Source organism: Gemmatimonadota bacterium (assembly GCA_041390105.1).
Classification (GTDB): domain Bacteria; phylum Gemmatimonadota; class Gemmatimonadetes; order Longimicrobiales; family Gaopeijiaceae; genus JAGQIF01.
Map to the genome: position 1 here is coordinate 634385 of JAWKQO010000002.1, position 57671 is coordinate 692055.

46 protein-coding genes (2 of these 46 running past the window's edge) are annotated in these 57671 nt (G+C 68.0%); 32 read left to right on the forward strand and 14 right to left on the reverse strand.

The window, feature by feature from the left end:
• The 7 genes from R3E10_11990 to R3E10_12020 form a co-directional block, all read left to right on the forward strand.
• A protein-coding gene (locus R3E10_11990) for an enoyl-CoA hydratase/isomerase family protein (GenBank protein ID MEZ4416457.1) crosses the window boundary here: on the forward strand, positions 1 to 274 show its end. It extends 482 nt beyond the left edge of the window; only the last 274 of its 756 coding nucleotides appear in the window; its start codon lies off the left edge, out of view; the stop codon is at positions 272 to 274.
• Entirely contained in the window at positions 271 to 1440 is a 1170-nt protein-coding gene (locus tag R3E10_11995; GenBank protein ID MEZ4416458.1) for a 2-hydroxyacyl-CoA dehydratase, read from the forward strand. Before R3E10_11990 ends, R3E10_11995 begins: the two co-directional genes overlap by 4 nt.
• Before the next feature lie 77 nt (positions 1441 to 1517).
• Complete coding sequence (locus R3E10_12000) at positions 1518 to 2816, forward strand: 2-hydroxyacyl-CoA dehydratase family protein (protein MEZ4416459.1); 1299 nt, start codon at positions 1518 to 1520, stop codon at positions 2814 to 2816.
• Positions 2817 to 2832: 16 nt separating this feature from the next.
• Positions 2833 to 3651 (forward strand): acyl-CoA dehydratase activase, encoded by an 819-nt coding sequence (locus tag R3E10_12005; GenBank protein ID MEZ4416460.1) that lies wholly within the window; start codon positions 2833 to 2835, stop codon positions 3649 to 3651.
• Positions 3648 to 4466, forward strand: a complete 819-nt coding sequence (locus R3E10_12010; GenBank protein ID MEZ4416461.1) for an acyl-CoA dehydratase activase — start codon at positions 3648 to 3650, stop codon at positions 4464 to 4466. Before R3E10_12005 ends, R3E10_12010 begins: the two co-directional genes overlap by 4 nt.
• Positions 4463 to 4828, forward strand: coding sequence for a hypothetical protein (locus R3E10_12015; protein ID MEZ4416462.1), 366 nt, complete (start codon positions 4463 to 4465; stop codon positions 4826 to 4828). The genes R3E10_12010 and R3E10_12015 overlap by 4 nt, the downstream gene beginning before the upstream one ends.
• Positions 4825 to 5376: a hemerythrin domain-containing protein gene (locus R3E10_12020; protein MEZ4416463.1), complete on the forward strand. Its 552-nt coding sequence runs from the start codon at positions 4825 to 4827 to the stop codon at positions 5374 to 5376. The genes R3E10_12015 and R3E10_12020 overlap by 4 nt, the downstream gene beginning before the upstream one ends.
• A 72-nt stretch (positions 5377 to 5448) precedes the next feature.
• Here R3E10_12020 and R3E10_12025 read toward each other — a convergent pair whose 3' ends face one another.
• A complete protein-coding gene (locus tag R3E10_12025; GenBank protein MEZ4416464.1) occupies positions 5449 to 7383 on the reverse strand; it encodes a sulfatase in 1935 nt (644 codons plus the stop codon).
• A gap of 48 nt (positions 7384 to 7431) precedes the next feature.
• Positions 7432 to 7986 (reverse strand): CAP domain-containing protein, encoded by a 555-nt coding sequence (locus R3E10_12030; GenBank protein ID MEZ4416465.1) that lies wholly within the window; start codon positions 7984 to 7986, stop codon positions 7432 to 7434.
• A 646-nt stretch (positions 7987 to 8632) separates the two neighbouring features.
• On the opposite strand from R3E10_12030, the gene R3E10_12035 reads away from it, so the two are divergent.
• Positions 8633 to 10081, forward strand: coding sequence for a serine hydrolase (locus tag R3E10_12035; GenBank protein ID MEZ4416466.1), 1449 nt, complete (start codon positions 8633 to 8635; stop codon positions 10079 to 10081).
• 33 nt (positions 10082 to 10114) lie between these two features.
• Here the strand turns inward: R3E10_12035 and R3E10_12040 are convergent, their stop codons facing one another.
• Complete coding sequence (locus R3E10_12040; protein MEZ4416467.1) at positions 10115 to 12568, reverse strand: ABC transporter permease; 2454 nt, start codon at positions 12566 to 12568, stop codon at positions 10115 to 10117.
• Between R3E10_12040 and R3E10_12045 the strand changes: the two genes are divergently transcribed.
• The 4 genes from R3E10_12045 to R3E10_12060 all read left to right on the forward strand — a co-directional run bounded on the left by R3E10_12045 (position 12567) and on the right by R3E10_12060 (position 15268).
• Complete coding sequence (locus R3E10_12045) at positions 12567 to 12728, forward strand: hypothetical protein (GenBank protein ID MEZ4416468.1); 162 nt, start codon at positions 12567 to 12569, stop codon at positions 12726 to 12728. The genes R3E10_12040 and R3E10_12045 overlap by 2 nt on opposite strands.
• Before the next feature lie 7 nt (positions 12729 to 12735).
• On the forward strand, positions 12736 to 13335 hold the full coding sequence (locus R3E10_12050) for a LytTR family DNA-binding domain-containing protein (GenBank protein MEZ4416469.1): 600 nt from the start codon (positions 12736 to 12738) through the stop codon (positions 13333 to 13335).
• 146 nt (positions 13336 to 13481) lie between these two features.
• On the forward strand, positions 13482 to 14507 hold the full coding sequence (locus R3E10_12055; GenBank protein MEZ4416470.1) for a serine hydrolase domain-containing protein: 1026 nt from the start codon (positions 13482 to 13484) through the stop codon (positions 14505 to 14507).
• Entirely contained in the window at positions 14504 to 15268 is a 765-nt protein-coding gene (locus R3E10_12060) for a hypothetical protein (protein MEZ4416471.1), read from the forward strand. The genes R3E10_12055 and R3E10_12060 overlap by 4 nt, the downstream gene beginning before the upstream one ends.
• Before the next feature lie 15 nt (positions 15269 to 15283).
• On the opposite strand, the gene R3E10_12065 is transcribed toward R3E10_12060, so the two are convergent.
• Positions 15284 to 17833 carry a response regulator gene (locus R3E10_12065; GenBank protein ID MEZ4416472.1) on the reverse strand — a complete coding sequence of 850 codons (2550 nt, stop codon included), beginning with the start codon at positions 17831 to 17833 and terminating at the stop codon, positions 15284 to 15286.
• A 219-nt stretch (positions 17834 to 18052) separates the two neighbouring features.
• Between R3E10_12065 and R3E10_12070 the strand changes: the two genes are divergently transcribed.
• From R3E10_12070 to R3E10_12095, 6 genes are all read left to right on the forward strand, one after another.
• Positions 18053 to 19528: a TolC family protein gene (locus R3E10_12070; protein MEZ4416473.1), complete on the forward strand. Its 1476-nt coding sequence runs from the start codon at positions 18053 to 18055 to the stop codon at positions 19526 to 19528.
• A complete protein-coding gene (locus R3E10_12075; protein MEZ4416474.1) occupies positions 19525 to 20505 on the forward strand; it encodes an efflux RND transporter periplasmic adaptor subunit in 981 nt (326 codons plus the stop codon). The genes R3E10_12070 and R3E10_12075 overlap by 4 nt, the downstream gene beginning before the upstream one ends.
• A 4-nt stretch (positions 20506 to 20509) precedes the next feature.
• The gene (locus R3E10_12080) at positions 20510 to 21697 is read left to right on the forward strand and encodes an ABC transporter permease (protein MEZ4416475.1); all 1188 of its coding nucleotides are present in this window, start codon (positions 20510 to 20512) and stop codon (positions 21695 to 21697) included.
• Positions 21694 to 22869 carry an ABC transporter permease gene (locus R3E10_12085; protein ID MEZ4416476.1) on the forward strand — a complete coding sequence of 392 codons (1176 nt, stop codon included), beginning with the start codon at positions 21694 to 21696 and terminating at the stop codon, positions 22867 to 22869. Before R3E10_12080 ends, R3E10_12085 begins: the two co-directional genes overlap by 4 nt.
• A gap of 137 nt (positions 22870 to 23006) precedes the next feature.
• Complete coding sequence (locus R3E10_12090) at positions 23007 to 24932, forward strand: ATP-binding cassette domain-containing protein (GenBank protein MEZ4416477.1); 1926 nt, start codon at positions 23007 to 23009, stop codon at positions 24930 to 24932.
• A gap of 95 nt (positions 24933 to 25027) precedes the next feature.
• Positions 25028 to 25954: a DUF2167 domain-containing protein gene (locus tag R3E10_12095; GenBank protein ID MEZ4416478.1), complete on the forward strand. Its 927-nt coding sequence runs from the start codon at positions 25028 to 25030 to the stop codon at positions 25952 to 25954.
• A 109-nt stretch (positions 25955 to 26063) separates the two neighbouring features.
• Here the strand turns inward: R3E10_12095 and R3E10_12100 are convergent, their stop codons facing one another.
• Positions 26064 to 27224, reverse strand: a complete 1161-nt coding sequence (locus R3E10_12100; GenBank protein ID MEZ4416479.1) for a beta-propeller fold lactonase family protein — start codon at positions 27222 to 27224, stop codon at positions 26064 to 26066.
• Positions 27225 to 27570: 346 nt separating this feature from the next.
• On the opposite strand from R3E10_12100, the gene R3E10_12105 reads away from it, so the two are divergent.
• On the forward strand, positions 27571 to 30885 hold the full coding sequence (locus R3E10_12105) for an amidohydrolase family protein (GenBank protein ID MEZ4416480.1): 3315 nt from the start codon (positions 27571 to 27573) through the stop codon (positions 30883 to 30885).
• 90 nt (positions 30886 to 30975) lie between these two features.
• Here R3E10_12105 and R3E10_12110 read toward each other — a convergent pair whose 3' ends face one another.
• From R3E10_12110 to R3E10_12120, 3 genes are read right to left on the reverse strand one after another with little or no spacing between them, the layout of a single operon-like run.
• Complete coding sequence (locus R3E10_12110; protein ID MEZ4416481.1) at positions 30976 to 32505, reverse strand: P1 family peptidase; 1530 nt, start codon at positions 32503 to 32505, stop codon at positions 30976 to 30978.
• Positions 32506 to 32527: 22 nt separating this feature from the next.
• The gene (locus R3E10_12115; protein ID MEZ4416482.1) at positions 32528 to 33703 is read right to left on the reverse strand and encodes an FAD-dependent oxidoreductase; all 1176 of its coding nucleotides are present in this window, start codon (positions 33701 to 33703) and stop codon (positions 32528 to 32530) included.
• Positions 33700 to 34224, reverse strand: coding sequence for a hypothetical protein (locus R3E10_12120; GenBank protein ID MEZ4416483.1), 525 nt, complete (start codon positions 34222 to 34224; stop codon positions 33700 to 33702). The genes R3E10_12115 and R3E10_12120 overlap by 4 nt, the downstream gene beginning before the upstream one ends.
• A gap of 222 nt (positions 34225 to 34446) precedes the next feature.
• Between R3E10_12120 and R3E10_12125 the strand changes: the two genes are divergently transcribed.
• The 7 genes from R3E10_12125 to R3E10_12155 all read left to right on the forward strand — a co-directional run bounded on the left by R3E10_12125 (position 34447) and on the right by R3E10_12155 (position 41964).
• The gene (locus tag R3E10_12125; GenBank protein MEZ4416484.1) at positions 34447 to 35088 is read left to right on the forward strand and encodes a hypothetical protein; all 642 of its coding nucleotides are present in this window, start codon (positions 34447 to 34449) and stop codon (positions 35086 to 35088) included.
• 92 nt (positions 35089 to 35180) lie between these two features.
• Positions 35181 to 36203, forward strand: coding sequence for a hypothetical protein (locus tag R3E10_12130; protein MEZ4416485.1), 1023 nt, complete (start codon positions 35181 to 35183; stop codon positions 36201 to 36203).
• Between the two features lie 108 nt (positions 36204 to 36311).
• Positions 36312 to 38945, forward strand: a complete 2634-nt coding sequence (locus R3E10_12135) for a caspase family protein (GenBank protein ID MEZ4416486.1) — start codon at positions 36312 to 36314, stop codon at positions 38943 to 38945.
• Positions 38946 to 39062: 117 nt separating this feature from the next.
• Positions 39063 to 39833, forward strand: a complete 771-nt coding sequence (locus R3E10_12140) for a creatininase family protein (GenBank protein MEZ4416487.1) — start codon at positions 39063 to 39065, stop codon at positions 39831 to 39833.
• A 26-nt stretch (positions 39834 to 39859) separates the two neighbouring features.
• Positions 39860 to 40543 carry a hypothetical protein gene (locus tag R3E10_12145; GenBank protein MEZ4416488.1) on the forward strand — a complete coding sequence of 228 codons (684 nt, stop codon included), beginning with the start codon at positions 39860 to 39862 and terminating at the stop codon, positions 40541 to 40543.
• Between the two features lie 11 nt (positions 40544 to 40554).
• Positions 40555 to 41370 carry an OmpW family outer membrane protein gene (locus tag R3E10_12150; protein ID MEZ4416489.1) on the forward strand — a complete coding sequence of 272 codons (816 nt, stop codon included), beginning with the start codon at positions 40555 to 40557 and terminating at the stop codon, positions 41368 to 41370.
• Between the two features lie 102 nt (positions 41371 to 41472).
• Entirely contained in the window at positions 41473 to 41964 is a 492-nt protein-coding gene (locus tag R3E10_12155) for a hypothetical protein (protein MEZ4416490.1), read from the forward strand.
• A 26-nt stretch (positions 41965 to 41990) separates the two neighbouring features.
• On the opposite strand, the gene R3E10_12160 is transcribed toward R3E10_12155, so the two are convergent.
• Positions 41991 to 42950: a pyridoxal-phosphate dependent enzyme gene (locus tag R3E10_12160; protein ID MEZ4416491.1), complete on the reverse strand. Its 960-nt coding sequence runs from the start codon at positions 42948 to 42950 to the stop codon at positions 41991 to 41993.
• A 134-nt stretch (positions 42951 to 43084) separates the two neighbouring features.
• On the opposite strand from R3E10_12160, the gene R3E10_12165 reads away from it, so the two are divergent.
• Positions 43085 to 43852 carry a DUF1028 domain-containing protein gene (locus tag R3E10_12165; protein ID MEZ4416492.1) on the forward strand — a complete coding sequence of 256 codons (768 nt, stop codon included), beginning with the start codon at positions 43085 to 43087 and terminating at the stop codon, positions 43850 to 43852.
• A gap of 82 nt (positions 43853 to 43934) precedes the next feature.
• Positions 43935 to 44405: a BLUF domain-containing protein gene (locus R3E10_12170; protein MEZ4416493.1), complete on the forward strand. Its 471-nt coding sequence runs from the start codon at positions 43935 to 43937 to the stop codon at positions 44403 to 44405.
• 450 nt (positions 44406 to 44855) lie between these two features.
• Here R3E10_12170 and R3E10_12175 read toward each other — a convergent pair whose 3' ends face one another.
• Genes R3E10_12175 through R3E10_12185 form a run of 3 tightly spaced genes read right to left on the reverse strand, consistent with a single transcriptional unit; the run spans position 44856 to position 51245 of the window.
• Positions 44856 to 46769, reverse strand: coding sequence for an asparagine synthase-related protein (locus tag R3E10_12175; GenBank protein MEZ4416494.1), 1914 nt, complete (start codon positions 46767 to 46769; stop codon positions 44856 to 44858).
• A 46-nt stretch (positions 46770 to 46815) separates the two neighbouring features.
• Positions 46816 to 49545, reverse strand: coding sequence for a formate dehydrogenase subunit alpha (gene fdhF, locus R3E10_12180; GenBank protein MEZ4416495.1), 2730 nt, complete (start codon positions 49543 to 49545; stop codon positions 46816 to 46818).
• The gene (locus R3E10_12185) at positions 49542 to 51245 is read right to left on the reverse strand and encodes an NADH-ubiquinone oxidoreductase-F iron-sulfur binding region domain-containing protein (GenBank protein ID MEZ4416496.1); all 1704 of its coding nucleotides are present in this window, start codon (positions 51243 to 51245) and stop codon (positions 49542 to 49544) included. The genes fdhF and R3E10_12185 overlap by 4 nt, the downstream gene beginning before the upstream one ends.
• 101 nt (positions 51246 to 51346) lie before the next feature.
• Between R3E10_12185 and R3E10_12190 the strand changes: the two genes are divergently transcribed.
• Genes R3E10_12190 through R3E10_12200 form a run of 3 tightly spaced genes read left to right on the forward strand, consistent with a single transcriptional unit; the run spans position 51347 to position 53538 of the window.
• Entirely contained in the window at positions 51347 to 51751 is a 405-nt protein-coding gene (locus R3E10_12190; GenBank protein ID MEZ4416497.1) for a hypothetical protein, read from the forward strand.
• Entirely contained in the window at positions 51748 to 52881 is a 1134-nt protein-coding gene (locus R3E10_12195) for a hypothetical protein (protein MEZ4416498.1), read from the forward strand. The genes R3E10_12190 and R3E10_12195 overlap by 4 nt, the downstream gene beginning before the upstream one ends.
• A 42-nt stretch (positions 52882 to 52923) precedes the next feature.
• Positions 52924 to 53538, forward strand: coding sequence for a YceI family protein (locus tag R3E10_12200; protein ID MEZ4416499.1), 615 nt, complete (start codon positions 52924 to 52926; stop codon positions 53536 to 53538).
• A 42-nt stretch (positions 53539 to 53580) separates the two neighbouring features.
• On the opposite strand, the gene R3E10_12205 is transcribed toward R3E10_12200, so the two are convergent.
• Entirely contained in the window at positions 53581 to 55767 is a 2187-nt protein-coding gene (locus R3E10_12205) for an EAL domain-containing protein (protein ID MEZ4416500.1), read from the reverse strand.
• A gap of 247 nt (positions 55768 to 56014) precedes the next feature.
• On the opposite strand from R3E10_12205, the gene R3E10_12210 reads away from it, so the two are divergent.
• A complete protein-coding gene (locus R3E10_12210) occupies positions 56015 to 57553 on the forward strand; it encodes a pyruvate kinase (protein MEZ4416501.1) in 1539 nt (512 codons plus the stop codon).
• A gap of 24 nt (positions 57554 to 57577) precedes the next feature.
• On the opposite strand, the gene R3E10_12215 is transcribed toward R3E10_12210, so the two are convergent.
• Positions 57578 to 57671 carry the 3' end of a S9 family peptidase gene (locus tag R3E10_12215; GenBank protein ID MEZ4416502.1) on the reverse strand. 1940 nt of this gene lie beyond the right edge of the window, so the window shows 94 of its 2034 coding nt (coding positions 1941–2034); its start codon lies off the right edge, out of view; its stop codon occupies positions 57578 to 57580.

The following is a 57671-nucleotide window of genomic DNA, read 5'->3' on the forward strand; positions in this document are numbered from 1 at the left end:
AGGCGTGTTGGAGGCTGCGGGCCTGGTCCGGCGCGTGGTGCCCGGCGAGCAGCTCGCCGCGGAGGCCGCTGCGCTGGCCGCGAAGATGGCCGCGCACAGCAGCGCGGCACTGCGGGTCGCCAAGCGTGCGCTCCTCGTTGGCCGCGGGTGTGCCACTTCGGCGGAGCGGGACATCACCAGACTCTATCTCGATGACCTCATGGCGACCCACGACGCGGTGGAGGGTCTCCGCGCCTTCCTGGACAAGCGTCGCCCCGATTGGAGTCACTCATGACCGGTACCGTGCTGCACCGCGACCTGCAGTCGACTCCGCTCAACGAGATCCTGAGCGGATGCCGAGACCTGCTGGAAGACACCAGCTTCCCCACCGTGGCCGCCTGGAGGGAGGGGGGTGGAGCGGTGGTCGGACATTTCCAGGTGTACTTCCCCGAGGAGCTGGCCCATGCGGCGGGCGCCCTGCCTCTGCGGATGCGGGGTGCGCCGCTGGAGCCACAGCAAGCCGACTCGCACTTCGGGTCCTATCTCTGCTCCATCCTCAAGACCTCCCTGGAGGTCGTGCTGAGTGGCCGCGTGACCCTCGACCTCTTCGTCACGCATCCCATCTGTGACGCGGCTCGCAATCTGGCCGGCATCTTCGGCCGCAACTTCGAGTATCCCTGCCAGATCCTCTACCTCCCGCAGAATGCCAACTCGGCGTTCGCGGCAGAGTACCTCCGTGGAGAGTACGGCCGTCTGCTCCGCACCATCGAGGAGGTCACGGGAAGTTCGGTGTCCGCGGACGACCTGAAGGCGTCCATCGAGATCTACAATCGCAACCGGGCGCTCTTGCGCGAGTTGTACCGCATCAAACGCGAAAGCCCCTGGAAGATCGCCGCCGACGAGGCGTATGCCCTCATGGCGGTGGGCAGTGTCATGCGACGCGAGGAGCACAACCGCCTCCTGGAGGCGACCCTTCCGAAGGTGGAAGCACGGGAGGCACGGCGCCTGGACCGCGTCACCGTCGTCTTCGAAGGCGGCTTCTGCGAGCAGCCGCCCCTCGATCTGCTCGGTGTGATCGCCCGCTCCTGCTACGTGGTGGACGACGACCTGCTTATCGGGATGCGCTGGCTTCTGGATGACGTTCCCACCGATGGCGACCCATTGTTCAATCTGGCATACGCCTATCTGGAGCACTCCTCCTATTCGCCCGTGCAACACGACAATCGCAAACCGAAAGAGGAGATGCTGCTGAAGCGGGTGCGCGCGGCGGGAGCACAAGCGGCCATCGTCACCGCCGCCAAGATGTGTGAGCCAGGTCTCGAAGAGCAGGTGGCGTACACCAAGGGCTTGGACGCCGCCGGCGTGCCGTACTTCGTGAGCGAGTTCGAGGAGAACATGACCAGCTTCGATCATCTGGAGATCCAGCTGGAAACCTTCGTCGAGAACCTGATGTTCGACTGAGCCCGCGCGGGCCCGATGAGGGAGACGGGAAGGGCCATGAACGCGTGGGTGACCCGAGACCTCCTGGAGGTGGACGGATGAGGGAAGTGATCGCAGACGGGATCGTGGGCCGAGGGAACTCGGACGGTGCTCGGCTCTTCAAGGAGTGGTTCGCCGGCCTCACCCAGGCGGCGGAGGAGGGAAGGGGCGGCGCCTACGTCTTCGTGATGGGCAGCTTGGTGGAGCTGCTGCGGGTGTTCGATCTGCCGGTGGTGTTCCCCGAGATCAACTCGCTGCAGACTGCCGTCCGCCACGTGGCGCACGACTACCTCAACGAAGCCGAGGACTACGGCTACAGCCCCGACATCTGCGGCTACGTGAAGGCGGACGTGGCCACGCAGCTTCGTGGAGGAACGCTGCCGATGGGGCGCATCCCCAAGCCGGCCATCGCCGTCTACACGAATGCCTGCAACACGTACATCAAGTGGGCGGAGATCTGGGAGCGCATGTACGGCTGCCCCATCGTCACCATCGACGTTCCGGGGAGCAGGGCAGCCCACCTGCGTCCCGATCGCGGCGACCCGGACTTCGAGAACGACCTGCGATACGTGCTGGCCCAGCTGCACGAGCTCATTCCAGTGTTGGAGCGGATCACGGGAAAGCGCTTCGACATCGACCGACTGCGGGAGACCCTGGGACACGCCAATACGATGGCTGCGGGCTGGAAGGATGTGCTCGCCCTCAACCGCGCCCATCCGTCGGTGTTCAATGCACTGACCGACGGCACCATCTACCTGGGCGTGTCGAACTGCTTGCGCGGAACGCCCGAGGGAGCCGCCTACTTCGAGGAACTCGTCGAAGAGATGCGCTACAAGGCGGAAGAGGGCATTGGAACGCTGACGGAGGAGCTCTATCGGCTGCTCTTCGTGGGGGTTCCTTGTTATCCGATCTTCCGTCGTTTCGGTGAGATGTTCCAGGAGTGGGGCGGGACCTTCGTCAACTCCACCTACTTGTGGTTCGCTTCCGGTGGCGCCAACGAGGGACATCAATACGACCTCGAACGTCCGTTGGAGAGCCTTGCGGAGGGACTGCTGCGCGGGGTTCGGGATGCCATGGACAGCATGTTCTTCCAGACCGAGCCCCTGCTCCAGATGTTCAGGGAATTCGAAGCGGACGGAGTGGTCTACCACCCGATCAAGAGCTGTCGCACCGTCTCCACGGGCCTGGCGGACCAGCGCAGGGAGACGATGGCGCGCGAGGACGTTCCTTCCCTGTTCATCGAGTCCGACATGATGGACCGTCGGGTCGTGTCGGAGGCGCAGCTCAAGAATCGCATCGATGCCTTCTTCGAGGGACTGGCTGCGCGGCGGTTGCAGTCGGGAGCCCACCGGGCCTAGGGACCAGGAGACCGCAATGGCATACGCAGCGGGGGTCGACGTCGGCTCGACCCAGACCAAAGCAGTGATCGTCGACGAGGAAGGCCAGATCGTGGCCCGAGCCCTCACCGACACGGGGGCCAATGTCATCCAAGCTGCTCAGGAGGCCTTCACGCAGGCCCTCGACGCCAGCGGGCTGGAGGAGCGGGAGGTCGAATACGTGATCGGTACCGGCTACGGCCGCTACAAGGTGACATTCGGCAATGCCCAGGTGACCGAGATCAGCTGTCACGGACGTGGGGCGGTTCACATGTTCCCTTCGACACGGACCGTGGTGGACATGGGTGGCCAGGACACGAAGGCCATCCGTGTCAGCGAGAGCGGCGAGATCGTCGACTTCTGCATGAACGACAAGTGTGCGGCGGGCACCGGCCGCTTCCTGGGAGCCGCGTCGCGGGCGCTGGATATCCCGCTGAACGAGCTGGGCCCCACCGCGCTTCGCGGTGAGCGCCCGGTCAAGATCAGCACGACCTGCACGGTGTTCGCCGAATCCGAAGTGCTGTCGTGGCTCGGGAAGGGCAAGAAGATCGAGGACATCCTTCTGGGCGTGCACCACTCCATCGCCGGTCGCTCCGTGGGCCTGCTGCGACGCGTCGGCGTGGAAGACGAGGTGACCTTCACGGGGGGCGTGGCCAAGAACACCGCCATGATCTCCGCGTTGAACGAGCGGCTGGGCACCGCCGTCAACGTCAGCGACGAGTCCCACTACATGGGTGCGCTCGGCGCGGCGCTGTTCGCGCTCGACCAGGTGCGGGCGAGTCGACAGCCCGCGCAAGCCAAGGAGGTGCTGCCATGAGATACACGGCCGGAGTGGACATCGGGTCGACCTACACCAAGGCAGTGGTCCTCGACTCCAACCACGCCGTGGCCGGGCACGCCATGCGCCCCACCGGATTCCGTCTGGGGGAGGCGGGGACTGAGGCGCTGGCCGAGGCGCTGGCCGAGGGTGGGCTCGCCCGTTTCGACGTCGAGTACGTGGTGACCACCGGCTTCGGGCGGCACCAGATGGAAGAGGCTGACACGCATGTGACGGACCTCACGGCGGCAGCCCGCGGGGCCACGCTCCTCTTCCCCGGCACTCAGACCATCCTCGACGTCGGGGGCCAGACCATGAAGGCCACGCGACTGGACGAGGGCGCCAAGGTCAAGTCGTTCCGCTTGAACGACAAGTGCGCCGCGGGCACGGGTGCGTTCCTCGAGAAGACAGCCCGCTACATGGGATACGAGACGGAGGAGATCGGGGCGCTGGTGGAGACGTCCAAGAACCCGGTCCCGATCTCCGGTGTGTGTGCGGTCTTCGCCGAGTCGGAGGTGATCAACCAGCTGTCGCTGGGCGCCGCACCCGCGGACATCATGCACGGTGCGGTGGTCTCGCTGGTGTCCCGCTCGGTACAGCTCATGAAACGCGTCCGCATGGAGCCTGAGTACACGCTCATCGGCGGTATTCTGCGTTTCCACCGCATGGTGGACGTGATTCGGGGCGAGCTCCGCTCCGAGGTGAATGTGCCCGACGGAGACATGGTGCAGTTCACGTCCGCGCTGGGCGCCGCCTACCTGGGCCAGCGTCGCTTGGAGACGCTCGAGGCCGGGCCGGTCGGGGAGCGTCGATGACCGGACCGAAGCGCCGCTCGCTTCCGGTGGTGCGGGCGCCCGCCCCCGGAGGCCCAGGAGCGGACTCCGTGCGCGTCCTCGCTGGGCTGGTACGCAGCGAGGCGCATCGTACGGCGGGTGAGGCGGCGACGGACGACTCGGAACGCTTGGCGGCCGGCTGGGAAAGGCGGTTCATCGCCGAGGGTGAGCGGGCGGCCGAGATGATCCGGCTCTACGAAGAGCTGGGGTTCGAGGTCGAGACCGAGCCGGTACGGGGCCAGGACTTCTCAGAGGACTGCCTCGATTGTCAGGTGGTGGCCCAAGGTCGCTTCACGGTCATCTACACCCGTGTCGTGTCGTCTCGACCAGGAGTGAAATCATGAACGCTCGCACGTCGACCGGTGTGCTTCGGGCCGAGCATCAGCGGATCCTGCAGGTCGTCGCCGTTCTGGAGCCGCTGCTGGAGGCAGATCCCGGGTTGCTGGACCTGGCGACGATCGGCAAGTGCGTGCGCTTCTTCCGGCTGTTCGCGGACGCCTGTCACCATGGAAAGGAGGAAGGGCTGCTCTTTCCGGCGCTGGAGGCGCGGGGCATGCCACACGACGCCGGTCCCATCGCGGTGATGCTCCACGAGCATCGCCTGGGTCGCCACCACGTGGCCGCCATGGCGGCGGCGCTGGGAGAGGGCGAAGGTCACGCGGTCGATGCCGCCGGCCTGGTGCGGGCCGGGCGCGACTATATCGAGTTGATTCGCGGACACATCCTCAAGGAGGACCACGTCCTCTTCGAGATGGCCGATCAGATGGTGGTGGGTCCTCCCTGTGATCGGCTCTGCGCCGCCTACGCGTCGACGGCGGACGACCGCTACGAAGGGTGTACCCGGGTTCAGCTGGAAGCGCTGGGCGACGAGATCGTCGAAACCGCCTCTTGAGGACGGGTCCGGCGCCCGCGCCTGGGGCCTCGACGCCTTGCCTGCACCGGCACCGCGTGCTGCAGCGAACTGCTAGCGCTGGTCGGAGCCTTCCCCACCCGGCAGAGCGGCGGCGAGCGCCCGATGCAGGCGGGCGCGCACGGTATCTCCCGCCGGGGTCCCCACGAGATCGACAAGGCCCCCGGGGTCGTTCCGCAGGTCGTACACGCGTTCCCGCTCGTCGTCCTCCTGACGTCCCCAGAGGAACTGATAGCGTCCGTCGATCAGCGACTTGCGCTCGGCTTCCACCGTGTAGCCCAACGAGGGTGCCGTTCCCCCCGGCCCGCGGCTCATCTCGGAGAGGAAGACGGGGTCCTGCGGATCGGTGCTACCGTCCCAGAACCGTTGCAGCGACCTCCCCTCGAGCGGTGACGCCACGCCGGGCGTGGCGAGTGCAACGATGGTCGAAGGCACGTCGTGCAAGCTGGTGAAGGGAGAGACGCGTACCCCCGCGGGCAGCCCGCGCGGATAGCGGATCAGGAGAGGCACGTGGATGGTTTCCATGAGCAGGTGGCCGCCGTGCCCGCTGCCGCCGTGCTCTCCGAACTCCTCCCCATGATCGGCGGTCACGATGACGATGGTGTTGTCCAGGGCACCCCGGCGTTGCAGCTCGGCGAGGAGCGCACCGATCTGGTCGTCGAGATAGGCGATGGCCGCGTCATAGCGCCCCTGTTCAGCCCGGATGTCCTTGGGGAGGCCCTCCGGGGTCGGCTCATCGATGGCGAACCGGGTCGTGAAGGGCTCCGGGGACTCGTACGGCTGGTGCGCATCGAAGTAGTTCAGCATGGCGAAGAACGGTCGGCCCTCGACAGTCGCGCTCCAGTGCAGAAACGCCTCGTTGATCTCCGCTGCGGACCGGCGGTGCGCCTCACGCTTGTTGCCCCTCGATGGGCTGAACCGGAGTAGCGCGGAGAGAACGGCTTTGGGCGTGCGGGCGGCGGCCAACCGCTGCACGCCGACTGTGTTCCCGAGCCACGCGTGGATCAGGAGCGGCTCGTCCGTGCCCAGGTAGTCCTCGTAGTGGATGAAGCCCCGACTCAAGCCGGTTTCGGCACTGGTGTAATGCCGGTTCGCCACGATGCCCGCGGTCGCGTATCCGAGCGAGCGCAGGTGCTCGGCCAACGTGGGCTGCGTGCCGTCGAGGGGCTTGCGGTAGCCAGCCGTGGTTTCGTGCGGGTGGGTCCCCGTGAGCAGCGAGACATGGGAGGGGAGGGTCCAGTTCGACGGGGCGATCGTCCGGTCGAAGACCACCGACTCCGCGGCCAGGCGCTCGAGATGGGGCGTGGTGGGCCGTTCGTATCCGTAGAGTGAGAGGCTCTGCGCGCGCACCGTGTCGAGGATCAACAACAGCACGTTGGGTGCGCCCTCGCGGGCGGCGGGGAGGTTCTCGACGGCGTGCCGTTCCCGCGCTCCCTGACGAAGGCCCAGCGCGATGAGACCGATCCAGGCGATCCCGAGAAGCCCTGCGCCGCGGCGCACGGTGTCTCGCATCCGAGCAGGGTGGGCGCCCGCGAGCTGCGCAAGACGCACGGCCAGCCCCAACGCCAGCACCGCGAGCGCGAGGCGATGCACGCGGAAAAAGGAGAGCGACAGCGAGGCGGTCGCCAGCAAACCCAGCGCGAAGACCGCCACCTGCAGGGGCACCAGCTTCGGCTGCCAGGCGGCGATGAGCGCGAGGGTCAGTGCCGGGCCCGAGAAGAGCAGCAGGTACACGGCCGGTGTGAGCCAGGCTGCGTTCAGGTTCCAGAACGCGAGCTTCTGTGCCACGCGCTGCGTGTAGGCCACGCCCGACAACTCGCCGAGACCCACCAGCAGCGCCAGCGCGAAGGCGAGGACCAGGACGTCCATCGCTGCCCCGCCGCGGCTGTCGCGGACGGCAGCGGGGGAGCGGCTTCGCAAGAAGCCGTCCTTGCCGAAGCCGAGAGCTCCGATCACCAGGACCAGGACCGCGAGGAAGAGCCAACGCATCAGGGACGGTAGCCCGAGGCAGCAGGCGCGGCCAGGTAGGGCCGTGCGTCAGGGGTGGCAGCCACCGCGCGGCGTGGCCGGTGCGGCGTCGGACGCCCCGAAGTCCAGCGTCCAGTAGTGCCCATAGGTCGTGCTCGAGGCTTGAACGTACCCGATCCCCGCATGGGCCGCCCGCGTGGAGAGGATGTTGGCCCGGTGCGGGGGGCTGTCCATCCAGGCCGCGACCACGCCGGCGGGGCTGGTCTGGCCAGCGGCGATGTTCTCTGCCACGTAGTTCCAGTCGTATCCCGACTCGCGCACCCGTACGGAGGGAGTGGACCCGTCTGTGCCGGTGTGGCTGAACGTATCGTGCTCGGCCATGTCCCTGGAGTGCCGACGTGCGGCGTCGACGATGCGCGCGTCGACGATCAGCTCCGGCAGCCCGGCGTCGCTTCGGTGTTGGTTGACGAGGTCGAGCACCTGTTGACCCATGGAGTCCGTACAGGAGTCGCCGTCGGGGCCCGTGGCCGCGATGTCGCAGGTGGGTAGCGTGAGGCAGAGGGCGGCGATGACCCAGGAGCCCACCGAATGGGAACGGCGCCTCGGGTCTGGGTGCGGTGCCATTGGCGACTCGGGCTCGGGGGGCGTCGGGTGTGGGGCGTCGGCGCTCGTCGAGCGCAGCAACTCTCGGACCGGAACGCGCTCGATCCCCTTGTGTAGGGTCGATGCAGCACACCAGCAAGGAGGGGAGGCGGATGGACGGACGGGGGCAGTGGGGGTGGCTCGGGGTCGTCTGCTTCCTTGGCGCCTGCGCGCACACGGCGACATCCGGAGGTACCGGGCCCGGGGCACGTGGCGATGAGTGCCTGGTCGAGGCGCGCAACGAGACCGGAGTTTCCTTGAGCGTTTCCCACCGGGCCGGACAAGTCCAGATCGGTGAGCTTCCTCCCGGGGGGCGGGCTCGCTTCGGGGTGAGCTGTGAGGATGGCCCGGTCACGGTGGTGGGGTCGGCGCTTGCCGAGACCCGAGCTCCCAGCCCGACCGCTGGAGCTCCTGGTGCCACCTGCACCGTCACGGCACGCGTACGTCCCCAGTCCGGTCAGGTCGTGGTGGCGCGGCTGATCCCCGCGGGGGGTGCGCCCCTATCCCGAACTCCCTCGGGTTGCCGTCCCCGCTAGGCTGACCCGAGCGGGCAGCGTCCCTCTCGCGCGGAGCCTGCGTCGTCCTCTATCATGCCGAAGTCTTCCCGATCCCCGTGCCCGAGTCCGTCATGAAGCGCTCCAGCCCGATGCTCCTCGCGGTGCTTTCCCTGGTGCCCGCAGCGCTCGTCGCGCAACAGCAGGACCGCTACGACTACTGGGCCTTCAATCGGGAGTTGGTACAGCGTGGAGTCGAGGCCGTGCTGATGTGCAACGGGTTGTTCACGTCCCACCGCACGCTCGATCAGGTGTTCGACCAGGAGCTGCGCTACGTCCGGGAGCCGGTCGGTACCGCCGCGGGCGGCGACTACGTCGTCGACTGGGACCGCAAGGCGGTTGCGATCGGCGCAGAGGGCTACGTGCCTGTCATGCGCGCGGCATTTCGTGAGGGGATCGGCTGCGTGGTGCTGGCCCCGGATCAGACGTTCGACGACATCGCCTCGCTTCCAGAGCTGACGATGCCGCCCCTCTCGGGAGACGCTGCCACGCTTCCCTGGCCCAACGGCGATCTGGTGGCAGACCGCGGACTCCCTGCCAACGTCGATGGAGCCGCGCTGCAGGCTGCCTCCGATTGGGCGTTCAACCGGCCTACGCCTGAGCAGGTCACGCTGTCGCTCATGGTGGTCCAGAACGGACGCATCCTGCACGAGCGCTATGCACCCGGTGTGGATGCCTCCACGCGGACGCGCACTTGGTCGACGGCGAAGAGTATCGCCGTTACGCTGATCGGCATGCTGGTGGACCAGGGTCGCATGAGCCTGGATCAGGCGCTCGACTTCGAATGGCTCCCCAAGGCCGCGTCTCCAGAGCACGATCCCCGGCGGCGTATCACGCTGCGCAACGTGCTCAACATGTCCAGCGGGCTGGAGTCCATCGACAACCAGGCGCTGGAGTACGCCACCGGGTCGGGCTTGTCCTACTGGGCCGGCGCGAGCTCTACGGTGGGCGCGCGCAGCCGTGCCCTGGTACGGGATCCGGGCTCGGTGTGGGACTACGAGAACTACGACACCTTGCTGGCCGTGTATGCGCTGAAGCTGGCCCTGGGCAACGCGCAGACGTATCTGGAGTTTCCCCGGCGCGCGTTGTTGGACCGGATCGGTATGCGCAACACCCTGGTGAGCACCGACCGCTTTGGGGACTTCATTCTGAGCAGCCAGGTCTACACGAATGCCCGTGATCTGGCACGCTTCGGCATGCTGTATGAGCAGAACGGCGTCTGGGAGGGCCAGAGACTGCTGTCCCAGGAGTGGATCGATTTCGTGCGCACGCCAGCTCCTGCCACGGCCGAATCCGGAAACTTCTACGGTGGTCAGTTCTGGCTGGTCCCCGACGATCGAACGGACGTCCCCAAGGACGCCTACTCGACGGCGGGCAACCGGGGTCAGTTCGTGATCGTGGTCCCCTCGCACGACCTGGTGATCGTGCGGCGTGGCCTGGACTACGGGCGCCAGGGCTTCGATCGCTGGGACCTGACCCGCGAGGTGCTGAAGGCCGTCCGACCTCTGGCTTCGGAGAACTGAGGAGCGGATCCGCGCGCGCTTGGGGGAACTCCCTCAGCCGTTGGCGCGCAGCGCCCGGACCGGACTGACCCGCCCGGCCCGTCGGGCCGGAATCCAGGCCGCCAGGGCGGCCACTGCCGCCAGAAGGAGCGGGACCACCGCGAAGGCCACGGGATCGGTCACGCTCACGCCGTACAGGAGTCCGGACGCCAGCCGCGATCCCAGCAAGGCGAGCGCGAACCCCAGGACGAGCCCGATGCCCACGAGCCGCATCCCTCCCCGCATCAGCATGCGGATCACCTGGGCGGGCTCGGCACCCAGCGACAAGCGGATCCCGACTTCACGGCTGCGGGTGGCGACGGCGTAGCTGACCACGCCGTACAGCCCTAGTGTGGCGAGGAACAACGCCAGCACACCGAAGGCCGAGATGACCCAGGCACCCAGGCGGTGCCCCACCATCATGGTCTCGAGATGTCGCGCCATGGTCTTCTGCTCGAAGACGATGGCCTCGGGATCCATGGTTCGCAGGAGTTCCGACATGCTCAGGAGGGTGCGCTCGTCTCCGCCGTCGGTCCGGGCCACCACCGTGACGCCGGAGCGGTAGCTCTGCGAGTAGGGTTGGTAGATGAACGGCCGAGGATCTTCGCCCAGGGAGCGCACCTTCGCGTCACTCGCCACTCCGATGACGGTCGTCTCGGTGTCCCGGCCCCTCATGATCCTTCCGATCGGGTCTTGTCCCGGCCAGAACCGCTCTGCCATCGCTTGACTGACGATGGCCACGCGCGGGCCGCCCGCCTCATCGCTGAGGTCGAAGTTGCGGCCCCGCACGATTCGGACACCGGTGGCCGCGAAGAAGCCGGGGTCGACGATGGCGCGGTCGATGAGATGGTAGTCTTGGCCTGGAGGTGGCTCGACGCCGTCGATGCCCACTCCAGTCATCGAGTTGTTCAACGTGCTGAGGTGCAGATCGTCGGTCAGCCCTACCGCGCTCACGCCGGGCAGCGCCGCCACCCGGGCGACGTACTCCTGCATGAAGGCGCTTCCCTGCTCCTCGGAATACCGTTCCGGCGGGAGCTGCATGGTGAGGACGGCAGCGGGGTCGTATCCGAATCCCGGATCGACCGCCAGGCGAGCCTGCAGGCTGCGCAGGAAGAGACCGGCTCCCACGAGCAATGCCAGGGAAACGGCAACCTGAGAGATCACCAACATGCTGCGCAGGTTCACCCTCCGAGGTCGCCCTCCTCCGGTGCTCTCGTCTTTGAGCGTGGGTGCCACGTCGGGGCGGCTGCCCTGGAGCGCCGGGGCCAGCCCGAACATCACCGCGGCCACGACGCTGACCGCCAGTGTGAACAGGAGCACCCTTGCATCGGGCGCGAGATCGAGGGTGATCGGCAACGGCAGCGGCAGATCGGCCGCCTGCAGCGCCCGAAGAGACAGCACCGCCAGGCCGATCCCCAGCGCTCCTCCCGCAAGGCTCAGCAAGAGACTTTCCGTGAGGAGTTGGCGAACGAGTTGGCTACGCTGTGCGCCCATCGCCAGTCGGATGGCGATCTCCTTGCGGCGGTCCGCCGCTTGCGCCAGGAGGAAGCTCCCGAGGTTGGCGCAGGCGATCAGCAGCACGAGAGCCACCACCGTCAGCATCAGGATCGCTGCCGCCTGGATGAAGCGGTCCAGCATCGGGTTCATGATCACGTCGGACGTGGGAACCAGCGTGATCTCGTTGTCCGCTTGCCACTCGCCTGGATAGGTCTCCCGAAAGCCGGCTGCCCATCGAGTGGCCGCCCCCTGCGCCTGCGACACGCTCACACCGCTGGCCAAGCGGGCTTTGAGGAAGATGCTCTGGTTGCCCCGTGCCTCCAGCTCGTCCTGGTCCGCGGGCTGCAGGTGGCCGATCATCATCATCGGTGCGTAGAACGACGGGTTCAGCCCCCTCAGGTTGCCGCTGTAGGCTTTGGGTGCCACGCCGATGACTCGATAGTCGCGCCCGTACAGCGGAAGGTTCGCGCCCACCGCCTCCGGGTCACCACCGAAACGTCGCTGCCAGAACTCATATCCGAGCACAACCACCGGGTGCCCGCCTTTGGCCACGTCGTCGTCGGGCTGGATCATGCGGCCGTATTCGGCGGGAACGCCAAGCAGAGAGAACCAGTTCCCGGTCACCAGCTCGGCGGGAACCACCTCGATCTGCCCCTCCGCGTCGATCGGCACGAGTGCGAGACGGGAGGCGCCCACGTCGGTGAAGACCTCGGATGCGTCGGCCTTGAGATCGCGATAGTCGGGATAGGAGAAGGTCGCGTGCGAGAAGCCCGCCACGCTGCGATACACGTCGACCAACTCCTGGGGACGGTCCAGCGGGAGGTCGCGCAGGAGCACTGCGTTGACCAGTGTGAAGATCGCGGTGTTGGCGCCGATGCCGAGCGCCAGGGAGACGGCGGCGACCAACGTGAACACTGGCTTCTTGAGGAGTCGACGCAACGCGTAGCGAACGTCGAGGCCCAGGCGTTCCATGAGCGTCCTTCCGGGGGCGTGGGTGGCTTCGACGCCCTACGGACGACGTCTGCCCCCGGTTTCCGACGCTCTGCGAGCGTCGGCGTTCTTGACCTCGGCGGGTCGCCGGCAGGTGCTGCTCCCGGGTCGGATGGAGCACGGGGCGGCGGAAGGCGTATGAGAAGGCCATGGACGAGATGGCGCGACGTGGGCTGCTGGTGACCCGTTGGACGGGGTACCTGGTCGGGTGGGTCGCGGTGGGGCTCCTTGTGTTCGGTTCGGTCACCCTCGAGCCCTCGGCCCACCCTTCTCCGGGGGACCTGGGAGTCCGACTGGCCGTGCGGTTGTCTCCCTGGTGGTTCTTGCTCACGGCCATTGTCGTGAGCGCGCTCGTGCACCGAGGCCGGCGTGCGGGTTCCGCAGGACAGGTGTCGGTGGAGCCCAACACTCCGGCCCCCACTCACCTCGCGGCACCGCGCGGCTCCGGCGTGCGCCTGGTCCCTCGTGACCGCATCCGCGTCCTCGCGGCCGACGGGGACTATGTCCGGGTTGTGCACGACTCGGGCGAAGAACTCGTGCGCCGGCGCCTGCGTGATCTCGAGGATGAATTGGACCCGGCCCAATTCCAACGCGTCCACCGCTCGACCATCGTTCGCATCGAAGCCATCGTCGCCGTGCTGCGACCGGGGAGCCGGGAGCCGGCGGTGGAGCTCGACGACGGAACCGTCTGGCGCGTCAGCTCCAGCTACCGCGATGCCCTCGCCGCCCGCCTGGGGACGCCGGTCTAGTCGATCGTTCGCGGTACCCCGCGGCAGATCTGCCGCATCAGCAAGCGGTTTCACCGCAATCCCCCCTGAAAGCCGTCCCCCTGCCGGGCCGAATGCCCGTAGCTTCTGGCCACGCAGTGCAGTGGCGCCTGCGAGGGAGGGTGGAGATGGGTGCAGCCGTTCGGGCGGGCGCATGCCTCGCGATCGGGATCGCCGCGGCCTCGTGTGCGGCCGGTCCTGCCGATTGCTCGGGCCGCGAGCTCGCCGTGTGCATCGAGGAGGCGGGCTTCGAGGGGACGGCCTACCTCGAGCAAGGCTCGGAGGTCCTGCTCTGGCAGCGCTTCGGCGACTCCGTGGCGGTTCGCGCCGGGTCCGAGGCGCGCTACCGGATCGGATCGCTCACGAAGAGCTTCACGGCCGCGCTCGTGCTGCGACTCGAGGAGCAGGGGAAGCTGGGTCTGTCCGATCCGCTGTCTCGTTGGATTCCGGGCTTTGCCCAGGGTGATTCCATCCGCCTCCACCACCTGTTGCACCATCAGGCCGGAATCCGGCCGTTCACCAAGGACGACTTCGATTCGCTCCGGGCGCGTTCGCTCACTCTGGAAGAGGTTGTCGAGATCCTGCGGGGGAGGGCGCTCCGCTTCCGCCCTGGAACGGACGTGGAGTACAGCGACCCGGGGTACCTGGTGCTCGGGCGCGTCGTGGAGCTTGCGACGGGGCGTGCCTGGGAGGAGGTCCTGCGGTCGGAACTGACCGGCCCTCTGGGCCTTACGTCCGTCGCCTTCGCGGAATGGGATGCGGATGTGCCGGATCTTGCCCCAGGTCGGAACGCGGCCGGAAGTCCGGTCACGCCGGTTGACTACTCGTTCGTGCGCAGCTCCGGCGGACTGGTGGCCTCCGCGTCCGACGTCGCCCGTTGGACGCGCCTGCTTCTTGGGGGGGACGTGCTGGGCGAGACGGCAACGCACCAGTTGATGACCGCCGATCGGAACGAGTTCGGATACGGCTGGGTCGTGACGCAGCGGCTGGGTCGGCCGGTACTGTTCCACAACGGTCAGGTGTCCGGCTTCTTCGCGTTTACCGGGCACTTTCCCGACGACGCGGTGACCGTGGTGTTGTTGTCGAATCGGGAACGGCCGACCGGAGCGCTCGCCGCGGGGTTGGCGCGGGCGATGATGGGAGCGAAGCCATGAAGCGGACGCTGCTGATCTGGCTGCTGGGGGCGGCCGTGGGTGCACCCGCCGCACACGGCCAGGAGTCGAGTCGGGCCTGGGACGTCGAGGTCAACCTGACCGGGGCCTTCGTGCGAATGGCTGGTAATCTGCTCACGGACGCGACCGTGGACCGCCTCACGGTGGGTGGTTGGGGGTGGCCGGGCGCGACTGCGGGAACGCGCCTCTCGGGTCATGTCTGGGCCGGGTACTCGTTTCAACCGGGGCTGGACCTCCACCTCTTCGAAGCGTGGGGGTTCGGTGGTCCCCGGGATGGGCACATCGAGCTGGCTCACCGTACTGGGAGCGTGCACGCGGTGTCCCTGCGAGCTGGGCCGGAGCGGGTCGGCTTGTTCGGCTCCCTGGCCATTCAGCACGCGCGGCCGACGCGCTACCACATGTCCTATACGCGCTCGGGGCCGACCGTGGCCCTGGGAAACGGCTCCTATGCGACCGACCTCGAGGTTGTCTGGCGCACTCGGCCGTCCACGTCCCTCGCCCTCGGGTTGGGCTACCGTAAAGTGCATCGTTCCGGGGTGTCGTGGACGCTCGGGATTTCCTTCCCGTTGTCCACACCACGGGTAGAGACGCCGAGCTTCGAGCCGGTGGATCGATCGATCCTCATTGCGTCTTCCGACCTGGAGGCCGCTCGCGCCTCAGTGGCATCGGAGCTCTTCTACTTGCCCGTCCTCTTCCACGTGAGCGTGGGACGCACCTGGCGAAGTGTCGCTCGGGGGCGGTGACCCGGGATTCCGCGGTCAGTCGCTGCCGGCCGGCACCGCCACCCAGCGCTCCAAGACGCGACGCAGTTCTTCGGGACGGATGGGCTTCGGGATGTAGTCGTCCATGCCCGCCGCCAGACAACGCTCGCGATCGCCCGACATCACGTGGGCGGTCATGGCCACGATCGGCGTGGCGGCGCGGCCGCTTTCGGCACCTCGTAGCGCAGCGGTCGCTTCGTAGCCGTCCAGGCGTGGCATCTGACAATCCATGAACACGACCGCGAAAGAACGTTGGGTGGCCAACTCCACCGCCTGTTGCCCGTCCGTGGCCAGCGTGACACGGCAGCCAAGCTTCTCCAGCATGCTGCGGGCGACCGCCTGGTTGACGGGATTGTCTTCGGCCACCAGGACGTCGACAGAGGCATCATCCCCGAACAGCGGCTCCAGCCGGAAGGGCTCCCGCACCTCGGCCACCGTCTCTCGCGTGATCAGGCGGTCCGGCGCGGAGCCGGGTGCTTGGCTGACGGCGCCCATGACTGCGATCAGGTCGCTCGCCAGGACGGGTTTGACCAGGTACCCGGAGAAGCCGGTGCGGAGCAGCCGCTCCCGGTCTCCTGAGCGCTGGAACGACGTGAGCATGATCAACGGAGTGTCGGCGACCTCAGGGAGCTTCCGGAGCCGTTCGGCCACGTCCACACCGTCGAGGTCGGGCATCTGGTAGTCGAGCAGTACCATGCCGTAGGCGGCGCCCCGCGCGGCTGCGCGCTGGAGCATCTCGATGCCTTCCTCTCCGCGGGTCGTGACGTCGACGCGTTCCACGACGCCGCGGAGCTGCTCGGTGACCAGACGCAGGTTGACCAGACAGTCGTCGATGGCCAGGACCCGTAGGTGTCGAAGATCGACATTCCGTGGCGCGCCTGCCGGCAGCGCTGCGATCGTCAGGGGAAGCTCGAACCAGAAGACCGATCCCACGCCGACCCGGGAGCGAGCGCCAATCGTGCCCTCCATGAGCGCGACCAGGTTGCGGCAGATCGCCAGACCCAATCCGGTTCCGCTGTAGCGCCGTTTGGTCGATCCGTCCGCCTGCGTGAACTTCTCGAACAGGGTAGGGATGCGCTCGGGCTCGATGCCGATCCCGGTGTCCTTGACCTCGAAGCGGAAACGCGCTTTGCCGGGGCCGGTATCCACGGCCTGCACGCGCAGTGAGACCTGCCCATCGTGGGTGAACTTCAGCGCGTTGCCGATCAGGTTGACGAGCACCTGGCGGATGCGGGCCGGATCGCCCACCACATGACGCGCACAGTCACCCGCATAGAAGACCGAGAGTTCGTTGTTCTGCTCTCGGGCCCGGACCTCCAGCATCCCCATCACGTCCGCTACCGCCAACCTCAGATCGAACGGCTGTGGGTCGATGGTCAGCGCGCCCGCCTCGATCTTGGAGAAGTCGAGGATGTCGTTGATGACCGTGAGCAGTGACTCCGCGGAGCTGCGTATGGTCTCGGCGTAGTGCACCTGCTCGGATTGCAGGGGCGAGGCCAGCAGCAGGTCGGTCATGCCGATGACGCCGTTCATGGGCGTACGGATCTCGTGGCTCATGTTGGCCAGGAAATCACTCTTGGCCTGGTCGGCCCGCTCAGCCTGCCGCTTGGCGTCGCGGAGCGCGGCTTCGGTCTCGACCCGCTCGGTCACGATCGCGGAGAGGCTCAATGTGGATAGCCAGGTGGCGAGGCCAAAGACTCCCACCCAGATCAAGCTGGTCGCCATCTCGCCGCGGTACAGGGGGCCCATCCCCAGTCCGGTCCAGACCAGCGCGGACGTCACCAGGAACAGGTTGCAGATCGCCACCCAGAACGGCGTCAGTCGCAGCGCCGCCCAGATCAGGAAGGGATAGGTCAGGTACTCGATGGGGAAGCCCGTGAGGGCCTCCATCTCGGTGCTGAACGTCAGCTGCGCAGCCAACACCAGCGCCACGGTGGCGAAGAGGGATTCGACGATGCGTTGGTGGCGAGCGTCGCGGGGGCGGCTCCAGGCCAGGGCGAAGGGGGATCCCACGATCAGGATGCCCAGTCCATGTCCGGCTGCCCACATCCACCAGACCCGCGCGAGCGCGGCGGCGGGGCGGTCGGTGGACAGGGCCAGGCCGGTCGTACCGAAGCAGGCGCCCACGGCGCCCGCCGCGAAGGCGACCAGCACGAGCGTCGAAAGCGCGCGCAGGTCGAAGGTCCGGCGCTCGAAGCGGCGGCGGAGGAGCAGGCGACGGGCTACCTCCATTTCGGCCGCGGCGCCCAGCGCGGTGGCCAGGACGTGGGTGACCGATCCACCCGTCAGGTGCGTGACGGTGCCAGCGCCGAGGAGCGCGATGGGAAGCGCGGACCGGTCGAGCAGCACCAGGAACCCGAAGGCGATGCCACTGGGCGCGTAGACGAAGTACGCGGGCGGCACGTCCCAGGGCCCGGGACTGAGCACCGCCATTCCGATCGCGGCATAGACCGCCGCTCCGACGAGCACCAGTGCGGGGGCCCGCCACAGCCGGACCGGCTCGGCCGGCGGATCGTGTCGTCGGTTCTCGGCGTCGATCAGCGACATGTCGGAGTGCACGTGGCGGACGGGGGCCCGAAGCCACCGCAATGTGGCAAGAAACGGTCCTCCGCCCTTCTGGGGGGCCGCCACTGGGTCCCCGCGGACGGATCGCACGTCTCCACTTGAGTCTCGGCGGGCGACGCGATGGCCTTCAGGGACCCGCTGATCCCCGACCCGAGGTTCCTGCGCGTCGAGGGGGAGGTGTCTCCTCGGAGCGGAGCGGGGATGGTCGCAGTGGAGCAAACCGCCGGCAGCGTCCGGCGGCGGCGAGGTTGGCGGAATCTGGCCCTGGCGATGGGCCCGGCCCTGGGTCTTGTGCTCGGTGATCCTGCGCAGGCCTGGAGCCAGGAGGGGCAGGCCCTGGGCTACGCGGAGGCCCTGAGTCGGTCCCTCGCCTCGGCCGGCACCCTGCGGGCCGCGGAGCTGGACGCCGAGGCCAAGGGACTACAGGCGGATGCCCTGGGGCGCCTGGAAGGTCCGGCGCTCAGCCTCTCGGGCTTCTCGGGGCGGGTGGCTACGACGCTCAACCTGGATCTGGCGCGCGCGGCGGATGCGTTGGCCCCCGGGGTGGATGGACTAGACCGCCTGGCACCCGGTCTCGACCCCCTCGGGCTTCCGCGCGTGCTTTCCCGCGACCGCGTCTTCAACCTGGGGTCCGTGGGCCTGGGCGCGAACTGGCCCCTCTACACCGGAGGGCGGCTGGACGCACTTCACAAGCTGGCCGAAGGCCGCGCCGAAGAGGCGCGAGCCGAGCGAACCCGCCTGCGCTACGAGCTGTCGACGCAGGTGGCCGAGCGCTACTTCACGGTACAGTTGGCACGCCAAGCACTGGCGGTGCGGGCCGCGGCCGTCGACGCCATCGCGGGGCATCAGCGCAGCGCCGCTCGCCTGGAAGAGATCGGACTGATCGCACGGGCGGACCGCTTGCGTGCGGACGTGGCGCTCGACGAGGCGCAGCGCGACCGCTCCGCGGCAGAGAGCGATCTGCAGCTGGCGACGCTCGCCTTGCGGCGGCTCCTGAACCTCGGGGAGCCGGTGGCGCCGAGCACGCCACTCTTCGTGCACGCGGACCCGGTGGGGACCTTGGAGGACTTCCTCGAGGTGGGCATGCTGCGGCACCCTGCCTGGAGAACGTTGGCCAGCCTCGAGATGCAGGCCGAGCAAGTGGCCCGCGTGGGTGGCAGCGAGTTTGCGCCCACAGTGCTGGCCGTGGGGAACTACACGCTCAATCAGAGCACCGACGACACCATCCAACCCGACTGGGTGCTCGGCATCTACGTAGCCTACCCGCTATTCAGCCGCGTGGATCGATCGCGCACCCGTGAAGCCGCCCGCCTGCAACGGGAGCGCGTCTCCGCCCGTGCCGAGCAGGCTCGCCGCGACGTTCCCACGCTCATCGAGAGCCTATGGCGGTCGATGGAGAACGCGCGTACGGAGTTCCTGGCCACGCGCTCCGGGATCGAGTTGGCCCGCGAGAACGTTCACCTGCAGCGCGTCGCGTTCGAGCAGGCCCAGACAACATCGCAGGAGGTCACCGATGCTCGTCTGACCCAAGCGGCCGCCGAGATCGGACGGTCGCAAGCCGCCTATCGCTATGTGCTGGCGCTTGCGCGCTTGTTGGAAGCCACCGGTCAGCCGGAGCGGTTGGCGGAGCTGGCGGCGTCGGCGGAATACCGGCTGGAAGCGGAGGAATCTCGATGAGTCTCGCCATTCCCCGGCGTAGCGCGCTACCGGTGGCGGGCGTCGCGTTCCTCGTGCTGGTAGTCCTCGGTTTTCTGCGGGCCCTGGTTCCGACCCGACACCCCCTCCAGGGACAGATCGAGGCCCAGGAGATCCACGTTTCGTCGAAGGTCCCCGGACGGGTGGGACAGGTGCTCGTCCGACCCGGAGACCGCGTCCAGGCCGGCGCTCCCCTGTTCGTACTGGATAGTCCGGAAGTGGAAGCCAAGGTGGAACAGGCACGAGCCGGTCGAGAGGCCGCTGCGGCGGTCGCGGCCAAGGCCGTTGCCGGCGCTCGTCCCGAGGAGGTCGAGATGGCGCGCCTGACCTTCGAACGGGCCGCGACCGGCGCCGACATCGCGCGCACCACCTACGACCGGGTCCAGGCGATGTTCGACCAGGGCGTCGTGGCCAGGCAACGTCGTGACGAGGCGGAGGCGGCCTGGCAGGCCGCCGAACATCAAGCCCAGGCCGCGCGCGCCCAATACGAGATGGCCATGAGTGGAGCTCGCTCCGAAGATCGCCGCGCAGCGGAAGCGCAGGCCCGCCAGGTCGCGGCCGTGGTGCGGGAGGCGGAAGTCGCGCTCGCGGAAACGGAAATCCGTGCCCCCGCCGCAGGGGAGGTGGTGCGGGTCCAGATCCAGCCCGGCGAGCTGGCTCCCCAGGGGTTCCCGGTGGTGACGCTGGTCGACCTGGCCGACGTCTGGGCCGTACTCCATGTGCGGGAGGACGAGCTGGACGGATTCCAGCCAGGGCGGCGGCACCTCGCCACGGTCGTTGCCAGTGGTGCGGAGGTCGCCTTCGTGGTGCGGGCCGCCTCTGCGCTGCCGGACTTCGCCACCTGGCGCTCGGCCCGCCCCGGCGGAGTGGACCTGCGCACCTTCGAGATCCGGCTCGAACCCGTCACGCCCACCGAGGGGCTGCGCCCCGGGATGAGCGTGTTGTTCGAACGGCCCTGAGCCCATGACGCAACCCGGGCCTCTGTGGCACTGGTCCGTCGTGATTCGGCGGGAGCGAGCCCGGTTGGCCCAGGATCGATGGGACCTCGCGATGTTGACCTGGATCCCGCTCCTCGTCAGCGGGCTCACCTGGTGGATCTTCGCCGCGGGTGTGCCACGCGACCTGCCCGTCGCCGTGGTGGACGAGGACCGCAGTAGCGCGTCGCGCACGCTGGCGAGGATGGTCGCGGCAGCACCAGGGGTCGACGTGGCGGAGGTCGACCCCGCTCTGCCCGCGGCGATGGGAGCCCTACGCGAACGACGCGCCTACGGCGTGCTCATCTTTCCTTCGGGTCTGGAGCGCGACCTCGTCGGCGGACGATCCGCCACGGTGCATTGGATCTACAACGGTCAGTTCGCCACGCACGGGGGCCTCCTTTCGCGGGACCTGCGCACTGCGGTGGCGACTGCCTCGGCCGGGATCGAGCTGCTGGCGCGCGAGAAGCGGGGCGCCTCCGTTCCTGAAGCAGAAGCCCACTTCGAACCTGTCCGCCTCCGACTGGCCTCCCTCTTCAACGAGGGGGGAAACTACGAAGCGTTCCTGGGCCTGGCCCTGATTCCGGCCTTGCTGCAGATCTTCGTGACGCTCGCGGCGGTCTCTGCCATCGGACGGGAGCTCAAGGCTGGAACGGTTCCCGCGTGGCTGGCCGCAGGGGGGGGGCGCTGGAGCATCGCTTTGCTGGGCAAGCTTTCGGTCCCGGCCGTGGCGTTCGCGGCCCATGCAGCCATCTTCCTCTGCTTCTTCACCTGGGTGCGGGGGTGGAGGATCGAAGGAAGTCTGACCGGTGTTGCGGTGGGACTCACACTGCTCATCGTCGCGCACCTGGCGATCGGCGCCCTGCTGGTAGGGGCCACGCTCCACCTTCGCGTGGCCCTCGCGCTGGCCGCCTTCGTCACAGCGCCCGCGTTCGCATACTCCGGGCAGGGCTTCCCGCTGCTCTCCATGCCCCTCCTCGCTCGTGTCTGGGCGGAGGCCCTGCCGCTCACGCACTACCTTCAGGCGCAAGGACGCTATTGGCTGGCGGGGGCACCGCTGTGGTACGGATGGGGCCCCCTTTCCGCCCTGTCGGTGCAGGCCGGGGCCTTCGGGGTGTTGGGGTGGTGGCTTCTACGCAGGCGCGCCGCGACGCCCGACGCCTGGGGGCGGACGTGAGCGGGCCGTCTGTGACGGTCGCAACTCAGATCGCGCGGGGTTTCCGTACCACGTGGCGGGCGATCGCCTCCGACTTTGGTGCGCTTACACTGCTCTTCGGGGGCGGCCTGATCTACTCGTTCTTCTACCCCTTGCCCTACCGAGGGGAATCGGTGCGTGCCGTACCGGTGGCCGTGGTCGATCAGGACGGAAGTGGCCTCTCCCGCCAGATCACCCGGCTGGTCGATGCGCATCCGCTGGTGGAGGTGAGGAGCGTCACGGTGGATCCCATCGAGGCCCGGCAGTTGCTTTGGAAGGGCGCCATCGCAGGTTTCCTGACCCTACCCCGAGGGATGCAGGCCACGGTGCTGGCGGGTCGGTCCGTCGAGGTCGAGGTGGCCGGCAACGGGCTCTATATGCTGCTGAACAAGGCGGCCCTCACCGGAATGGCCGAGGCGGTGGGCGCGGTCTCGGCTGGCGTGGAGCTCAAACGCCTGGCGCGGTCGGCGCCGCTCCCCGCGCAGGCCCTGGCCGCTCGGGAGCCGCTCCACCTCAACACGGTCGCCGTCTACAACGTGCGCGAGGGCTACGGCTCCTACCTCGTCCCAGGCGTGGCCGTGCTCATCGTGCAGCAGACGCTCCTCATCGCCATCGCGCTGATGATCGGAACCTGGGTCGAGCGGGGCAGCGCTCCCTTCGAGCCCTCGACGGGAAGCTTTCTGGGCGTCCTGTTGGCATTCACCTCGGTCGGATTCCTGAACAGTCTCTACTTCGGCGGGTTCGTCATGTGGGCGCACGGGTACGGCCGCGGTGGGAACCCGGGGGGCCTCCTGGCCTTCGCCCTCTTGTACGCTCTCGCAGTCGCCTCCCTGGGCATGCTCATCGGGCTTCGCTTCCGAACGCGCGAGCGCAGTGTTCAGCTGCTGTTGGCCACCGCGATCCCCGCCCTCTTCCTGTCGGGGCTCCCATGGCCCGCCGAAGCGTTGCCGGCTCCCCTGCGACTCCTGCGCTGGGCCATTCCCTCGACGGCCGGCATCGAAGGGCAGATTGCCCTGAATCAGATGGGTGCAGGCCTGGCCGAGGTCGGGCCCGAGATCCTGGTGTTGTTCCTGATCCTGCTCGGCTCCTCGGCCCGCGGCTTGGCGCGCTGGAAGGAGCACCCCCTCACGCGGCAATCGGGGGCGTCGCGCTGAGCGACGGCGGAGGGGTGCACACCCAGGGCCAGGCGGTCGTGTAGACGCGCCCAGTTGAGCTGCCGTGCCTTCCACCAACCGGTCTTCCGAGCCATCATTCCCACTCGGACTCCTCCTCGGCAGCGGCTGCGGTACTCGTGATCTCCGTCTCCAACCTTTCCAAATCGTACGGCGAGCGAACCCTGTTTTCCGGGGCCTCCTTCCAACTGAACCCAGGCGAGCGCTACGGGCTGGTGGGGGCCAACGGGTCAGGGAAGACCACGTTGTTGTCCATCCTCGCCGGGGATCTGGAGGCGGACGGCGGCACAGTCTCGGTTCCCAAGCGCCTGCACCTGGGCGTGCTTCGGCAGGACCAGTTCCTGTACGAGGACGAGCAGATCCTGGAAGTGGCCATGATGGGCAACCCGGAGCTGTGGGACGCCATCGTGGAGAAGGAAGCTCTCCTGGCCCGCGCGCACGAGCACTTCGATGCGGAGCGCTTCTCGGAGCTGGAGGACGTGGTCCAGCGTCACGACGGGTATGCCGCCGAGGCGCGCGCCGCCGTGATTCTGGAGGGGCTGGGCTTCCCGACCGACGTGCACCGCAACCCGCTCTCCACATTGTCCGGTGGGTTCAAGCTACGCGTGCTGCTCGCTCAGGTTCTGGCCAGCAACCCGGACGTACTGCTCCTGGACGAGCCCACCAACCACTTGGACATCCTCTCCATCCGGTGGTTGGAAAAGTTCATGCGGGACTTCTCCGGACCCGTGGTGGTGATCTCCCACGATCACCGGTTCCTCGACGCGGTGTCCACTCACATCCTGGACGTGGACTACGAGACCATCACGCTCTATCCGGGGAACTACACCACCTTCCTCGCCGCCAAGCAGGAGGAGCGGGAGCGACGAGAGAAGGGCATCGCCAGTCGCGAGAAGGAGATCGCACACCACCAGGACTTCGTGGATCGGTTCCGCGCCAAAGCCAGCAAGGCGCGCCAGGCCCAGAGCAAGCTGAAGCTCATCGAGAAGCGGGCGGCCGCCCTCGAGGCGCTACCGGGCAGCTCCCGTCGCTACCCTGCCTTCGCCTTCGAGCAGGTGCGTCCGAGCGGCCGCGAGGTGCTGGAGGTTCGTGGCCTCCGCAAGGCATACGGAAGCAAGCAGGTCCTCGCCGGAGTGGATCTCCAGGTGAAGCGAGGAGATCGCCTGGCCATCATGGGGGCCAACGGCATCGGGAAGTCGACGCTGCTCAAGATCGTCATGGGTGAATTGGAGGCCGACGGGGGAAGCGTGACCTGGGGCTATGAGACCCACCCTGGCTACTTCGCTCAGGACCACCACGAACAGTTCGAGAATCCCACGCACACTGCCGAGGGTTGGATCTCGGGGTTCTGCCCGGGCAAGGACATCGGGTACGTGCGCGGGCAGTTGGGTCGGGTGCTGTTTTCGGGAGACGAGGTCAAGAAGAAGCTGGAAGCGCTGTCGGGCGGCGAGGCAGCGCGCCTCGTATTCTGCAGGCTGGCCATCCAGCGACCCAACGTGCTCGTGCTGGACGAGCCCACCAATCACCTCGATCTGGAGTCGATCGAGGCCCTGGTCGACGCCTTGGAGCGCTATGAAGGGACCGTGATCCTGGTCTCCCACGACCGCTGGTTCGTCAGCCGCATCGCGACACGCATCGTGGAGATCAAGCCTGGCGAGATCAGAGACTACAACGGCACCTACGAGGAGTACGTGCACGCCTGCGGCGACGATCACCTGGATGTCGATACGGTGGTTCTCAAGGCCAAGCGGGAGAAGAAGACCCAGGCCCGGAGCCGCACCCAACCGGAGCGCGCCCAGCCTTCGGCTGAGCGCCGGCCGGCGCGGCTGGTGACCGAGGAGCGGGACGCCGTGACCGGCCGCATCGAAGCGGCGGAGGCCCGCCTCAGCGAGATCGAGTCCACGTTCGCAGACCCGGAGACGTACGCGCGCCGCGCACCGGAAGAGGTGCGTCTGCTCGACGAAGAGCGCCAGGCCTTGAAACGGGACGTGGAACGCCTGTTGGCCCAGTGGGAGCTGCTGGAACGAGAGCTCACGGAGTCGTAGACGGCCCAGTCCTTGCAGCTAGGCTGCGCACAGGTGCATGTTCGCACCATGATCGCCCCGAGTCCCCCGCTGTGCGCGCCCACTGGAGTGTTCCGATGAAGGCCTTTGCCAGCCTGCTATTCCTGCTGGGAGTAGCGAACCCGCTCGTGGCCCAACAGGAGCCCGACGAGGAACCGCAGGTCACCGACGAAGCCGTCGAGGCGTGGATCCGTGAGTTCGAGTCCTCGCTCACCTACCAGACTGGCGCGGTCGTCATCGGGGGCGGAATCGCGACCCTCGACGTTCCCGAGGCATTCCGCTTCCTGGGCCCCGAAGATGCGCGCCGACTTCTGGTCGAGGGCTGGGGGAATCCTCCGATGGATCCGCCTCTCGGCGTCCTGGTGCCTGCCGATCAGAGCCCAATGTCCGACGAGGGTTGGGCCGTGATCGTGACCTATGACGAGGATGGCTACGTCGAGGACGACGATGCCGCTGGTCTGGATTACGGCGAGCTGCTGAGTGAGATGCAGCAGGACACCAAAGACGCCAATGGGGATCGGATCCGGGCCGGCTACGATCCCATCGAGCTGGTCGGATGGGCGGCTCCACCCCACTACGACGCCAGCGAGCACAAGATCTACTGGGCGAAAGAGCTCGCCTTCGGTGAATCCTCCGAGCACACACTCAACTACAATATCCGCGTCCTGGGACGTAGAGGTGTGTTGGTGATGAATGCGGTGGCTGGCATGTCGCAGCTGGAGTCCGTCGCGACCGACATGCAGTCCGTGATGGGCTTCGTGGCTTTCAACGACGGACATCGCTACTCCGACTTCGTCCCAGGTGCCGACAAAGTGGCGGCCTACGGCATCGGAGCGCTGGTGGCCGGCAAGGTGGCGGCCAAGGTCGGCCTCTTCAAGTTCATCGTGGCTGGTCTGGTAGCGGCGAAGAAGCTCGTCGTGGTGGCTTTTCTGGCGGTTGCCGCCTTCTTCAAGCGGCTCTTCGGGCGGAAGACGGGGGAGGGAGCCGCGGGGACCGCGTCCTGACGGTGGCGGGAGCGAGTCCGCAGCGGCTCGCTCCCGGCGGGACGGCGGACAGGCGCTCCAGAGCGCGGCGAGCGGGCCCCGGGGCCTGCTGCCCGGGGCCCGCAGTCGTTCAGAAGGCGACCAACCCGTTGGCGCCTGCGGGAAGCCCCGCCACACCGCCGGGGAACGTGGACAGGCTCCCTTGCGGTCCGACCCGGTGGCTGGTGATCTCGTGGCTGCCGCTGTTCAAGACATACAGGTAGCGGCCACCGCGGTTCAGAGCCATGTCGATGGGTCCGGCGCCCGTCAGCGCCGCTGCGGAGGCGTGCAGCTGCGCGGCCCCGCTGGGGGAGATCGCATACGAGGACACCGTGCCGGTTCCCGCGTTGGTGACGTATGCGAAACGGCTGTTGGGAGTCACCACGACCCAGCAAGCGGCCGTCTCTCCGGTAGGCACTGCGGCACTGACGACCTCGAGCGTCGCGGCCGAGACGACGCGGTAGGACGACAGGGTGCTGGCACCGGCTGCACCGCCAAAGGCCTCGGAGACGAAGAGGTTGCCGCGAGCGTCGAAGGCGAACCCGAACGGCGTCTGTCCGGGGCTGTCGATCACAGAGGCGCTGCCCAGCGTTCCGTCGGGGAGCACCGGAAAGCTCACCAGACGATTGGTCGCCTTTTCCGTGACCACCAACGTACGCCCGTCGGGTGAGAACGACACCTGCGCGGCACCGACCGACGGTGCGCTCAATGCGCGGGTCGACCCTGGAATGGGGGTGAGCCGTCCATCCTCGTCCAGCCGGAAGCCACTCACGTTCTCGGGGCTACCCGCGTTGAGTACGTACACCAGGGACCCGTGCTGCGTCACGCTCACGGGTCGCACGCCGCCAGAGGGCTCCAGGTCTGTGCGCGTGGGCTCGGCGCCGCGGAGATCGAAGGCGGAGACGTCATTGCTACCTGCATTGACGACCAGCAGGCGGCGGTGGTTCGCGGAGAGATGCATACCTCCCTGGTTTCCAAGCCCAGCGCCGGTGCCGAGACCGCCGGTCGCGAACGCGCCCTCGAAGGACAAGCCGCCATCGGATCCGACGGAATAGAGCCACAGCTCATTGCCGGCGGCCGCATTGCTGGCGGTCAGCACCGCTCCGCTCGCGATTGCGGCGCCTGGTCCTGCAGAGGCCGTCGTGAGGGGTAGGTCAGCGCCATCGGGGGCGGTCGGATCTGCCCCGCGATCGCAGGCCACCAACCCCAAGGCGGCCACGAGTCCGAACAGTGCACGAGATCGAGTCAACATTCCGCGTTCTCCAGAGGATGGAAGTGAGAGTTCGGGCCGCTCTGGAGCGCAACCGCGATGCCTGGAGCCGAAGCTGGGCGGACGCCCCCCGGAACTCCGCTCCGCGCCTGGGTTCTCGTCAGGTTGGTGGGCCAAGCCGGGGCACCGGCGCAGCGTTCCAGAGAACGTCCAGGACTCGACCCTCCCGTTCGCTGCAACAGGGCGGAGCGTGGCGTCTCGGCGCGCGCGGTCACACCGCGGCTGTGCTTGCCCTGGCGCGGGAAGTGAGTACCGCCGAAGATGGCCTGCACCCCGGGCCCCTTCGCGGGGACCTCGCCCACCGTCCGATACCGAACACGAGCGTGCCATGGACCACCGGCAAGCGATTCCACTGCTTCTCTGTCTACTCGCGCCTCTGGCTCACCGGAACGGGCTTGCGGCACAAGTCGCCGATCCCGCGGTCATCGCACGCCATGACTCCACTGCCAAGCGTTCGCTCCCGTTGGAGCAGGGCCGCACGGTGTCGATCGATCTCAGCGAAGGATCGTGGATGTCGGTGGACGTAAGCCCGGACGGGCGCCTCCTGGTGTTCGACTACCTCGGGGACCTCTTCACCCTTCCGATCGAAGGCGGCACGGCTACCCAGCTCACTGCGGGCATGGCCTTCGATGCCCAGCCGCGCTTCTCTCCCGACGGATCACGGATCGTGTTCACCTCCGACCGCGACGGGGGGCAGAACATCTGGGTCCAGTCGCTGGACGGACGGGACACCGTGCAGATCAGCAAGGGGAAGGCGAACCGGGCCGAGTCCCCCGAGTGGACACCCGACGGACGCTATGTGGTGGCCTCCGTCGGCGACTTCCGGGGCTCGCGCCAACCTACACTCAAGCTTTTCCATGTCGAGGGTGGCAGCGGGTCGTACCTCATCGAAGGTTCCAGCCCGCGCAAAGGGATTGGCGCGGCGTTCGGGCCGGACGGCCGCTGGGTCTGGTACGCCGAGCGGACGGGTGCGTCCGACTGGACCTACAATGCGCAGTTGCCGCAGTACCAATTGCGGGTCTACGACCGCGACACCGGGCATGTCTACACCCGCACCACCCGCTACGGCTCCGGCCTCAGGCCTACGCTGTCGCCGGATGGCCGCTGGCTGGTCTACGGAACCAGACACGAGGACCAGACCGGCCTGGTGCTCCGCGACCTCGGCAGCGGCGACGAGCGCTGGTTGGCCTATCCCGTCCAGCATGACGATCAGGAGTCGCGGGCCACGCTCGATCTGCTTCCGGGCATGACGTTCACGCCCGATTCCCGCGCGGTGATTGCCTCGTATAGTGGGAAGCTGTGGAGACTGCCCGTCGAGGATGGGGCAGCCACCGAGATCCCCTTTCGCGTGCGCTTCGACCTGGCGTTGGGGCCGGAGGTCGACTTCGACTACCCCATCGAGGACACGCCGACCTTCACCGTTCGCCAGATCCGTGATCTGGTGCCTTCCCCGGACGGGACCCGCTTGGCGTTCACCGCGCTCGATCAGCTCTGGGTGTCCAACGGAGACGGAAGCGCGCCGCGCAGAATCGCCCAGCAGAGCGTCTCCCAACATCAGCCCGTGTGGTCGCCAGACGGAAGCTGGATCGCCTACGTGACCTGGTCCGGTCAGGAGGGTCACATCATGCGTGCCCGGGCCGACGGTCGAGGTCAGCCCGAGCAGCTCACCCGCCAGGGTGGACTCTACTTGACGCCCGCCTGGTCCCCCGACGGGGCACGGATCGTGGCTCTGCGCGGAGCGGCGCGCTCGTTCCTGGAGTCATCCAGCCCCGGGGCCACCGGTGGCGCGGACGAGCTCGTCTGGATTCCGGCCGTAGGCGGTGACGCCTCGCTGATCGCGCCCGCCGAAGGCCGCTCGGATCCCCACTTCACCGCGGAGGGGGACCGCATCTGGTTGACCGGTCGTGGCGGCACCTTGCTGTCGCTGCGCTGGGACGGCACCGATGAGAAGGTACACCTGAAGGTCACGGGACCGACTCCCGCCGGATCGCGCAGCCCCATGGACGCGTCCACGCTGTGGAAGGCCCCCGTGGGGGACCAGGTGCTGGCTGACGTGAACGGGGAGCTCTACACGGTCGTGCTGCCACGCGTGGGGGCCGATACCCTGACCATCTCGGTCTCCGATCCGACGTCGGCGGCGTTCCCCGCCCGCCGGCTGACCGAGATGCGCGGGGAGTTCCCGCGCTGGAGCAGCGACGGCCGGGCGGTCCACTACTCCCTGGGCAACGCCCACTTCGTCTATGACCTGGAGGGTGCCCGGGCGTTCGACGACAGTGTGCGTGCCGCGGCGAGGAATGCTCCGGACTCCACACGCGCCGGCGGCGAGGCACGCTACGCGCCCCGTGAGCAGCGGATCGAGATCCAGGCCCAGCGGGACCTCCCCAGCGGCACCGCTGTGCTGCGGGGCGCACGGGTGATCACCATGCGCGGCGATGAGGTGATCGAGAGCGCCGACGTCGTGGTGCGCGGCAACCGCATCGCTGCCGTGGGCGCCCGCGGATCTGTGTCCGTACCGTCGGATGCGGAAGTGATCGACGTCAGCGGAAAGACGATCATTCCCGGACTGGTGGACGCCCACGCGCACATGTGGCCTACCTGGGGCGTGCACCGTACGGATCAGTGGATCTATGAAGCCAACCTGGCCTACGGCGTGACCACGACGCGGGACCCTCAGACCTCCACCAGCGACGTGTTGACCTACGCCGACCTGGTCCAAGTCGGGGCCGTGGTGGGGCCGCGCATCTACTCGACCGGTCCCGGCGTCTTCTGGCAGGAGAGCGTTCGTGACCTGGAGCACGCGCGGACGATCCTGCGGCGCTACAGTGACTACTACGACACCAAGACCATCAAGATGTACGTGGCGGGGAACCGGCAGCAGCGCCAGTGGATCATCATGGCCGCCCGCGAGCAGGGCCTCATGCCCACCACGGAAGGCTCCCTGAACATCAAGCAGAATCTGACCGAGACCATCGACGGCTATCCCGGTCTCGAACACTCACTTCCCATCTACCCTTTGTATGGCGATGTGGTGAAGCTCTTCGTAGAGTCGCGGCGTGTCTACACGCCTACGTTGCTGGTGTCCTACGGCGGCCCTTGGGCGGAGAACTTCTTCTACGAGACGGAAGAGGTGCACGACGATGCCAAGCTGAGGCACTTCACGCCGCACGAGGAGGTCGATCGGGTAGCATTGCGCAGACCGCAGTGGTTCCGGGAGGAGCAGCACGTGTTCGAGGATCACGCACGCTTCGTGGCCGACTTGGTGCACGCCGGGGGGCGTGCGGGAATCGGGAGCCACGGCCAGCTCCAGGGGCTGGGCTACCAGTGGGAGCTGTGGGCCATCCAGTCCGGGGGCCTCACGCAGCACGAGGCCCTGCGCGTGGCCACTCTGTTCGGGGCTCAGGCGATCGGCTTGGACGGAGACGTCGGGTCGATCGAGAGCGGGAAGCTTGCGGACCTGGTGATCCTGGACGCCAACCCGCTGGACGATATTCGCAACTCCAACACTGTGCATCGGGTCATGAAGAATGGCCGGCTCTATGACGGAGATACCCTCGACGAGGTGTATCCCCGGCAGCGGTCCCTGGCGCGGTCCTGGTGGATGGACCGCGAACCGGTGGGTGTGCCGGGGCTGACACGACGCTGAACCGACAGCAACTCCCTGGGAATCGGACGCACGCGCGCTATCGCGTTGGCCGTCTCGAGCGGTGGGGCGATGTGTCTGACAGCGTGCACCTCAACGAGGGAGAGTACGGTTCCAGTGAAGGACACCGTACTTCTGCAGGATGTCGAGCGTGGAGTCCAGCGGAAGCGCCTTGTAGACGTGCCCGCGGCCGCGCGTGGTGGATGCTTTGAGCATCGCGTTATAGATCGCTTCCTCGGTAGCCTCCACGACCGCGGCGAAGAGCGGCGACATCTGGGGGTTGGAAAGCGAGGGTGCGACGCGCAGGCTGGCCGCGTCCCGCTCGCGCCGAACACCGCTGGCCGTAGAGAATGCGACGACATAGTCGCCGGAGCTGTTGTGTGCGAAGGAACCAGTGCGCACGGCGCCGAACATGGCGCGCTCCGCCAGACGCTGAAGCGTGTTGGCGTCGAGCGGTGCATCCGTGGCCACCACCATCATCAACGAGCCTCCGTCCTCCGGCTGGGGCTCGGGCGCGTCGTTGGGTCGGGCCAACTCGCTTCGGTAGGTGAAGGCGCCGAGCTCTCGGCCCACTGGGGCGCCGTTCATGGTGAGCGCACCACCGAAGTTGGTCTGGACCAGCACACCCACGGTCCACCCTCCCAACGACTCCGGCAGCATCCGTGAGCTCGTCCCGATCCCACCCTTCCATCCGAAGGCGGTGGTGCCGGTTCCGGCGCCCACCGAGCCTTCGGCCACCACTCCCGACGAAGCGGAGGCGAGTGCTTCGCGGACGTGGGCTGCCGAGACAGGATCAGCCCACATGTCGCTCAGCCAACTGTCGTTGGTTTCGCCGACTACCGGGTTGATCGTGTGCTCGGGGGTGCTGTCTGCTTCCATCAGGGTCCACGCCAACGCCCGTGCGGCGGACCAGACACAGAGCGTGCACGTGAGCAGAATGGGAGTTTCGATCTCGCCGAACTCCCGCACCTGCGTCTCGCCGATGAGCTTGCCGTAGCCGTTGGCGCTGTAGATCCAGGCGGGCACCGGGCGAGCATACAGATCGCCCGGGGCCGGGATCACGGCGGTCACGCCGGTGCGGATGTCGTCTCCTTGACGGATGGTGGCGTGTCCGACCCGCACACCCTGCACATCTGTGATGGCATTGAGTGGGCCGGGTGGGAAAACGCCCACTATCAAACCAATGTCGCGGGCGCGCGGGCGCGCCGCGCCGTCGTCTCGGTAGTCGGGTCCGACCCCGCGCGCAGAAGGTGTGAGCGTCAGGTGGAGCGCCATCGCGCCAGAGGCGTCCACGCAATCTCCGCTGAGGACATCGCTTCCCAGCAACCGGCAGTGGATGTGGCTGGATGCGGAGGCGCCGGCGAAACGAAACGCCAGACCACCCGTTCGCTCGATGCCTTCGAGCACCGCGCCTGTACCGGCGGCAAAGAGGAGGTCGCCTTGGAGTCGGTCCTCTTCGACGCGAAGGTGCACGATCCACTGTTCTTCCTCGCCGTCGGAGAAGCGCGCGGTGCCACTCCATTGCAGGAGTGGCTCCTGCGCGGCCAGGGCCGGGGGGAGCGCGAGCGCCGCCCCTGCCAGGGCCACACACGACAGCAGGGACCTGCAGAGAGTCGAGGACATGGATCCGCTCCGGATCAGGGGCTCAGTCACCCAGATAGCGCGCTGGCTCGACACGGCGCTCTCCGGCGGGGCGCCAGCGGAAGCGACGGAGCCAGCGATTCTCTCGCGTCTCCACCGCGTCGGCGATCAGCTCTCCCAGGACAGGACCGAACTTGTAGGCGTGACCGCTTCCCCCGGTGGCCACGACCACGCCGGGCCGGTCGGGGTGGCGGTCGATGAAGAAATCGTTGTCGAAGGTCTCCGTGTAGACGCACAGTCGACGCGTCACGATCGGCGCATCCGCTACCTTCGGGAGGGCCCGCTCCAGGAACTGGCGCAACCGTGCTTCGTCGCGGCTCGAGACCACTCGCTCCGCGTCCGGGTGCAGCGGTGTACCGGGACCGTGGTTGGCCACCTTCAAGCGGCCGTCTGGCAACGCGGGGAATCCGTACCAGCCGCTACCCGCGATATCCGCTGCCCAGGGCAGAAAGGCTGGGGGCACCCACGCCTCGGGCTGCTCCACCAGAAGGTGGAAGACGGGTTGCCCCACGGCCCACACGCGGTCGGCGAGCTCGGGGAGCAGGGTGGGGGTCCAGCTGCCGGTGGCCACGACCACGACATCCGCTGGTCGCGGGGCGGATTCTCCAGCGAACCGAACCAGGGGCTCGTCGGCGCGCCGCTCGATGGCGACGGCTCGCCGCCCCACTCGGAGGGTCACTCCCATGCTCCGCGCGCGCAGCGCCAGCTCCTCGATCACCCTCCCGCTCGGGGACCAGCCGCCCCCCCGGTTCACGTATCCATCCGCGTAGGCGGCCTCCGACCAGCACGTGCCTCCGCTCCGCGCAGCGGCCGGGTCCAGGCGCTCCACAGCGTGCCCCCGCTGCACGGCGGTGACGAAGGATGCGTGCTCGAAGCTGCCTGGCTCCAGCGGTCCGGCGGCGAGCAGCAGGAAGCCCGTGCGCTGGAAGGCGTCCCACCCCCACTGCTGGTTCCAGCGCTCCCACCCCTCCAACGCCCGTTCGGCCAGCTCGGTATAGAAGACGTCGGTGCCGTAGTCGGTGCGGACGATCTTGCTGACATCGTTGGACGCAGCATCCGGATGCGGGAACGGTCCTGGCTCGTCGACTTCCACCGACCAGCCGCGCGCTGCCAGCTCGATCGCCGCCGTGAGGCCGAACACGCCAGCGCCCAGGACCAGGACGGAGCCGGGCGGCCTCACGCGGGAGACTCCGCTCCGCCCGCCGCTTCGATGCTCGACACCTGGAGCGCGAGCAGGCCTTCACAGCCCGGCTCCGCCGCCAGCGTGGCGACGACGCTCGCCTGCGTGCCCGGCGGCGGCCTCCTGGTGGGGACCCCCAGCAGCGCGAAGCGCTCAGCCTCTCCTACGTCGAGAACGAGGCAGCTCGAGGTGCCCCGCACGGTGCCACTGAGACGGACCGAGCCGTCTTCTGCGGTGGCGAGGAAGGGATCCGAGAAGCGCACTGGACGCTGGTCGGCGTACGCCACGTAGAAGAGGTAGGTCCGATCCGCCTCGACCCAGGACGGGATGGTCACCTGGAACTCGGCCAGGCCGTCGTCGTCGGTGACCTGTTCGCCCAGGATCTCGTGAGGGCTGCCGATCCCCCCGAATCCCAGGAGGATCGGGGTGCGGCCCGTGACGTCCAGCACGCGCACCTGCACACGGGTGCCCGCCGGCCCGCCGCGGGGAGCGAGCTCGAGAGCGATCTGGGGAGGGCTCATCCGGGGTCCGTTCGCGAGGGGCCAGGCCCATGATCCCAGCGCGACCGAGGGAGGGTCGGGCCAGGGGCCGAGCCCATGATCGTGGCCTGAGCGTTGCGGTTCAAGCGCCCACCGCTTCTCCCGGCGGGCACGAATGGCCCGTTCCGTGTATTTTAAGATTCAAGGGTATCCCCGATGGCCGGGCGCCCCCTTCCACGACCCCCGCTGAATAGGAGGCTGTCCATGAAACTCACTCGTTGGTTCTTCTCGCTCGCCTTGGCGGGTGTGGCTGCCTGTGGCGGTGGCGACAACGGCACCGGGCCCAACCCCCCGCCCAGCAACAACAACCCCACTCTGGCCACCATTCGGGTCGGGAGCGCGACCGTATCCCTGAACGCGGGCCAGACGGCCACGGTGACGCCCCAGGCGCTCGACGCCAACGGGAACGTGATCGCCAACGTGACGGGCTTCACGTTCGCGTCCTCCAACGCGGGCGTCGTGGAAGCCCAGGCGGGGGGCACGCTGTTGGGCATCGGCGCCGGCTCGGCAACGGTTACGGTGTCTCTCACGCGAGACGGTGTCACCGCGACGGCCACGGTCACCGTGACGGTGAGCGGAGCGCTTCCCACCGCTGCCGGCGTGACGGCGGGCAGCTCGGCCAACACCTTCACGCCACAGACCATCGTGGTGGCGCGCAACGCCGACGTGACCTTCACGTTCGGATCGTTGCTGCACAACGTGACCTTCCAGGCGACCGCCGGTGCGCCGGCCAACGTGCCCAACACACAGAACGCCGACGCGGTGCGCACCTTTACGGCCGCTGGTGATTTCCCGTACGACTGCACGCTACATTCAGGCATGTCGGGCACCGTGATCGTCCGCTGACGGTCGGAGCCGGCCCGAGGGTGCAACCCTCGATCCTGCGCGGGCGTCCCATGGGGCGCCCGCGCTTTTTTCTCCCGTTCCAGGAGACCCACATGTCTCGCGCCCTGCTCCTCGCCACGACGATGCTCAGTGTGGTCCTCCCGGCGCACGCACAGGAGGCGCCTGGCGGGACCGTGCTCGTCGCCAATATGAACGACGACTCGGTCTGGATGGTGGACGTGGAGACGGGTGAGCGCCGGGGCATGATCCGCACCCACATCGCACCGCACGAGATTGCGGTGTCCGCCGACGGACGTGTCGCGGCCGTGACCAACTACGGGGATCAGCGAGGTCCAGGGAACCTCGTCCAGATCGTGGACATTCCCACGGCCACCGTCACGGGGGAGTTCGAGGTTGCCGGGTACGAGCGGCTGCATGGCGCGGCGTGGCTTCCGGGTGATTCCGTGCTGGCACTGACCTCGGAGCGGACGGGCGAGATCCTGTTTGTGGATCCCCACAGCGGAGCGATCCTGGAGAAGCGCTCGACCGAAGGGCGGGCGTCGCACATGCTCTCGTTGGCGGGACCCTGGATCTACACGGCCAACATTGTCGACGGGACGGTGAGCCGGATCGCCCGGGATGGCTCGGAGCCCACACGTGCCTGGCCCGCCGGGACGCGCACGGAAGGCGTGGCGGCCACTCCCGATGGGCTGGAGGGATGGACGGGTAGCATGGAAGGCGGTGAGGTGGTGGGGGTGCGAGGCGCGACGGGAGAGGTTGTCGCGCGCGTCGAGGGCCTCGCCGTGCCCTACCGGCTGGCGGTGACCGCGGACGGGGGCACCGTGGTGGTGAGCGACCCGGAGTCCCACGTGCTCGGCCTCATCGATCGGGCCTCGGCCGAGTTGAGGCGGGTGGACGTCGGCGCTGCAGCCGCTGCCTCGGGCCTGGGGGATGAGCCGTCCCCGCAGGGGTTCGTACTTTCACCGGACGGCCGCTGGGCCTTCGTGTCCACGAAAGCGGTCGACCGGGTGGCGGTGATCGACGTCGCGCAGGGCCGGGTCGTCCGCTTTCTTCCGGCCGGAGCCGGACCGGACGGGATTGCCTTCAGCCCCGTACGGGTGCGCCCGGCGCCCTGACCCCTGGGGGGCCGGGTTTCCGCGTGTCCGGGGGAGACCCCGTGCCGCGGAACCCGCATCGGGAGCGCGGGGTCAGTGCCCGAATCGACCCCTCGACCCGAGTGCGCCATGCGTCCCCTCCGCTTGTCGTGCCTGCTCCTCTGCGGGCTCTCCTTGAGCGCTGCCGCCCCGGCGGGCCTGCAAGGTCAGGCGACCCGCGAGGAGCAGATTCGCGCGATCGTCGAGCAGCAGCTCGACCCCCAGCTCCTTCGCTGGGACTCACTCTTTGCGGAGCGCGGCTATCGACGCCTTGCCGAGGCCGGCCAGGTGGGCGCGTCCAACGCCGGCGAGACTGCCGAGCTCTCCACCGACCTGCGAGCCGGCACGCGCTACGCCCTGGTGGCGGTGTGTGACAACGACTGTGCCGACCTCGACCTGGCGTTGCTCGGGCCGGACGGGAGCGATCTGGGTCAGGACGTGGAGACCGACTCGCAGCCCGTCGTCCTGCACACGGCTGCGGCCACCGGCCGCTATACGGTTCGCGTTGTGACCGTCACCTGCTCAGCGGAGCCCTGCTGGTATTCCTTCGCCGTGTATGCGGATGCGTCGGCGACCGCGGTCGAAGAAGGGCAGGAGCGCATCCTGGTCGACGAGGCCGGGACCTTGCGCGCTGGCGATGCGCGCCTGAACAGCGGCGAGTTCGTGGATCGTTTCGAGGTGGAAGTCGACGTGGGGCAGACGTTGGTCGTCGATGTGCGCTCCAGTGAGTTCGACACCTACGCGTACGTACGCTCCCCAAGCGGCGAGCAGACCGACAACGACGATTTCGAAGGCGACGCCTCCCATTCGCATGTGGAGATCCAGGTCCAGGAGGCTGGCACCTGGGTGGTGGCGGCGACGTCGTTCGAGCCCAAGGAGACGGGCGCGTATCGTATTCGCGTCGCAACCCGTGCGGGCACTCTCGCCGCAGCGGGCTCGGGGCCGCGGATCGAGTCCGGAAGCCTGGAAGAGGGCGACCGTCAGTTGGAGAGCGGGGAGTACTACGACTCCTTCGCGGTTCAGGGAGAGGCAGGCGAGTTGCTGGTGCTGGATCTGCGTTCTGAAGATCTGGATCCGTACCTGATGCTCATCGCGCCGAGCCGCGAGACCGTCCAGAACGACGACTTCGAAGGTGACGCGCATCGGTCGGTCATCTCACAGACTCTGACGGAGAGCGGTGAATATCAGGTCGCGGTCACCAGCTACGCGAAGGGCGAGACCGGGCGCTATACCCTCCGGATCCAGCACGGCGCTTCCACTGCGGAGGGCCCCCGTACGGAGCGAGGGACGCTACAGGAGGGAGACGAGCAGCTGCAGTCCGGCGAGTTCGCCGACGTCTACACCGTCCAGGGGACTCCCGGTCAACGGCTGCTGGCCACGGTTTCGTCGTCCGACTTCGACACCTATCTGATCGTGCGCGGACCCAGCCAGGACCGGGCCGAGAACGACGACCTGGAAGGCCGCCCCGGGGAGAGCGAGGTCGATCTGACCTTGACGGAGACGGGCGAGTACCGGGTCGTGGTGACTTCGTATGCCACCGGGGAGACGGGCAGCTATGAATTGCGCCTGCAGCAGTCGGTGCTGGAAGAAAGCACCCAAGCGCAACGCGACGTGGAGCAACTGAGCGTCGGTAGCTCGGTACGGGGTACGCTCGCCGAGGGGGACGGCACGCTGGAGGGAGGCGAGTACCGCGACCTGTTCGTCTTCGAGGGCCAGTCGGGGCAGGCCATCTCGGTTGAGTTGAGCTCCACCGAGTTCGACACCTATGTCGGTCTGATCACACCCTCGGGAGAGAATATCGACAACGACGATTGGGAGGGCAGCACCAGTCGCTCGCGCGTGGATCTGGTCCTACCCGAAGATGGCCGCTACCGGATCTTCGCCACTTCCTACCAAGCCGGAGAAGTGGGGAGCTACGAGTTGGCCCTCTCGCAGGGGGCGGCCACCGCGGCCAACACGGCCTCCGCAACGGACGCTCCCCAGCGGATCTACGGCGTGTTCGTGGGGATCAGCGACTACGGCGGGCGGGCCAACGACCTCGCCTACACGGCCGACGACGCGCGGACCGTCGCCCGCGCGCTGCAAACCGGCGGAGGCATGCGCGCGGAGGACGCCGTCATCCTCACCGATCGGGAAGCCACGCGTGCCAACGTGGAAGCGGCCGTGCGTCAGGTCGGCCAACGCGCCGGGCCCCAGGATCTGTTCGTGTTCTTCTATTCGGGGCACGGTGCCCGGGTGCGCAGGGACGGGCCCCAGTCCACCGACCCCGATGCGTTGGACGAGACGCTCGAGTTCTTCGACCGCGGCATCACGGATGACGAGTTCTCCGCGCTGCTCGGCGAGATCCAACCCGGCGTGTCCATGCTCGTGCTCGACGCCTGCTTCAGCGGAGGGTTCTCCAAGGACGTCATCTCCGTGCCCGGTCGGATCGGCTTCTTCTCCTCGGAGGAGGACGTCACCTCCTCGGTGGCAGCCAAGTTCCGGGCGGGGGGCTACCTGGCCCATTTCGTCGGCGACGCGGTGGGAGACCGGCTCGCGGATGCCGACGGGGACAACGCCGTCTCGGCCATCGAGCTCAGCCAATACCTCTACGAGCGCTACCGCACGGATGTGAAGTCCGGCAATCCGGACGACTACGTGCGCACGGGGGGTCCCCAGACCGGCTATCAGCACCTGGTCGTCGATCGCGGGAGCATCCCACCGGACCGCATCCTCTTCCGCTAGCCGGCGACTTGCCTCCCTCGCGGATCCGGCTGACCATACGGGGTCGCCGGAGACCCGAGAGCATCGAGGGGCACACGCCATGGAACGCAGGATGCAACGCGGACGCGAGGACCTGGGATGAGCGGTCCGGTCCTGGAACTGGAGCGGCTACGCTCCCCTGAAGTCCGAGCTCTGTTGGACCGGGGCATGCGAACCGCGGTCTTCGCGTGCGGAGCCGTCGAGCAGCATGGGCCTCACCTCCCCATGTTCATGGATGCCGAGCACGGCACGCACCTCGCGTTGGCCGTGGCGGAGCGCCTGGGCGACGCGCTGGTGGCACCAACCATCCGCGTAGGTTGCTCGGACCACCACCTTGCCTTCGCGGGATCGCTCAGCATCCGCAGCAGCACACTGGTGGCTCTGCTACACGACTACTGTCGCAGCCTCGCGCACCACGGGTTCGAGCGGGTCTGCATCATCCCCTCGCATGGGGGGAACTTCCGCATCATCGAAGAGGCGGTCCCGGGCCTCCGTGCCGAGTTCCCAGCGCTGACCATCGTCGCTTTCACCGACATCATGGCGTTGATGCGCCTTTGGACCGAGCTGGCCGAGGCGGAGTCAGGCCTGGGTGAGCGTGTGGGAGGACACGCCGACATTGCCGAGACGGCCATCATGCTGGCCATGCACCCGGATCTGGTTCGCCAGGATCTCGCTGCCGAGGGCTACCGGGGAGGAATCACTCCGGAGAAGCTGGAGCAGATGATCCGCGACGGGTTCGACACGGTCTCTCCCAACGGGATCCTCGGAGATGCCCGTGGGGCCAGCGCCGCGCTCGGCCAGCGGCTCATCCAGGGAGTGGCGGACGAGATCGTACGCCTGCTGGACACATCGCGCCCGGCGAGCGCCTGATGGCCGCGACCCGTAGGACCGCCTGGATGCGCACTCTCCTCTGGTGTGCCCTGGCCCCGGCGTTGAGTGCCCATCCGGCGGGGGCGCAGGACCTCGGCTTCATATCCGCGTTCTTCGAGAAGGCTCGCGGCGTGGCCATCGCCTTCCAGTTCGGACAGCTTCAAGGCGCGGGCCTGGAGTCGGATGACAGCTGCCCGTTGGGGGCGGTCTGCGGCGCGTCCGCGGAAGTCCTCATCGACCTTGCCGACTTCGGTGACGACTACGGGGTGGAGCTCGGCTTCTCGGCCTCGTACTGGCGTGGGTTTCGTTCCTCGCGCCCCGAGCTGGATCTGCGGGGCTCCACCCGCAACTTCCCCACGCTGGCCGCCTACATCTCGCGCAATCTGGACCCGTGGTCCCCCTACGTGGGGCTTTCCTTCGGCCTTTCCGACCTCTGGAACGCGCAGGCGTACGACGAAGACGGCGTGGTCTATCCTCTCGCCGCCCAGACCTTTGACTGGGGGCTGGTCGGTGGATTGGGCTACGGGCTGGGGCCGGCCTACCTGATCTCGGAGGTCCGCTATTCCTGGCGGACCTTCACGTCGCTGGACTGGACGTTGCCCGCGTCCACGGAGCGCCTACCCTCTGCCTTTCCGCGGTCCCTGGAGCTGAGCGGATTCAAGCTGAGCCTCGGGCTCCAGTTCCAATTCAAGGACGAGGGCGGGACCTAGCGGAGAGGTGCATGGCGTCTCGGCGTCGCATGCACGTGTCCGAGATTCGAACGATTCAAGTCCATACGATCTGCGTTTGCGCCGCCATGGGGGAGACATCCCTCACACCGATCGTTCTATTCCTGACAGAACGCCGCATCCGCATCGTGCTACTCATGGTCGAAGGGAAGTTCCACACTTCGATTCGGAGTCATGGCATGCGCTTGCTTCGGTTGTTCTCCATCCTGGGACTGCTCACGGCAGCAGCGATGCCGGCCGCGGCGCAGAGCGGGGATGGCCCGTGGATGATCCGTGTGCGAGGCCTCTATCTGCTGCCTGCCGATCAGTCCGACGCCATCCCGTCCCTGAACGTTCCCGCGGACGCGATCACGGTCAGCACCAAGGTGTTTCCCGAGTTGGACATCGTCCGCTTCTTCAATGCGAACATCGCCGCCGAGTTGGTCCTCACCTATCCACAACAGCATGACGTGGAGTTGAGCGGCACCAACATCGGCACGTTCAAGCATCTGCCCCCCACGCTGCTGCTCCAGTACCACCTCATGCCGGACGGTGTGGTTCGCCCCTACCTCGGCGCGGGTGTGAACCTCACGCTTCTTTCGTCGGTGGAGTTGAATGTGCCCGGCGTGGGTGCCCTGGACCTGGAAGACAGCTCGCTGGGGTGGGCCGCCCAGGTCGGCGCCGACATCCGGATCATGGAGGGCCGCTTCCTGAACCTGGATGTGAAGAAGGTGGCCATCGGCTCGGATGTCCTGGCGGGTGGAGACGCGGTATCGGCAGTCGGCGTGGATCCCTGGCTCTTCAGCGTGGGGCTGGGAGTGCGGTTCTGACGATTGTCGGCGGGACGTGCCGGGGGGCGCGGTTGCGAGGGGCCCCCCGGCGCTGTACCTGATGCGGGCGCCCCTTCGTCGTCAACCGCGTCACGCGAGATCGTGCCCAACGTCGTCACGGCCACCTACCGGGATCCTCTGCGCGCCGACGCCGCCCTGGGCGCATTGGAGGCGGCCGGAGTCCCCCGGGAACGGGTCGCGGTGGAGACCGCCCGGTTCGACCTCACACCCCCGACATCCCTGGCCAATGCCACGGGAGCACCGAACTTCGCGCTATTGGGAGCTGCGGTCGGCGGAGCCCTCGGGGGCATCGTCGGCCTGTCGGTATCGTTGGGATGGATCCCGGTTGCCAATCCGGGCCTGCTGGGGACGGTGTGGTTCGCCGCTCTGGCTCGCGGAATCATCGGTGGGGGGGGCCTGGGATTGATCGTGGGATTCGTTCTCGGTCTCGGGTTCTGGGGCGAAGAGGAGGACGCGTCCGACGGGCGTGCCGAGCTGACGACGGTGACACTCCTGACGGTGAGCGACCCCGCTTGGGTGGCGCGAGCGCGCAGGGTGCTGTGGAAGACGGGGGCGGATCAGATCTCGGGGTAGCGTGGCAGAGGAGGCATCCGATCGGCTCAGCTGTCCGCGCCGGCCAGGATCCGTGCCAGCGTACTCAGATCGATGTTCCCCCCGGAGACGACAGCAACCACTTTGCCCGTGCCCGCGCGCCCCGACAAAGCGCCGGCCACTGCGGCGGCACCGGCACCCTCCGCCACGACACGACTGCGCTCGACCAAAAGCCGAACCGCACGGGCGACGTCTGCGAGAGAAGAGACGATGGAGCCGGCCAGGACCTTGTTGGCAAGCGGCCACATCTCGGGGAGCACCCCCCGTGATCCGATTCCGTCCACGAAGCTCCGCACCCACTCGATGCTCTGAGGCGAGCCGGCTTCCAGCGAAGCTGCGAAGGGTGCGGCCGTATCCACTTCTGCCGCGTAGACGGGCGTGCCGGGCTTGAGCGCCTCGACGGCGCAGGCGATCCCGCAGCTGAGCGCGCCCCCACCGTACGCGACCACCACGGCATCCACGTCCGGGAGGTCCTCGACGATCTCCAGGCCGATGGTCGCGTTGCCGGCGAGGACCGCGGGGTCGCTGACCGGGTGGACGAAGAACCCCTCCATCTCCGGATGGCCGTGCTCGACCAGGACGTTCCACCACTCCGCGAACGGCTTGGGGACCGAGCGAGCGCCCAGGCGGGCGATCGCGTCGAGCTTGGTGCGGGGCGCGCCCTCGGGGACCACCACACTACAGGGCACCCCGAGTCTACGGGCATTCCAGGCGACCCCCTGGGCCATGTTCCCTGCAGAGGCAGTGTAGACGCCCCGACCCAAGCGGGACGGATCGGCCTGCGCGAGGGCATTGCTGGCCCCCCGGAGCTTGAACGACCCGATGGGCTGGAGGTTCTCGAGCTTGAGCCAGACCTCGGCAGGCCCGTCCACGTCGAGCCGCACCAACGGTGTGCGCACCGCGGACCCGGCAATGCGCCGGCGCGCGGCCTCGATCTCTTCGAGGGGAACAGGATCCAGGGGAAGCATTCCGCGAGTATGGATCGGCGTTCGCTCGGGTGTCAACGCGAATGGGGAGGCGGGCCGGAACCGCGGTGCGTAGGTTTGAGCGGTGACACGCGCGTCCCACGACGCCCCAATTCCACCAAACCAACGAGGCCATCATGCGCCCAGCCTCCCTCTCGTTGATCCTGATGGCCGCCACCGTCGGCGTCGCCGGCCCGCTCGCCGCTCAGAGTGAATCGCTTCCCTGGCCACCGGTCGCCACCTTTTCGATCGTCGGATTCGACCCGGAAACCGGAGAGGTGGGAGTCGCGGTCCAGTCTCGGGTCTTTTCCGTAGGGAACGGTGTGATCTGGGGAGAGGCCGGGGTCGGAGTGGTTGCGACCCAGGCGATCGTGGACGTCTCCTACGGTCCCCAGGCGCTGGAGCTGCTGCGCCAGGGAATGGCTCCCGAGGAGGTGGTGCGCACGATCTGGGAGCGAGATCCGGATCCCAGACCCGGGGATTGGACCAAGGAGGGCCGCCAGTTCTCGGTGATGAACGCCCGGGGAGAGGTGGCCACCTACACCGGTCCGAAGGCCAGCGAGTGGGCCGGCCACCGCATCGGGCACTTCTGCTCGGCGCAGGGCAACATCCTGGCTGGACCGGCGGTGGTGGACGAGATGGTGCGCGCCTTCGAGCAGACCGAGGGGCACCTCTCCTTCCGTTTGCTCGCCGCCCTGGAGGCGGGTCAGGTCGCCGGGGGCGACCGCCGGGGCATGCAGTCGGCTGCCATGCTCATCGTGGAGGAGGACGGCGGGGTATGGCTCAACAACGACGTCGTCCTCCGTCTGCAGGTGGATGATTCGCCCGAGCCGATTCGCGAGCTTCGCCGGCTGGTGGAAATGGCGGGGGAGCAACGAGACCGGATCCGAGGCGGTCGCCGCTGAGGAGATCGAAGGTGGCGGTCGAGTGGATCCTCAGGGGGGCAGTGGCCGACACTCGCAGTGAGGGGAGGTGAGCGGAGGGACGATGCAGGATCTCCAAACCGACGCCGAGGGCCTTCTTCGGCTCGTCTATGTCAGCACCGCTACCGTGCCCTTCGGCCGGGACGACCTGCTGGCCTTGGTACGACCCATCCGGGTGCGGAATCAGGTCAACGCGGTCACCGGACTCCTCGTGTACGATGAAGGGCGTTTCCTCCAACTGTTGGAGGGTCCCCAGGACGAGGTGGAAGCCACGTTCCAACGGATCCGCGTCGACCCGCGCCATCGGGACGTCACCGTGTTGTTCCGGGCGGCGGCGCGCTCGCGCATGTTCGGCGAATGGCAGATGGGTTTGGTCCGCCTGGACGATCTTCCCCCGGAGCGCCACCTGGGCCTGGTGGACTTCGTCCGCTTCCGACTCCTGCCGGGGAGCGAGGATTCGACCTCGGCGGAGGAGGCGTGGAGCTGGTTCGAGGAGTTCCGCGAGCGGGCGCTGAGCCGGGCGACCGACCGGTAGTCGACACCCGGAACTGGCACGTCTTTTGGGGTGCCGCAGCTACGCCGCAGGAGTTGTTGGATTCCTGCAAAAACGGCGCGTCCCAGCGACACCAAAACGCCAGGTTTTTTAGGTACTTCAGATGTTTATCCAGAATTGGCGCCAACGGTCTTGACCGGCATGCCAGGTGCCTCTAGCGTCATGGCTGGATTGACCCCCTGCAGGAGGTATCCATGAAGGCAATCCAATCGTACCAGGCCCCGAAACTGACGCAGTTCGGGACCATCCGTGACCTCACCAAGGCTGGTGGTGGCGCGTGCAGCGACCACCCCGTCGGTGATGCGACGGCCTGCCCGACCCGCAGCTAAGCGAGGGCAGAACTGATCCCCGTCTCCCGAGGCGAGGGTCAGCGCAGGTTGAAGGGCCTGGCACCTGTCGGGGGGAGCCGGGCCCTTCGTGCGTCCAGCCGCTTCACTCACGTGCCTCCAGCCAGAGCGCAAGGGTGAGCACGCGCCAAAAGCGCACCATGTCGTTGTACGACGCGCGACCCGCCAGCCAGTCGTCGTAGACCCGCCGGATCCACTCTCGCTGCACGTAGCGGGAGATCCCTCCCAGATCGGCACCCACGAACCGTTCCAGTGTGGGCATCTCGAAGGCCCGCAAGGAATGAAGGAACCCGTGGGCCAGATCGGCCTTGCCCACGCGCTGCGCGACAGCGTCTGGCAAGACACCCTGGAGCGCTCTCCGCGTGATGGAGCGTGTCCAGCCGTCCCGCACCTTCTGATCCGCAGGGAGCGAAAGGCAGAACTCCACCAGCCGTCGGTCCATGTACGGATAGCGTGGCTCCAGCTGAAAGGCGCCGTCCACTGCATCCAGGAGCTCGAGCGTGCGCGGTAGCACGGGTCGAACGAGCAGGCGGAAGTGGTGGTCCCGCTCGGAACGCACGGGGACGCGGAGGGGGGCGCGGTACGGCTCGAGGCACTCCGCGAAGGCCGGCGCGAGCATGCTGGCGTAGTCGGGGTCGCGCGAGAGGGGGAGCGGCCGAGGCGGACGGCCCCGCCTCCGCGCCCACCGGTAGAGTCGAGCGACCCCGGCAGCCTCCAGCGGCGTGCCCAGGGTCTGATACAGCAGCAGCTCGCGCAGCGTCGAGTGCCAGGAGCGATCGTTTCGCTCACCCCAGGCGCGCAGCTCCCTGAAGAGGCGCACCAATCTCCAGTGCCGTGCGTACTCCGCGAAGGCACCGAGTCCGTGCGAGACTACGGTGTCGCCGTCGAAGCCGTCCAGCAGGACACGGGCTCCGCGCGCGTGCGCGTGCGGGTAGAGTCCCCAACTCAAGTAGAGATTGGGGCCCGGATTGGGTTGCCCGAACAGCGCCATCGCCTGGCCGCCATCCGCGAGGGGGCTCATTCGGTCCGCCCGGAGGAAAGAGGCCTCGGCGGGCCAGCGGTCGAGCACCGCCTCGATGAACGGACGCTCGTCCGAAGCCTGCACTTCGTCATAGACGGCGGACAGCGTGATGAGCCGCTCCCCCTGAGGTCCGCGCAGCCGGCTGGCCACCGAGACGATCGACGAGGAGTCCAGCCCGCCGCTGAGCATGGCCGCCACGGGGCGGTGCGTGCGCAGGCGAACGCGTACCGCGTCTTCGAAGAGGGTGGCGAACGCCGTAGCGTATTCCTGGTCGGACGCCGGCGCGTGCTGCACAGTGGGGTCCAGCGACCACCATGCGCGCGTGACCGGTCCCTGCCGCGCGACCTCCAACGCATGTCCCGCAGGGAGCGCGCGAACGGCCTGCAGCAGCGTGGAAGCAGGGTCGTCGACGACGGGCAGGGTGAGGTGTAGTGCCACGCCCGCGCCGTCCAGCGCACGCCCGACGCGTGGAAGCGCGCAGAGAGCGGGGATCGCCGTCGCAAAGGCGAAGCCCCAGCCCGGGTCCCACGTCCAGAAGAGGGGCTTGACGCCCATCGGGTCGCGCGCTGCGAACAAACGGCCCTGCTCGCGGTCCCACACCACGAACGCGAAGTCCCCCAGCAGGCGGTGCGGGCAGTCCTCCCCCCAGCGCTGATAGGCTGCGAGCAACAGCCTGGCGTCCGGCAGGGTCTCGCTGGGGGACGCTCCCAGTCCCAACTCGGCGGCCAGCGACTCGCGGTTGTCCAGGCGCAGGTCCGCGGTCAGGACTACCGCTCCGGCTTCGGAGGAGAGCGGCTGGCGCTCGTTCGTCGACTCGGCGGTCGTCCGCAGCAACAGATGACCCAATCCCACCGACCCCTCGTGCCAGAGCGCACGACCGTCCGGCCCGCGATGCGCCAACACGTCGGCCATGCGCTCCAGGTCGGACGGATCGGCCGTGCGGCCGTCCGGGTGGTACACCCCGAGGATGGCGCTCATGTGGGGATGCGGTCCGCTGCCCGGCTCGAACCCGGGCAGCGGCCGGCTAGGCCGGCGTGACCCGTACCGGACAGACCTTCAGCTCCGCGGTGTGGGTGACGGGGTCGTATCCGCCTCCGGTCAGGTTGTTGACCGGGACGTCATTGAAGCTGAAGGAAGCGAAAACCGTGCCCCGGGGGGAGCGGTTGGTGGCCTTCACCTTGATGTTGACGCAGCCGCGGGGGCTGGTCAGCTCGGCCCAACCGCCGTCCTCGAGTCCCCAGTCGCGCACGTCGTCCGGGTGGACCTCCAGCACCTCTTCGGGCAGAAGGTAGTCGATCCCGCGGGCGCGGCCGGTCTGCGTGCGCGTATGGTAGGAGGCGAGCCGTCGGCCCGTCGTCAGCCACACCGGGTAATCCGCGGAGATGGTCTCGGCCGGGTCGCGGTAGCCCACCACCTTGAAGATCCCACGACCTCCCTCGATGGGGAACGAGTCCTCGTGTAGCCGAGGCGTGCCCGGGTGCCCCTTCTCCGGCACGGGCCACTGGTATTCCCCGTGCTCGATCCTGTCCCAGTCGAGGCCCGCGTAGATCGGGGAAAGCGCGCAGAGCTCGTTGAAGACCTCCTTGGCGGATTCAAAGCCGAAGCCCTGGAAGCCCATGCGTTGCGCAAGCTGGTCGATGATCCACCAATCGGGACGGGCCTCGCCCGGGGGTGGCACCGCTGCGCGCAAGCGCTGCACGCGGCGCTCCGTGTTCGTGCAAACGCCGTCGGTCTCGGCCCACCCGGTAGCAGGAAACACCACGTCGGCCAGCTCTGCGGTCTCCGTCATGAAGATGTCGATGACCACCAGGAAGTCGAGGCTCTCGAGCGCGTGCTCGCAGTGCTGCCGGTCGGGGTCGGAGACGACGGTGTTCTCGCCGTCGATCAGCATGGCTCGGATGCGATCCCCCGCCAACTCCAGCGCAGTGACCTTGGTCATGCCCTTCTCGAGATCCGTCGCGCGGCCGTAGACGTTCTCGAACTTCGCCTGATGGGCCGGGTCGGTGACGGACTGGAATCCGGGGTAGTTGTTGGGGAGCGCCCCGCAATCGCCGGCACCCTGGATGTTGTTCTGGCCCCGCATCGGATTCACGCCGGTTCCTTCACGCCCGATGTGACCGGTCATCAGTGCCAGGTTGCAGAGACTCTGGACGTTCTCGACGCCACAGACGTGCTCGGTGATACCCAGTGTGTAGTAGATGGCGCCGCGGTCCGCTCCCCCGTACCAGAGCGCGGCCTTCTCGATGTCGGCGGCCGGAACCTCGCAGATGGGGGCTGCCCACTCGGGCGGGAAGTCCTTCACGTGTTCGAGGAATGCTTCCGCTTCGCGGGTGCGCCCCTCCACGAAGCCGCGATCGATCAGCCCCTCGCGCGCGAGCACGTGCGCCATGGCCAACAGCAGGGCGGTGTCGGACCCCACCCGGATGGGCAGGTAGAGGTCCGAGAGCTCCGCCAACCCGATCCGCCGCGGATCGGCGACGATCAGCTTCGCCCCCCGTGCCAGCGCCCGCTTCAACCGGGTCGCTGCCACAGGGTGGCACTCGGTCATGTTGGTGCCGATGCAGAAGATGACATCGGGCTTCTCCATGTCGACCAGCGGGTTCGACATGGCCCCTCTCCCAATCGTGGCCGCCAGACCGGCGACTGTGGGAGCGTGTCAGGCACGGCTGCAATTGTCGATGTTGTTGGTCCCGAGCCCCGCCCGCATGAAGCGTTGCATCATGTAGGCAGCTTCGTGGGGCGCGCGGCCCGAGGCGATCCCGTAGAGCGCGTGGCGACCATGCTCGGCCACCACCGTGCCCAGGCCGGCGGCGGCCCGATCGAGCGCCTCGTCCCAGGTGGCGGGCCGGAGCTGGCCGGATTCGTCTCGCACGAAGGGTGTCTTCAGCCGATCGGGGTGCTGCACGAAATCGAAGGCGAACTGCCCTTTCACGCAGAGCGCACCGCGGTTGGCAGGCCCGTCCATCGCGGGGAGCACGCCCACCAGCACGTCGCCGCGCGTCTGCAGGTCAACGGAGCAGCCCACACCGCAATACGGGCAGATGGTACGCGTGCTCTTCGTCTCCCCGGGCACGTCCCGGTGCGCCAGCGCCTTGAGATCGCCCAGGGCACCGGTGGGGCAGGTCTGCACACACTGCCCGCAGAACGTGCAGGACGAGTCCTTGAGCCAGCCGGCGAACTCCGTGGTGATCTGCGTGTGGAAGCCACGGCCCTGGACGGAAATCGCGAAGTCGCCCTCCTGCTCCGCGCAGACCCGCACGCAGCGATAACAGGAGATGCAGTTGTCGTAGTCGCGCAGGATGAACGGGTTGGGATCGTCCGGTCGGCTGTGGCCGGAGCGCGCTCCCTGGAAGCGACCGGTGCGCGCCTCGTAGCGATCCAGCAGCGTGGACGCCTCCTGCGAGGCATACCCGGAGAGGGGATCGACCTCCAGATCCCGGTTCTCGGAGGCGACCATCTCCATCAGCACCCGCCGGTGCATCTCCAGGCTCGCTGAACGCGTGCGCACCACCATATTGGGCTCGGCTTTGGTGGTGCAGGAGGCGACGGGGTTGCGGGAGCCTTCTACCTCTACCACGCACAGGCGACAGGCGCCGAACGGCTCGAGGCGCGGGTCGTAGCAGAGCGTGGGAATCTCCTTGCGGTGTCGATCCGCCACCTCCAGAAGGGTCTCCCCTCGCTGGAACTCGACCTTCTCACCGTCGAGCGTCAGCGTGAACGTGGCGCCCCTCGGTCCATTCGCGCTCTGGATCATCGTCCCCTCTCGGGTGAAGCGTGACCCCCACCTACGTGGGCGGCCACCTGGTCCGGGAAATACTTGAGCAAGCTCTCGGTGATCAACGGTGCGGCTTGTCCCAGTCCGCACGCGCTCGTCCTCTTCATGGTCTCGTTGAGGTCGGCTACTTCGTCCACCCAGGCGTCCAGCGTGCCAGGACCTCCACCGGCCAGCCGTTCCAGCAGGCGTTGCGTCCCGATGCGACACGGGAAGCACTTGCCACAGGATTCCTCGGCAAAGAACTGCATGGCATCATGCGCAACCGAGACCATGTCGCGGGAATCGTCGAACACCATCACGCCGCCGGCGCCCAGGAAGCCTCCGCGGCTCCGGATGGACGGTTCGTCCAACGTGACCTCGTCGAGGTCGGCGCCGCCCAGAAAGCCACCAGACAGTCCGGCCATGGTCACCGCTTGAATACGGCGTCCGGGCAGCGGCCCTCCGGCCCAGTCGTGGAGCAACGTGCGCAACGGGAGTCCGATGGGGACCTCGTAGTTCCCCGGGCGCGCTACGTCTCCCGACAGGCTGATCAGCTTCGTGCCGGAGTGTTCGCCCAACCCGAGATCCTGGTACCAGTCCGCGCCGTGCACCAGGATCGGAGGCACCGAGGCCAGCGTCTCGACGTTGTTGACCGCTGTGGGTAGTCCCTCGAATCCGTGCGTAACCGGAAAAGGAGGGCGGTTCCGCGGGAAGGGATGCTTGCCTTCCAAGGAGTTGAGCAGGGAGGTCTCCTCCCCGCAGATGTAGGCCCCCGCACCCCGGCGCAGATGGATGCGGAAGGTGAAGCCCGAGCCCAGGATGTCCTCACCGAGCAGGCCGGCTCCCTCGGCCTCGGCGATGGCCCGCGCCAGCAGCTGCTCGGTCTCCGGATACTCGTAGCGCAGGTACAGGAACCCGCGCGGGGCGCCCGTCGCGTATCCAGCCAGCGCCATGCCTTCGAGCACCGCGAAGGGATCATGGTCGAGCAGAACGCGGTCCTTGAAGCAGCCGGGCTCTCCTTCGTCGGCGTTGCACACGATGCTCTTGGGAGCGCCCGCCGCCTCGGCCACCGCCCGCCATTTGCGCCCCGTCGGGAAGCCGGCTCCCCCGCGCCCGGCGAGGCGGGAACGGTCCACGACCTCGAGCACCTCAGCGGGAGAGCGCCGCCCCAGCGTGGTGCTCAAGGCCTCGAAGCCACCCGTGGCCCGATAGCCCGACAGCGTGCTGCGCCCCGGCGCGCGGATCTGCGCGAAGACGCACTCGCCCGTCCCGGCAGGAGACTCGGGGGGAAGAGGGGTCGGTTCCTGGACCCAGGCACCCCCGTTCCGCGCAATCTGGACCCGGTCACGGGTGAGCACCGGGACCGGCTGGTCGCAGCGACCCGGGCAGGGGATGGCCAGGGGCCGCTTCCCCTCACCCTGCAACGCGGCCACCAGCTCCGCGGCTCCGCGGCTCCGACAGACCGGCCCCACGCATACGCGCGGTCGGTCCAAGCCGCCGGGGTCGCGAGAGAAGTGGTGATAGAACGTGACCGTTCCGTAGAGGTCTGCGATGGGGATCCTGAGGGCACGGGCTACGAAGCGCAGCGCCTCCTCGGAGAGGTAGCCGTCGCGTTGGTGGAGCGCGTGCAGCACAGGGAGGAGGGGGGCCGGCTGGCTCCCCCACTCGGCCAGGATGGCCTCGTTGCTCTTTGGCGTCATACCGGACATAAGGCGGAGGCATTCCCCTCCACGCAACCGCTGGCCCCACAGCGAGATTGAGGGGTACGGGCCCAATGGATCACGGGACGATGGGGGTGGAGATGCAGTCCGAACATCTGACAAATGTCCACCCGGGTTGGGTGGTAGGCGGCTGGCTGGTCGCCATCGCGGTCACCTCGGCCATCTTCCTGGCCCTGGTGGGGATGGGGATGGTGGAGGGCGGCTCCGGGGGTGCGACCGGCTTCGTCCTGGCGGTCGGGCTCGGCTTCTTCGCCGGGGGGCTGTTCGTAGGCGTGCGTTGGTCCGAAGCACCCATCCTGCACGCTGTTGCGCTCACCCTGACCAGCCTCGTGGTCCTGTTGGTCGTGGACCTCTTCGGGGCCGGCCGAGGACTGCGCGCGACCGAGTCCGTTCCCCTGGCGCTGGGAACATTGCTGATCCAGTTCGTGGCCGGGGTGGTCGGGGGGACCGTGGGGCGGAGGATGGCCGGCGGGGGGGACGCATGATGCCCGCCCGTGTGAGGCGCCTGCTTCGCCCCCGCGCGTGGGGACCGGTGTTGGGAGGGCTCCTGCTGGGGCTCACGCTCGCTGGTCCGCTGCGTGCTCAGGTCTCGCGAGCCGATTCGGCCGCGGTTCTGCTCGAGTCCGCCCGTGTCTTCGAAGCGCGTGACCGGTGGGATATCGCGGAAGCCCTCTATCAGTTTCTCCTGGAGCGCTATCCGGAGACCGCGGCCGCTCTCTCCGCGCGCGAGCGCCTGAGCACGGCACCGGTGTCACGTCGGTCGACCGGTCGTACCGAGTTGGTGGTATGGACCACGCTCTACGGGCTTTGGTTGGGGACGGCCATTCCCACCATCTTCGACGCGGATGGCCCGGAGCCCTACGGGTTGGGGCTGCTTCTCGGCGGACCGGCGGGCTTCCTGGCCGGCCGCTCGCTGGCGCGCTCCCGACCACTCAGCAGCGGCCAGGCGCGGGCGATCACGCTGGGCGGCTCCTGGGGCACGTGGCAGGGGGCGGGTTGGGCCAACGTGGCGGAGCTGAACGATGGCTCGGATGTCGTGGCGGCTGCCGTGGCCGGCGGGTTGGTCGGCATTGCTGCGGGTACACTGCTGTCTCGTAAGACCATTTCGGACGGGCTGGCCACCACGGTCAACTTCGGGGCGCTGTGGAGTACCTGGTTCGGCTTCGCGCTGGGCTACATCGCGGGCATCGAGGACGACGGACTGCTGGCCACCACTCTCCTGGCGGGGGACGCGGGACTGCTGGTCACGTCGCTGTTGGGACCCCATTGGGATCTGTCGCGGAACCGGGCGCGTCTGATCAGCATCGCCGGCGTCATCGGAGGGCTGGGCGGTGCGGGGATCGACCTGTTGACGCAGCCGGACGACGACAAGGTCGCTCTGGCCATTCCGTTGGCGACCTCGATCGGTGGACTCATCATCGGTGTCGCCACCACGCGCGATCGCGACAGGAGCAATGGCGCGGATGGGCCGCTGGACTCCGACGGCGCGCTGATCCAGGTGAATGGGCGGCGCTGGGACGTGGGGCTGCCCACCGTCGTTCCCTGGTCCCGCACCTCTGCGCGCGCAGGGGGCCCCGTCGCCCTGTACGTGCCGCTGCTGCGGGCTCGCTTCTGAGCAAACGTGGATCTCTCTGCGCGTCACTCGGTATCAGCGGCCATGCGAATCCCTGGTCTGCTCCTCACCTACAGCATCGTCGCCGCGTCGGTCGCGCGGCCGGCGTGGGGGCAGGTGGCCGTGCCGGGCTGGGAAGTCCTGTCCGAGAGTCGACTCGAGGTCCTTACGCAGCGGGGCGGTCTCCTCTCGTTCTTCGGACACGACCACCTGGTCCGTGCCGAGCGCTTCGAAGGGACGCTGTCCTACTCGCCCGCCGACCCGTCCGCTGCGTCGGTGCGCCTGGTCGTCGACGCTGCCAGCGTGCGGGTGCTCACCTCCGCGGATTCAGCCGATCTCGGTACCATTCAGCGGGACATGGAGCTGAAGGTGCTGAAACCGTCGGAGTTTCCCACCATCGAGTTCACCTCCGACGAAGTCGAGGCTGACGGTGACCGGCTTCGTATCAAAGGCGTGCTTGCGCTCGTGGGCGTGGAGCGGCCCGTGGAGCTCGACGCCGTGCTCGCGGCCGAAGGAGACACGCTGGAGGCGTCCGGCGAGTTCGAGATCCGACTGCGCGATTTCGGCATCGAGCCACCCACGGCGGCTGCAGGCACCGTGAAGGTCAAGAACGAGGTCACCTTCCGGATCCATCTGCTGGCGCGCCGGCTGCCCGGGTAGCTCGGGCCGCTCCGGACGTATGCGATCGGGTCGAGGGGACGTCTACGAAGCCAGGGCGCGGCCGACGTCGCGCAGGCCTGCCGGCCGAGCGAACAGAAAGCCTTGGCCCAGATCGCACTCGAAGCTGCGGAGCGACTCGAGCTGCGCTTGCGTTTCTACTCCTTCGGCCACGACCTGTAGTCCCAGACCCCGACCCATGGCGATGATGGCGCGGACCAGCTCGGCCGCCTGGGGATCCTCGCTGATTCGTTGAACGAACGAGCGGTCGATCTTCAGCTGATCGATGGGGAGCACCTGCAGCACTCCCAGGGAGGAGTGACCGGTGCCGAAGTCGTCCATCATGATCTGGACACCCAGGGTCCGGAGTGACCGCAGGGTATCGGCAGCCAGCTCAGGCTGCTGCAGGATGGCGGTCTCCGTGATCTCCAGCTTGAGACGGCGCGGATCGAAGCCCACCTCCTGAAGGATGGCGGCGACTTCCTCGGCGAACGTGGGCCGCAGTTGGATGCGGGACACATTGACGCTGACGGAGGGAGCCGGGTCGGATCCTCCAGCGGGGAACGCGGTCATGATCTCCACGCAGGCGCTGCGGAGAACCCACTCGCCCAGCTCCACGATGAGGCCGGTTTCCTCCATGACTTCGATGAAGTGGTTGGGTCCGACCAGACCGCGCTCGGGGTGGTCCCAGCGGACCAGGGCCTCGTATCCGGTGATCTCTTCGGAGTCCACGTCCACGATGGGCTGATAGTGCACGACGAACTGCTCGCAGCGCAGGGCCAGGTGGAGCTCCCCCTCCAGACTCAGGCGTTCCGAAAGCCGCTCGCGCATCGCCACGTCGAAGACCGCCCAGGGCTGACCCCGCTGCTTGGCTTCGTACATGGCAGTGTCCGCGTCTCGCAGGACGTCCAGCGCGTCGTCGTAGCCCCGGGTATCCATGACGGCACCGATACTCGCCCCGAGGTGGAGCTCGCGTGCATCCACCTTCATGGGTACGGAGAGTTTGCTCTGGATGCGTTCGATGGTGACGAGTACGCCTTCGGGTACATCCACGCGCTCGAGGACGATCACGAACTCGTCGCCACCGAGTCGCGCGACCGTGTCGGTGGCGCGCACGCAACTCTGGATGCGGGCGGCGGCCTCGATCAGGAGCGCGTCTCCGGCCGAGTGGCCGAGGCTGTCGTTCACGAGCTTGAAGCGGTCGAGATCGACGAACAGCACAGAGAAGTCACTGTCGTCGCGGCCGCGGGCAGCGAGGGCGCGCTCCAGACGCTCGATGAGTAGCCGGCGGTTGGGGAGGCCCGTGAGCGGGTCGAACAGGCCGCGTGTGGAGAGGTCGGTGAGCGAGCCTGCCATGCGGATGGCGGTGCCGTCCGGCGCGCGTTGCGACACGCCCCTGGCGAGGACCCAGCGGTACTCCCCGTCGGCCTGTCGCAGGCGATGCTCCTCTTCGAATTGCGCGGTGGCGCCGGACCAGTGTCGCTCGAGGCTCTCACGGACCCGGGAGGCGTCGTCCGGGTGGATGCGGCCCAGCCACTCCGCCGGGTCGGAGTCGAGGGGCTGGCCTTCGCCCAGCAGACTCTGCCAGCGGTTGGAGAAGAAGACCGATTGGGTCCGCAGGTTCCAGTCGTAGAGCCCATCGGACGAGCCCTCGGCGGCCAAGCGATACCGTTCGTCGCTCTCCTCCCGGGCCTGCCGCTCCTCCTCGGCCGCCCTACGGAGGTCCGTGAGTCGCCGTACGCTGCGGACATGGAATCGCTGGACGATGAATGCTGTGACGGTCGCCGCGAGAAGGCTGAGCATCGCGTTGTCTTCCAGCCCCACTCCCGGGATCAGGAGGGCGCCGCCGACCAGCCCGCCGACCACCAGTCCACTCAATGCTGCCAGCCAGCGTGCGGACAGGAGGACCATGCTGCCACCCAGGAGCACGACCGATAGCCGGGGCCCGGGTGACGCCAATGGGTCGCGGAGCATCCACAGCAGTGTATGCGCCATGACCACCACGCCGGCCAGGAACGCAGTGCGGTGGCTCCCGAGCCGCCGGCCCAGGGGGGTCCCGAGGGAACGCGCCATGCCCAGTAGGAGAAGCGCCGCTCCGAGTGCGGACAGCACCGGAGGGATGCGACTGGCGGACGACCAGACCAGCAACCCCTCCCCCGCGAGGTAGAGGTAGAAGGCGACCAGGCCCAGCAGGGCCGGTCGCAGATTGCGGTGGAGGTTGGAATCCGCCATGGAGCCGAGGGTCCGGAAGGCCGCGCTCGCTGGAAAACGGGGCGGAGGGCGTTTCTAGCAAGGACCGGGCCCTGGCGGCGCGCTGGAAGCCGGAGGTCCCTGTCTCCTGAGCCCGCTCGAGAGGGCCGCGGTTGGGTCGCGGGCCGTTTCAGCTTCGTGACCGGAGGGTGACCGGAGGCCACTTTCATGCGATCGTGGGAGGGAGGAGCTTCGCCGGGTGAGCCACCCCTCGAACCTCCGAGCTGCCATGAGCCCGAACGCACCTGTGCAGGCCGCCCCCCCATCGGCCGCTGCATTGGACGAAGTCTATCTTCGCGCACTCGGCCAGGACTTGATCGCGCTGCGCGAAGCGGCCGAAGCGTTGGAAGGGGCACATGGACGGGAGGTGGCAGCCGCCGCCCCCGACAATCAGGCCTCCGCGCGTAACCTGTTGCACTACTTGGCGCTACGCGGCCGCGACATCCGGGGTCTGCAGGATCGGCTTTCGCGGGCGGGGCTGTCTTCCCTGGGGCGGGCAGAATCCCATGTTCTCGTCAGCCTGGATCGCGTACTGGGGATGATCCGCCTGGCGCTGGGCTTGCCACCACTGGCGTCCGAGGCCGCACCCGTGGGCTTCCGCGAGGGACCGGCCCTGTTGGCCACCCACGCAGCGGCGTTGCTGGGGCCCTCTCCTACAGAGCGGTCCACGCGGATCATGGTCACCCTCCCCACGCAGGCCGGCTCCGACGTGGAGCTGGTTCGGGATATGGTGGGTGCGGGGATGGACGTGGCGCGCATCAACCTGGCCCACGACGACGAGCCGGTTTGGACCGGAATGGTCGAGGCAGTGCGGAGTGTTGGGGGACGTGGCGGGCTTCCCACGCGCATCGTCATGGATCTGGCCGGGCCGAAGCTCCGCACGGGCGACGTGGTCGGCCCGGTCGATTCCCCGCGTGTCAAGCGAGGCGAGCGCTTCCTGGTCGTATCCGATGGCGTGGGCGACGCGGCTGCCAGCACACTGCTGCACCAGCATGACTGTGTCGCCGCTGTCCGCTGTGGCGTAGCGGAGGTGTTCCTGGATGTTCGAGCCGGCGACCCGCTGGCGCTGGACGACGGGAAGGTTGCGGGGCGCGTCGTGGAATCGACTTCAAACTGGATCGTGGTCGATGTCACCCGAGCCAAGCGTTCCGGCGTGAAGCTGAAGCCGGGGCGGGGGATCAACCTGCCGGAGACGGGGCTCACCCTTCCGGCACTGAGCGCGGAGGATCGGAAACATCTCGACTTCGTGGTGGAGCATGCGGATGCTGTGTCTCTCTCCTTCGTCCGGACTGAACAGGATGTGCGCGACGTCCTGGCGGAGCTCAAGCAGCGCGGTGGCCGGCACCTGGGGTTGATCCTGAAGATCGAGACGGTCGCGGCCTTCCGGCGCCTACCGGGCATCCTGTTGGCCGCGCTCTCCTGGCCGCGAGTCGGCATCATGATCGCACGGGGCGACCTCGCCGTCGAGGCAGGCTTCGAGCGTCTGGCCGAAGTGCAGGAGGAGCTTCTGTGGATCGCAGAGGCGGCGCATCTACCGACAGTGTGGGCGACTCAGGTGCTGGAGTCTCTGGCCAAGTCGGGGCTCCCATCCCGGGCCGAGATCACCGATGCCGCCATGAGCGGGCGGGCCGAGTGCGTGATGCTGAACAAGGGGCCATACATCGTCGAGGCGATCCAGGCGCTCGACGACATCCTGTCTCGCATGGGCGCCCATCAACAGAAGAAGCGCACACTCCTGCGCAGCCTGCAGGTCAGCGAGCGCATCTGACGGTCAACGGGGCGCCGTCGCGCCTCACGACACCGGCTTCTTCGCCTCCACGGTAGGCCGCACCCAGGGCGTCCAGTCTTCACCCAGGACGTGCTTCTGCATCCAGCGGACCTCTTCC

Coding starts and splice junctions, on each gene's coding strand:
- R3E10_12095 (MEZ4416478.1), top strand. CDS start 25,028: ATGAAGGCCTTTGCCAGCCTGCTATTCCTGCTGGGAGTAGCGAACCCG.
- R3E10_11995 (MEZ4416458.1), top strand. CDS start 271: ATGACCGGTACCGTGCTGCACCGCGACCTGCAGTCGACTCCGCTCAAC.
- R3E10_12195 (MEZ4416498.1), top strand. CDS start 51,748: ATGATGCCCGCCCGTGTGAGGCGCCTGCTTCGCCCCCGCGCGTGGGGA.
- R3E10_12190 (MEZ4416497.1), top strand. CDS start 51,347: ATGCAGTCCGAACATCTGACAAATGTCCACCCGGGTTGGGTGGTAGGC.
- R3E10_12040 (MEZ4416467.1), bottom strand. CDS start 12,568: ATGGAACGCCTGGGCCTCGACGTTCGCTACGCGTTGCGTCGACTCCTC.
- R3E10_12045 (MEZ4416468.1), top strand. CDS start 12,567: ATGAGCGTCCTTCCGGGGGCGTGGGTGGCTTCGACGCCCTACGGACGA.
- R3E10_12110 (MEZ4416481.1), bottom strand. CDS start 32,505: ATGTCCTCGACTCTCTGCAGGTCCCTGCTGTCGTGTGTGGCCCTGGCA.
- R3E10_12135 (MEZ4416486.1), top strand. CDS start 36,312: ATGCGTCCCCTCCGCTTGTCGTGCCTGCTCCTCTGCGGGCTCTCCTTG.
- R3E10_12150 (MEZ4416489.1), top strand. CDS start 40,555: ATGGCGTCTCGGCGTCGCATGCACGTGTCCGAGATTCGAACGATTCAA.
- R3E10_12165 (MEZ4416492.1), top strand. CDS start 43,085: ATGCGCCCAGCCTCCCTCTCGTTGATCCTGATGGCCGCCACCGTCGGC.
- R3E10_12055 (MEZ4416470.1), top strand. CDS start 13,482: ATGGGTGCAGCCGTTCGGGCGGGCGCATGCCTCGCGATCGGGATCGCC.
- R3E10_12175 (MEZ4416494.1), bottom strand. CDS start 46,769: ATGAGCGCCATCCTCGGGGTGTACCACCCGGACGGCCGCACGGCCGAT.
- R3E10_12060 (MEZ4416471.1), top strand. CDS start 14,504: ATGAAGCGGACGCTGCTGATCTGGCTGCTGGGGGCGGCCGTGGGTGCA.
- R3E10_12065 (MEZ4416472.1), bottom strand. CDS start 17,833: ATGTCGCTGATCGACGCCGAGAACCGACGACACGATCCGCCGGCCGAG.
- R3E10_12145 (MEZ4416488.1), top strand. CDS start 39,860: ATGCGCACTCTCCTCTGGTGTGCCCTGGCCCCGGCGTTGAGTGCCCAT.
- R3E10_12070 (MEZ4416473.1), top strand. CDS start 18,053: ATGGTCGCAGTGGAGCAAACCGCCGGCAGCGTCCGGCGGCGGCGAGGT.
- R3E10_12210 (MEZ4416501.1), top strand. CDS start 56,015: ATGAGCCCGAACGCACCTGTGCAGGCCGCCCCCCCATCGGCCGCTGCA.
- R3E10_12000 (MEZ4416459.1), top strand. CDS start 1,518: ATGAGGGAAGTGATCGCAGACGGGATCGTGGGCCGAGGGAACTCGGAC.
- R3E10_12035 (MEZ4416466.1), top strand. CDS start 8,633: ATGAAGCGCTCCAGCCCGATGCTCCTCGCGGTGCTTTCCCTGGTGCCC.
- R3E10_12160 (MEZ4416491.1), bottom strand. CDS start 42,950: ATGCTTCCCCTGGATCCTGTTCCCCTCGAAGAGATCGAGGCCGCGCGC.
- R3E10_12075 (MEZ4416474.1), top strand. CDS start 19,525: ATGAGTCTCGCCATTCCCCGGCGTAGCGCGCTACCGGTGGCGGGCGTC.
- R3E10_12130 (MEZ4416485.1), top strand. CDS start 35,181: ATGTCTCGCGCCCTGCTCCTCGCCACGACGATGCTCAGTGTGGTCCTC.
- R3E10_12105 (MEZ4416480.1), top strand. CDS start 27,571: ATGGACCACCGGCAAGCGATTCCACTGCTTCTCTGTCTACTCGCGCCT.
- R3E10_12125 (MEZ4416484.1), top strand. CDS start 34,447: ATGAAACTCACTCGTTGGTTCTTCTCGCTCGCCTTGGCGGGTGTGGCT.
- R3E10_12140 (MEZ4416487.1), top strand. CDS start 39,063: ATGAGCGGTCCGGTCCTGGAACTGGAGCGGCTACGCTCCCCTGAAGTC.
- R3E10_12200 (MEZ4416499.1), top strand. CDS start 52,924: ATGCGAATCCCTGGTCTGCTCCTCACCTACAGCATCGTCGCCGCGTCG.
- R3E10_12005 (MEZ4416460.1), top strand. CDS start 2,833: ATGGCATACGCAGCGGGGGTCGACGTCGGCTCGACCCAGACCAAAGCA.
- R3E10_12030 (MEZ4416465.1), bottom strand. CDS start 7,986: ATGGCACCGCACCCAGACCCGAGGCGCCGTTCCCATTCGGTGGGCTCC.
- R3E10_12120 (MEZ4416483.1), bottom strand. CDS start 34,224: ATGAGCCCTCCCCAGATCGCTCTCGAGCTCGCTCCCCGCGGCGGGCCG.
- R3E10_12050 (MEZ4416469.1), top strand. CDS start 12,736: ATGGACGAGATGGCGCGACGTGGGCTGCTGGTGACCCGTTGGACGGGG.
- R3E10_12010 (MEZ4416461.1), top strand. CDS start 3,648: ATGAGATACACGGCCGGAGTGGACATCGGGTCGACCTACACCAAGGCA.
- R3E10_12020 (MEZ4416463.1), top strand. CDS start 4,825: ATGAACGCTCGCACGTCGACCGGTGTGCTTCGGGCCGAGCATCAGCGG.
- R3E10_12080 (MEZ4416475.1), top strand. CDS start 20,510: ATGACGCAACCCGGGCCTCTGTGGCACTGGTCCGTCGTGATTCGGCGG.
- R3E10_12015 (MEZ4416462.1), top strand. CDS start 4,463: ATGACCGGACCGAAGCGCCGCTCGCTTCCGGTGGTGCGGGCGCCCGCC.
- R3E10_12100 (MEZ4416479.1), bottom strand. CDS start 27,224: ATGTTGACTCGATCTCGTGCACTGTTCGGACTCGTGGCCGCCTTGGGG.
- R3E10_12025 (MEZ4416464.1), bottom strand. CDS start 7,383: ATGCGTTGGCTCTTCCTCGCGGTCCTGGTCCTGGTGATCGGAGCTCTC.
- R3E10_12205 (MEZ4416500.1), bottom strand. CDS start 55,767: ATGGCGGATTCCAACCTCCACCGCAATCTGCGACCGGCCCTGCTGGGC.
- R3E10_12185 (MEZ4416496.1), bottom strand. CDS start 51,245: ATGACGCCAAAGAGCAACGAGGCCATCCTGGCCGAGTGGGGGAGCCAG.
- R3E10_12170 (MEZ4416493.1), top strand. CDS start 43,935: ATGCAGGATCTCCAAACCGACGCCGAGGGCCTTCTTCGGCTCGTCTAT.